This window comes from Sphingobium chlorophenolicum, assembly GCF_000722875.1.
In the GTDB taxonomy this organism is placed as follows: Bacteria; Pseudomonadota; Alphaproteobacteria; order Sphingomonadales; family Sphingomonadaceae; genus Sphingobium; species Sphingobium chlorophenolicum.
In genome coordinates this window covers 57,672-106,042 of sequence record NZ_JFHR01000015.1, presented here as the reverse complement: position 1 = coordinate 106,042, position 48,371 = coordinate 57,672, and the positions used below count along the sequence as shown (strand labels likewise).

General features: G+C 64.1%; 45 protein-coding genes and 4 tRNA genes (1 of these 49 only partly in view). 16 read left to right on the top strand and 33 right to left on the bottom strand.

Annotation, left to right across the window (positions count from 1 at the left end; all coding sequences use genetic code 11):
• Positions 1–33: 33 nt before the first annotated feature.
• From efp to thiE, 4 genes are all read right to left on the bottom strand, one after another.
• Entirely contained in the window at positions 34–597 is a 564-nt protein-coding gene (gene efp, locus BV95_RS08655) for an elongation factor P (protein ID WP_037450119.1), read from the bottom strand.
• Positions 598–697: 100 nt separating this feature from the next.
• Positions 698–1,267: a M23 family metallopeptidase gene (locus BV95_RS08650; RefSeq protein ID WP_037450117.1), complete on the bottom strand. Its 570-nt coding sequence runs from the start codon at positions 1,265–1,267 to the stop codon at positions 698–700.
• Positions 1,264–2,352 (bottom strand): L,D-transpeptidase family protein, encoded by a 1,089-nt coding sequence (locus BV95_RS08645; protein WP_037450114.1) that lies wholly within the window; start codon positions 2,350–2,352, stop codon positions 1,264–1,266. Before BV95_RS08645 ends, BV95_RS08650 begins: the two co-directional genes overlap by 4 nt.
• 62 nt (positions 2,353–2,414) lie before the next feature.
• Entirely contained in the window at positions 2,415–3,107 is a 693-nt protein-coding gene (gene thiE, locus BV95_RS08640) for a thiamine phosphate synthase (protein ID WP_037450112.1), read from the bottom strand.
• A 142-nt stretch (positions 3,108–3,249) separates the two neighbouring features.
• On the opposite strand from thiE, the gene BV95_RS08635 reads away from it, so the two are divergent.
• Entirely contained in the window at positions 3,250–3,909 is a 660-nt protein-coding gene (locus BV95_RS08635) for a DUF72 domain-containing protein (RefSeq protein WP_234703125.1), read from the top strand.
• A 281-nt stretch (positions 3,910–4,190) separates the two neighbouring features.
• On the opposite strand, the gene BV95_RS08630 is transcribed toward BV95_RS08635, so the two are convergent.
• From BV95_RS08630 to tkt, 4 genes are all read right to left on the bottom strand, one after another.
• Positions 4,191–5,087, bottom strand: coding sequence for a fructose bisphosphate aldolase (locus BV95_RS08630; RefSeq protein ID WP_037450108.1), 897 nt, complete (start codon positions 5,085–5,087; stop codon positions 4,191–4,193).
• Between the two features lie 89 nt (positions 5,088–5,176).
• On the bottom strand, positions 5,177–6,379 hold the full coding sequence (locus tag BV95_RS08625; protein ID WP_037450105.1) for a phosphoglycerate kinase: 1,203 nt from the start codon (positions 6,377–6,379) through the stop codon (positions 5,177–5,179).
• Between the two features lie 70 nt (positions 6,380–6,449).
• Positions 6,450–7,460, bottom strand: a complete 1,011-nt coding sequence (gap, locus tag BV95_RS08620) for a type I glyceraldehyde-3-phosphate dehydrogenase (RefSeq protein WP_037450102.1) — start codon at positions 7,458–7,460, stop codon at positions 6,450–6,452.
• A gap of 29 nt (positions 7,461–7,489) precedes the next feature.
• On the bottom strand, positions 7,490–9,454 hold the full coding sequence (gene tkt, locus BV95_RS08615) for a transketolase (protein ID WP_037450099.1): 1,965 nt from the start codon (positions 9,452–9,454) through the stop codon (positions 7,490–7,492).
• 190 nt (positions 9,455–9,644) lie between these two features.
• On the opposite strand from tkt, the gene BV95_RS08610 reads away from it, so the two are divergent.
• The 4 genes from BV95_RS08610 to BV95_RS08595 all read left to right on the top strand — a co-directional run bounded on the left by BV95_RS08610 (position 9,645) and on the right by BV95_RS08595 (position 11,186).
• Positions 9,645–9,839 carry a hypothetical protein gene (locus BV95_RS08610; RefSeq protein ID WP_037450149.1) on the top strand — a complete coding sequence of 65 codons (195 nt, stop codon included), beginning with the start codon at positions 9,645–9,647 and terminating at the stop codon, positions 9,837–9,839.
• Positions 9,832–10,167: a cell division protein ZapA gene (locus BV95_RS08605; protein WP_037450096.1), complete on the top strand. Its 336-nt coding sequence runs from the start codon at positions 9,832–9,834 to the stop codon at positions 10,165–10,167. Before BV95_RS08610 ends, BV95_RS08605 begins: the two co-directional genes overlap by 8 nt.
• 201 nt (positions 10,168–10,368) lie before the next feature.
• Positions 10,369–10,947, top strand: a complete 579-nt coding sequence (locus BV95_RS08600) for a 5-formyltetrahydrofolate cyclo-ligase (RefSeq protein WP_037450093.1) — start codon at positions 10,369–10,371, stop codon at positions 10,945–10,947.
• Positions 10,944–11,186 carry a DUF2842 domain-containing protein gene (locus tag BV95_RS08595; RefSeq protein WP_037450090.1) on the top strand — a complete coding sequence of 81 codons (243 nt, stop codon included), beginning with the start codon at positions 10,944–10,946 and terminating at the stop codon, positions 11,184–11,186. Before BV95_RS08600 ends, BV95_RS08595 begins: the two co-directional genes overlap by 4 nt.
• A gap of 468 nt (positions 11,187–11,654) precedes the next feature.
• On the opposite strand, the gene BV95_RS08590 is transcribed toward BV95_RS08595, so the two are convergent.
• The 4 genes from BV95_RS08590 to BV95_RS08575 form a co-directional block, all read right to left on the bottom strand.
• Positions 11,655–11,731: transfer RNA gene (locus BV95_RS08590), tRNA-Asp, on the bottom strand.
• A gap of 83 nt (positions 11,732–11,814) precedes the next feature.
• Positions 11,815–11,891: transfer RNA gene (locus tag BV95_RS08585), tRNA-Asp, on the bottom strand.
• 83 nt (positions 11,892–11,974) lie between these two features.
• A tRNA-Asp gene (locus BV95_RS08580) sits at positions 11,975–12,051 on the bottom strand.
• Positions 12,052–12,092: 41 nt separating this feature from the next.
• Entirely contained in the window at positions 12,093–13,247 is a 1,155-nt protein-coding gene (locus BV95_RS08575; protein ID WP_037450088.1) for an AI-2E family transporter, read from the bottom strand.
• Positions 13,248–13,405: 158 nt separating this feature from the next.
• Between BV95_RS08575 and BV95_RS08570 the strand changes: the two genes are divergently transcribed.
• Positions 13,406–13,873 (top strand): hypothetical protein, encoded by a 468-nt coding sequence (locus BV95_RS08570; protein ID WP_037450086.1) that lies wholly within the window; start codon positions 13,406–13,408, stop codon positions 13,871–13,873.
• 183 nt (positions 13,874–14,056) lie between these two features.
• Here BV95_RS08570 and BV95_RS08565 read toward each other — a convergent pair whose 3' ends face one another.
• The 4 genes from BV95_RS08565 to thyA all read right to left on the bottom strand — a co-directional run bounded on the left by BV95_RS08565 (position 14,057) and on the right by thyA (position 18,757).
• Positions 14,057–15,310 carry a dihydrolipoamide acetyltransferase family protein gene (locus BV95_RS08565; RefSeq protein ID WP_037450083.1) on the bottom strand — a complete coding sequence of 418 codons (1,254 nt, stop codon included), beginning with the start codon at positions 15,308–15,310 and terminating at the stop codon, positions 14,057–14,059.
• A 4-nt stretch (positions 15,311–15,314) separates the two neighbouring features.
• Positions 15,315–16,319: an alpha-ketoacid dehydrogenase subunit beta gene (locus BV95_RS08560; RefSeq protein ID WP_037450146.1), complete on the bottom strand. Its 1,005-nt coding sequence runs from the start codon at positions 16,317–16,319 to the stop codon at positions 15,315–15,317.
• A gap of 74 nt (positions 16,320–16,393) precedes the next feature.
• A complete protein-coding gene (locus BV95_RS08555; RefSeq protein WP_037450080.1) occupies positions 16,394–17,701 on the bottom strand; it encodes a 3-methyl-2-oxobutanoate dehydrogenase (2-methylpropanoyl-transferring) subunit alpha in 1,308 nt (435 codons plus the stop codon).
• 108 nt (positions 17,702–17,809) lie between these two features.
• The gene (gene thyA, locus BV95_RS08550; protein WP_037450077.1) at positions 17,810–18,757 is read right to left on the bottom strand and encodes a thymidylate synthase; all 948 of its coding nucleotides are present in this window, start codon (positions 18,755–18,757) and stop codon (positions 17,810–17,812) included.
• 154 nt (positions 18,758–18,911) lie between these two features.
• On the opposite strand from thyA, the gene BV95_RS08545 reads away from it, so the two are divergent.
• Complete coding sequence (locus BV95_RS08545; protein ID WP_037450143.1) at positions 18,912–19,205, top strand: JAB domain-containing protein; 294 nt, start codon at positions 18,912–18,914, stop codon at positions 19,203–19,205.
• A gap of 105 nt (positions 19,206–19,310) precedes the next feature.
• Positions 19,311–19,387: transfer RNA gene (locus tag BV95_RS08540), tRNA-Pro, on the top strand.
• A 146-nt stretch (positions 19,388–19,533) separates the two neighbouring features.
• Here BV95_RS08540 and purB read toward each other — a convergent pair.
• Complete coding sequence (purB, locus tag BV95_RS08535) at positions 19,534–20,847, bottom strand: adenylosuccinate lyase (RefSeq protein ID WP_037450074.1); 1,314 nt, start codon at positions 20,845–20,847, stop codon at positions 19,534–19,536.
• 251 nt (positions 20,848–21,098) lie between these two features.
• On the opposite strand from purB, the gene BV95_RS08530 reads away from it, so the two are divergent.
• Positions 21,099–21,461: an EF-hand domain-containing protein gene (locus BV95_RS08530; protein WP_037450071.1), complete on the top strand. Its 363-nt coding sequence runs from the start codon at positions 21,099–21,101 to the stop codon at positions 21,459–21,461.
• Positions 21,462–21,568: 107 nt separating this feature from the next.
• Here the strand turns inward: BV95_RS08530 and BV95_RS08525 are convergent, their stop codons facing one another.
• Entirely contained in the window at positions 21,569–21,754 is a 186-nt protein-coding gene (locus BV95_RS08525; protein WP_037450068.1) for a hypothetical protein, read from the bottom strand.
• 221 nt (positions 21,755–21,975) lie between these two features.
• On the opposite strand from BV95_RS08525, the gene BV95_RS08520 reads away from it, so the two are divergent.
• Positions 21,976–23,388: a sugar porter family MFS transporter gene (locus tag BV95_RS08520; RefSeq protein WP_037450065.1), complete on the top strand. Its 1,413-nt coding sequence runs from the start codon at positions 21,976–21,978 to the stop codon at positions 23,386–23,388.
• Here BV95_RS08520 and BV95_RS08515 read toward each other — a convergent pair.
• Entirely contained in the window at positions 23,385–24,347 is a 963-nt protein-coding gene (locus tag BV95_RS08515) for an acyltransferase family protein (RefSeq protein ID WP_037450062.1), read from the bottom strand. The genes BV95_RS08520 and BV95_RS08515 overlap by 4 nt on opposite strands.
• Before the next feature lie 67 nt (positions 24,348–24,414).
• On the opposite strand from BV95_RS08515, the gene BV95_RS08510 reads away from it, so the two are divergent.
• The 4 genes from BV95_RS08510 to BV95_RS08495 all read left to right on the top strand — a co-directional run bounded on the left by BV95_RS08510 (position 24,415) and on the right by BV95_RS08495 (position 26,957).
• Positions 24,415–25,092, top strand: coding sequence for an RluA family pseudouridine synthase (locus tag BV95_RS08510; RefSeq protein WP_037450060.1), 678 nt, complete (start codon positions 24,415–24,417; stop codon positions 25,090–25,092).
• A 3-nt stretch (positions 25,093–25,095) separates the two neighbouring features.
• Entirely contained in the window at positions 25,096–25,521 is a 426-nt protein-coding gene (arfB, locus tag BV95_RS08505; RefSeq protein ID WP_013847165.1) for an alternative ribosome rescue aminoacyl-tRNA hydrolase ArfB, read from the top strand.
• A 44-nt stretch (positions 25,522–25,565) separates the two neighbouring features.
• On the top strand, positions 25,566–26,051 hold the full coding sequence (locus BV95_RS08500; RefSeq protein WP_037450140.1) for a GAF domain-containing protein: 486 nt from the start codon (positions 25,566–25,568) through the stop codon (positions 26,049–26,051).
• 111 nt (positions 26,052–26,162) lie between these two features.
• Positions 26,163–26,957, top strand: a complete 795-nt coding sequence (locus BV95_RS08495) for an RcnB family protein (protein ID WP_037450057.1) — start codon at positions 26,163–26,165, stop codon at positions 26,955–26,957.
• Here BV95_RS08495 and BV95_RS08490 read toward each other — a convergent pair.
• From BV95_RS08490 to BV95_RS08480, 3 genes are all read right to left on the bottom strand, one after another.
• Positions 26,954–29,476: a sensor domain-containing protein gene (locus BV95_RS08490; RefSeq protein WP_037450054.1), complete on the bottom strand. Its 2,523-nt coding sequence runs from the start codon at positions 29,474–29,476 to the stop codon at positions 26,954–26,956. The genes BV95_RS08495 and BV95_RS08490 overlap by 4 nt on opposite strands.
• Positions 29,477–29,631: 155 nt before the next feature.
• Complete coding sequence (locus tag BV95_RS08485) at positions 29,632–30,450, bottom strand: arginyltransferase (RefSeq protein ID WP_037450051.1); 819 nt, start codon at positions 30,448–30,450, stop codon at positions 29,632–29,634.
• A gap of 329 nt (positions 30,451–30,779) precedes the next feature.
• Positions 30,780–32,027 carry a threonine ammonia-lyase gene (locus BV95_RS08480; RefSeq protein ID WP_037450049.1) on the bottom strand — a complete coding sequence of 416 codons (1,248 nt, stop codon included), beginning with the start codon at positions 32,025–32,027 and terminating at the stop codon, positions 30,780–30,782.
• A 97-nt stretch (positions 32,028–32,124) separates the two neighbouring features.
• Between BV95_RS08480 and BV95_RS08475 the strand changes: the two genes are divergently transcribed.
• Both BV95_RS08475 and BV95_RS08470 read left to right on the top strand, forming a co-directional pair.
• Positions 32,125–32,994 (top strand): NAD(P)-dependent oxidoreductase, encoded by an 870-nt coding sequence (locus BV95_RS08475; RefSeq protein ID WP_013847171.1) that lies wholly within the window; start codon positions 32,125–32,127, stop codon positions 32,992–32,994.
• Positions 32,991–34,694, top strand: a complete 1,704-nt coding sequence (locus tag BV95_RS08470) for an amidohydrolase (protein ID WP_174544480.1) — start codon at positions 32,991–32,993, stop codon at positions 34,692–34,694. Before BV95_RS08475 ends, BV95_RS08470 begins: the two co-directional genes overlap by 4 nt.
• A 100-nt stretch (positions 34,695–34,794) precedes the next feature.
• Here BV95_RS08470 and BV95_RS08465 read toward each other — a convergent pair whose 3' ends face one another.
• The 11 genes from BV95_RS08465 to BV95_RS08415 all read right to left on the bottom strand — a co-directional run.
• A complete protein-coding gene (locus BV95_RS08465) occupies positions 34,795–36,534 on the bottom strand; it encodes a hypothetical protein (RefSeq protein WP_037450045.1) in 1,740 nt (579 codons plus the stop codon).
• Positions 36,534–37,286 carry an FkbM family methyltransferase gene (locus tag BV95_RS08460; RefSeq protein ID WP_037450043.1) on the bottom strand — a complete coding sequence of 251 codons (753 nt, stop codon included), beginning with the start codon at positions 37,284–37,286 and terminating at the stop codon, positions 36,534–36,536. Before BV95_RS08460 ends, BV95_RS08465 begins: the two co-directional genes overlap by 1 nt.
• Positions 37,283–38,422: a glycosyltransferase family 4 protein gene (locus tag BV95_RS08455; RefSeq protein WP_037450040.1), complete on the bottom strand. Its 1,140-nt coding sequence runs from the start codon at positions 38,420–38,422 to the stop codon at positions 37,283–37,285. The genes BV95_RS08460 and BV95_RS08455 overlap by 4 nt, the downstream gene beginning before the upstream one ends.
• Positions 38,419–39,720: an MATE family efflux transporter gene (locus BV95_RS08450; RefSeq protein WP_037450134.1), complete on the bottom strand. Its 1,302-nt coding sequence runs from the start codon at positions 39,718–39,720 to the stop codon at positions 38,419–38,421. Before BV95_RS08450 ends, BV95_RS08455 begins: the two co-directional genes overlap by 4 nt.
• 29 nt (positions 39,721–39,749) lie before the next feature.
• Positions 39,750–40,502, bottom strand: coding sequence for a class I SAM-dependent methyltransferase (locus BV95_RS08445; protein ID WP_037450131.1), 753 nt, complete (start codon positions 40,500–40,502; stop codon positions 39,750–39,752).
• Between the two features lie 61 nt (positions 40,503–40,563).
• Positions 40,564–41,697, bottom strand: a complete 1,134-nt coding sequence (locus tag BV95_RS08440) for a glycosyltransferase (protein ID WP_037450037.1) — start codon at positions 41,695–41,697, stop codon at positions 40,564–40,566.
• The gene (locus tag BV95_RS08435) at positions 41,697–42,986 is read right to left on the bottom strand and encodes an exopolysaccharide biosynthesis polyprenyl glycosylphosphotransferase (protein WP_234703126.1); all 1,290 of its coding nucleotides are present in this window, start codon (positions 42,984–42,986) and stop codon (positions 41,697–41,699) included. Before BV95_RS08435 ends, BV95_RS08440 begins: the two co-directional genes overlap by 1 nt.
• A gap of 188 nt (positions 42,987–43,174) precedes the next feature.
• The gene (locus BV95_RS08430) at positions 43,175–45,070 is read right to left on the bottom strand and encodes an XrtA/PEP-CTERM system amidotransferase (protein ID WP_037450032.1); all 1,896 of its coding nucleotides are present in this window, start codon (positions 45,068–45,070) and stop codon (positions 43,175–43,177) included.
• Between the two features lie 10 nt (positions 45,071–45,080).
• Positions 45,081–46,604: an exosortase A gene (gene xrtA / locus BV95_RS08425; protein WP_037450030.1), complete on the bottom strand. Its 1,524-nt coding sequence runs from the start codon at positions 46,602–46,604 to the stop codon at positions 45,081–45,083.
• Complete coding sequence (locus tag BV95_RS08420; RefSeq protein ID WP_037450028.1) at positions 46,601–47,830, bottom strand: TIGR03087 family PEP-CTERM/XrtA system glycosyltransferase; 1,230 nt, start codon at positions 47,828–47,830, stop codon at positions 46,601–46,603. The genes xrtA and BV95_RS08420 overlap by 4 nt, the downstream gene beginning before the upstream one ends.
• On the bottom strand, positions 47,827–48,371 hold the 3' portion of the coding sequence (locus BV95_RS08415) for a FemAB family XrtA/PEP-CTERM system-associated protein (RefSeq protein WP_037450026.1). 517 nt of this gene lie beyond the right edge of the window; 545 of the gene's 1,062 nt are visible here — the last part of the coding sequence; its start codon lies off the right edge, out of view; the stop codon is at positions 47,827–47,829. The genes BV95_RS08420 and BV95_RS08415 overlap by 4 nt, the downstream gene beginning before the upstream one ends.

Sequence of the window (48,371 nt, the reverse complement as noted above, 5' to 3'; positions counted from 1 at the left end):
CCCCCTCCCGCCTGCGGGAGGGGGGATCAAATATCAGTCGGCGCGCTTCACATATTCGCGCTCATACACGTCGACGACGATGCGCGTGCCGGTGACGATATGCGGCGGCACCATGACGCGCACGCCATTGTCGAGGATCGCGGGCTTATAGCTCGCCGAGGCGGTCTGGCCCTTCACCACGGCGTCGGCCTCCACGACCGTCGCTTCGATGGTTTCGGGGAGCTGCACGCTGATCGGGCGCTCTTCATACATTTCCAGGATGACCATCATGCCGTCCTGGAGGAAGGCGGCGGCATCGCCGATCAGATCCTGCGGCAGGTTGATCTGCTCATAGGTCTCCGTGTCCATGAAGACGAGCATGTCGCCCTCCGCATAGAGATACTGGAAATCCTTGGTGTCCAGACGGATGCGCTCGACCGTCTCGGCGGAGCGGAAACGGACGTTGTTCTTGCGCCCGTCGATCAGATTCTTGAGTTCCACCTGCATATAGGCGCCGCCCTTGCCGGGCTGCGTGTGCTGGATCTTCACGGCGCGCCACAGGCCGCCGTCATATTCGATGTTGTTGCCGGGACGAATCTCGACGCCGCTGATCTTCATGGGAAGAGCCTGCCTATATGTCTGAAGGTGAAAAGAGCCGGCCTCTGGAGGCTGGCCGCGCCATTACATGGCTGAAGCCGAAAGGGCAAGGGGGAGCCGCCTATAGCGGTCTCGCCAGCAACGGATAGGGATTGACCGGCCGTCCCCCATACCACGCTTCGCCCGGCGCCATCTCATGCACCGCAAAGTGCAGATGCGGCGCGCCCGGATCGGCATTGCCAGTGCTGCCGACGCTGGCGATCCGCTGCCCGCGCCGCACCGCCTGCCCCTCGGCCAGGCCGGGCGCATAGCCGTCCAGATGCGCATAATAATAGATTAGGCGCCCGTCGGAGGAGCGCTGATAGATAGTCCGCCCTCCCTCCCCGCTCCAGAACAGCTTTTCGATCCGCCCGTCCGCAGCCGCCAGCACCGCCCTGCCCCGCGCCGCCATGATGTCGATCGCATCATGCGGCCTCGCCCCGCTCGCCCGCGCCCGGGTGAAGGTGTCGCTGAGCGCGGTCGGCGGCACACCCTCCACCGGAATCAGCAGGGCACCGACATCCGCAGCGGCGGGCCGAGGGGAGGCCATCGGCGCCGGCGCGTCGGCCGGGACGATCCGCACGCAGAACTTCAGAAAAGCGGCGCAGAGCAGGACGGCCAGACCGATTCCGGCCCAACCGCGCGCGCTCATGGCTGGAACACCGCCTTCACGCCGGACTGCACCATCTGCGCCAGCCGCGCCGCGTCCCAATTGGTCAGGCGAATGCAGCCATGGCTTTCCGTCCGGCCGATGGTCTGCGGCTCCGGAGTGCCGTGAATGCCGTAATGCGGCTTGGAAAGGTCGATCCACACCACGCCGACCGGGCCGTTAGGCCCCGGCTTCAACACCGCTTTTTGATCGGTGGAGGACGCATCCCAGAACAGATCAGGATTATAATGAAAGTCAGGATTGCGGCTCAACCCCTTGATTTCCCATGTTCCGATCGGCAGCGGATCATGTTGCGACCCCATGGTGGCGGGAAATTGCGCGATCAGCCGATTCTGCGCATCATAGGCCCTCAGCACGCCGTCCGATTTGTCGACGACGATATGGTCGGCCTGCGGCTGGTCCCTGGCGACTCCCAGCGACGCCAGGGTTTCGCCCCAGCCCCGCTCGTCCCCCTCGATCCGTGCCACCGGCTGGTTCGCGATGGCGGGCACGCGGATAGTGGCGCCCGCGCCGACCTTCGTGTTCGGCGGATTAAGGGCGAGCAACACCTCCGGCCGGGTGTGGAACCGCTCGGCCAGCTTCTCCAGCGGATTGCGATAGCCCAGCGCGGGCAGCTTCGCCTGGTCGTTCAAATCCTTGGGGACCGCGAAGAACGGCCCCTTGGCGAACCCCGCCGGAATCTTTACCAGCCAGGTCGCGGGTTGCGGCCGGTCGCCCAGCAGCGCCCTGGCCGTCGCCTCGTCATATTCTCCTGTCGGCGGCAAACCCCTTGCCTGCTGAAAGCCCTTGAGCGCGGTCGCGAAGGACATGCCTTCCTTTCCGTCCAGCACGCCGGGCGAAAAGCCCGCCCGATCCAGCGCCACCTGCGCCTGAAGCACCGCTTCCACCCGCGCGGGCGATCCCGCCGGTTCCGGCAAGATAACGAAGCCATAGGGATCGGCGGGCACAGGCGCGGTATCCTTCGCCTGAGGGGAAGCGGCGTTGGACTGGGCGCTTTCGTCCGCTTCCGTCACGGTCATATTGCAGGCCGCGCACAGCAGAGCCAGGATCAGGGCATGGTTTTTCAAGGCGATACTCTCCCGATTGTGGGAGAGAAAACGCGCCAGATGCGGGAAAGCTGCCTGCTGCCTTACTGGCCCTTCAACACCGCCTCGAAAGCCGCCACGCCAGCACGCGGCCCTTCCGGATGGTTCCACACGGCGCTGCTGACAGCCAGAAAATCCGCCCCAGCCTTCACCAGCGGCGCGGCATTGTCCGCAGTGATCCCGCCAATGGCGACGCAGGGCAGTTCGAACAGCGCCGTCCACCAGCCAAGGATCGACGGATCGGGCCGATAGTGGGTTTCCTTGGTCGTCGTCGGATAAAAGGCCCCGAAGGCGACATAATCCGCCCCCGCCTCTCCCGCTTCCATCGCCAGATGGCGGCTGTCATGGCAGGTGACGCCGATCTGCACCGACGGCCCCAGCAATCTGCGCGCTTCCTTCGGGTCGCCATCCCCCTGCCCCAGATGCACCCCGTCCGCGCCCAATCGCTTGGCCAGCGCCATGCTGTCATTGACGATGAAGGCGATATTCCGCTCGCCGCAGAGCTTCTGGAGCGGTTCGGCGGCGCGGGCGACGGCGTCTTCGTCCAGCCCCTTCAACCGCAACTGGAACGCCGCGACGCCCCCCCCGTCGAAGGCGGCGGCCAGACTATCGACGAAGTCCGCGCCAATCTCCGGCGGAGAGATCAGATAAAGCTGGCAGGCCGGACGAAAGCCCTGCTCGAAACGGTCGGCGAAATTGGGGTCGAGGGCGAGTTCTTCGTCGGTGAAATCGGTCATGCCCCTCGCCTTAGCCGCTTTTGGTCGGATTGGAAAAGAGGGGGAGCCTATTCCACCCCTGCGACGTTCCTTTCCCATGATCAGGATCGGCTGCTCAGGATGGAATTATCGGGATTGGCGCGGGCGCTTCTACCCGGAAAAGATGGCGACGAAAAACTGGTTCGCCTTTTATGCCGAACAGTTCGACACGGTGGAGATCAACAACAGCTTCTACCGCCTGCCCAATCCGGAAACCGTCGACAAATGGCGCGAACAGGCGCCCAAGGGCTTCTGCTATGCGGCCAAGGCGAACCGCTATCTGACGCAGATGAAAAAGCTGAAAGACTGCGAGGAGCCGCTGGAAAGGATGATGGCGTCATTCGAGCATTTCGGCGCCAGCCTTGGCCCTATCCTCTATCAATTGCCGCCGCATTTCACGCTGGACCTGCCCAGGCTGGAGGATTTCCTGCGCATCGCGCCGCGCCATCCGGTACCGGTCTTCGAGTTCCGCCATCCAAGCTGGTATGTGGATGAGGTCTATACGCTGCTGGAACGCCATGGGGCCGCCTTCTGCGTCCACGACATGCCCGGCTCGGTCAGCCCTCGGCTGGCTGTCGGTACAACCGCCTATGTCCGCTTCCACGGCACGAAGGGCAAATATCGCGGCGGCTATTCCCGCGAAAGACTGGAGGACTGGGCCGAATGGATGAAAGCGCGGAGTCGGGAGGGCCGGACCGTCTGGGCCTATTTCAACAATGATTATGACGCGCAGGCGATCACCGATGCGCGCATCCTGAGGGAAGCCATCGAAAGCCGGAACTGACCATCCCTCATTGGTCAATAGCCGCCACTAAAATCCTCCCTACGCGCAGCGTGGGGAGGGTCGAAGAGAGTCACGTGCCTCTCTTCGACGCTCGCCAAGCGAGTGGTGGAGGGGAAATGCGGAGGTCGTGCCCCATTTCCCTCCACCATGCTTCGCATGGTCCCCCTCCCCATCTCTCGATGGGGAGGAATAGGATAGGTTCACGTCCTACCCAAATTTGCCCAAAACCCCGCCACCAGCCGGTCTCCATCCAGGCCGGCAGGCGCTTGAGCATATCCCGATCAGGCCGCCTTCTTGGTCGAAGCGCCGTGGATTTCGTCGATCGCTTCGCCCAGCGAGGCGTTGAACTCATCGTCATTCATCTGATGACGCAGATCGTTCAGCAAAGCGCGGCTGAAGCTGGCGATGATGCCGCGATTCTTGGCCAGCTCGACACAGGCTTCCGAGCGTGAGAAGCCGCCCGACAGCGCCACCACGCGCAGCAAGCGGGGATGGTCGACCAGCGGATCGAACAGGCCCGCCTTGACCGGCAGCGACAGCTTCAACATCACCTTGTCGTCGCCCGTCATCGCGTCCAGATTTTTGAGGATTTCTTCCAGCAGAATCTGGTCGGCCTCGGCGCGTTCGGGGCTCTTGATGTTCACTTCCGGCTCGATGATCGGGACCAGACCTGCGGCCAGAACCTGCTGGCCGACTTCGAACTGCTGCTTGACGACGGCGGCGATGCCCTCGCGATTGGCGAGGTTGATGACCGAACGCTCCTTCGTGCCGAACACGCCCAGCGCCTTGGCGCGGTGCAGCAGCGTGTCGAGACCCGGATTGGGCTTCATCAACTGCACGCCGTTCGCTTCATCCTCCAGGCCCTTGTCGATCTTGATAAAGGGCACCACGCCGCGCTCGATCAACGCCTGCGGAACGGACTTGCCGCCCGCTTCGCCGTCCATGGTGCGCTCGAACAGGATCGCGCCCAACACCTTCTCGCCCGAAAAGACCGGCGAGGTGATGATGCGGCTGCGCATCGCGTGGATCAGGCCGAACATTTCCTCTTCATTGGTCCAGGCGTCTTCCTCGATGCCGTAGCCCTTCAGCGCCTTGGGCGTCGAACCGCCGCTCTGGTCGAGCGCCGCGATGAAGCCGTTGCCGCCCTCGATCTTCGCCTTCATGTCCTCGAACTGCATCTGCACATACCTCTTGGTTGGATGCGCCGCCCACCCGGCAGCGCGTCTATGGGAGGGACGCCCTTAGCCCGGCGTCCCGCAAATCGGATTCAGGCCATCAGCGCTTTCACGCCCGGCAATTCCTTGCCTTCCATCCACTCCAGGAAAGCGCCGCCAGCCGTGGAAACGAAGCTGAAATCGCCCGCCACGCCCGCATGGTTGAGCGCCGCGACGGTATCGCCGCCGCCCGCGACGGAGGTCAGCCCGCCTTCCTTGGTAAGCGCCGCCGCCGTCTTCGCCAGCGCCACGGTCGCCTTGTCGAAGGGCGCCATCTCGAACGCGCCGAGCGGGCCGTTCCACACCAGCGTCCGGCAGTTCTTGAGCGCGTCGCCAAGCGCCTCGACGGCGGCCGGGCCGACGTCCAGGATCATCTCATCCTCAGCCACCTCATGCACGTTGCAGGTGCGCAGGCTGGGCGGATTAGCGGCGAATTCCTTCGACACCACCACGTCATAGGGCAGATGGATGGTGCAACCCGCCGCTTCCGCCTTGTCGAAGATCGCCTCAGCCGTCGCGGCCAGATCCTTTTCGCAGAGCGACTTGCCGATATCGACGCCGCGCGCGAACAGGAAGGTATTGGCCATGCCGCCGCCGATGATCAGGTGATCGACCTTCGCGACCAGATTGTTCAGCACGTCGAGCTTGGTCGAAACCTTAGCGCCGCCGACGACCGCCGCGACCGGCTTCACCGGCTCGCCCAGAGCAGCCTGGAGCGCGTCCAGTTCCTTCTCCATCGACCGTCCGGCAAAGGCGGGCAGCTTGTGCGCCAGACCCTCGGTCGAAACATGGGCGCGGTGCGCGGCGGGGAAAGCATCGTTCACATAGAGATCGCCGATCGCCGCCATCGCTTCCGCCAGCGCGGGATCGTTCTTTTCCTCGCCCGCATGGAAGCGGGTATTCTCAAGGATCGCGATGTCGCCGTTGCGCATCACCTTGATGCCGTCAGTCGCCGCTTCGCCCTGGCAATCGGGGATGAACTGCACATCGCGGCCCAGCACCGCCGTCAGCGGGCGGGTGATCTTCGACAGCGAAAATTCGGGGTTCTTCTGACCCTTGGGACGACCGAAATGGGCCAGGATCAGCACCTTCGCGCCCCGGTCGGCCAGTTCCAGCACGGTCGGCATGGCGGCGCGCAGGCGGGTGTCGTCCGATACGGAGCCATCCTGCATCGGCACGTTCAGATCCTCGCGCACCAGCACCACCTTGCCCGTGATGTCCCCCATGTCGTCGAGTGTCTTGAACGGCTTTGCCATGATCGCTCCCTGTAGCGCGTGAAATTGGATGAAAAACCCCGCCGGATCGGTCCGGCGGGGTTCATGTCGTTTAGAGGAACTTCGCCACGACACCCGCGGTGTCGATCATGCGGTTCGAAAAGCCCCATTCATTGTCGTACCAGCTCAGCACGCGAACCAGCGTGCCGTCGATCACAGCCGTTTCCAGGCTGTCGACGGTCGAGCTGCGCGCATCGCCATTATAGTCGATCGACACCAGCGGCTCGTCCGAATAGCCGAGCACGCCCTTGAGCGGACCGGCTTCCGAAGCGGCCTTCAGCAGTTCGTTGACTTCCTGAACGGTGGTGGCGCGCTTGGCGTCGAACTTCAGGTCGACGACCGAGACGTTCGGAGTCGGCACGCGGACAGACGATCCGTCCAGCTTGCCCTTCAGTTCGGGCATCACCTCTCCGACGGCGCGGGCGGCGCCGGTGGTGGTCGGGATCATCGACACGGCGGCGGCGCGGGCGCGACGCATGTCCTTGTGCAACTGGTCCAGCGTGTTCTGGTCGTTGGTGTAGCTGTGGATCGTGGTCATGAAGCCGCGCTCGATGCCGATGGCATCGTGCAGGACCTTCGCCAGCGGCGCGAGGCAATTGGTGGTGCAGCTCGCGTTCGAGATCACGATGTCGTCGCCGGTCAGCGTCTCATGATTGACGCCGAACACCACGGTCTTGTCGACGCCGGTCGCGGGAGCGGAGATGATGACGCGCTTGGCGCCAGCGGTCAGGTGCGCGCTCGCCTTTGCCTTGTCGGCGAAGATGCCGGTGCATTCCAGCGCGATGTCGACGCCCTGCGCCGCATGGGGCAGGTTGGCCGGATCGCGCTCGGCGGTAACAGCGATGCGCTTGCCGTTGATGATCAGCGCGTCGCCGTCGACGCTGACTTCCCCGGCCCAGTTGCCGTGGACGCTGTCACGCTTGAACAGCAGGGCATTGGACTGGGCGTCGCCCAGGTCGTTGATGCTCACCAGTTCCAGATCATGGTCGGTGCGCGAAAGAATGGCGCGCGCCACCAGACGGCCGATACGGCCGAAACCGTTGATTGCTACCTTCGTTGCCACTGCACTTGTCTCCCGGTTTGGATTGAATTTCAGTCGAGCGCGGCCGCGATCTGCGGCGCGATCTTGGCGGCGGTCAGGCCGAAATGATCGTAAAGAACTTCCGCCGGAGCCGAAGCGCCGAACGTGTCGATGCCGAAGCGCAGCCCGGCGATGCCGGTATAACGCTCCCAACCGAAAGTCGTGCCCGCTTCGATCGAGCAGCGCAGCACATGATGCGGCAGCAGATCGTCCTTATAGGACTGCGGCTGCGCGTCGAAATGCGCCCAGCTCGGCATGGAGACGACGTCCGCGCCGATGCCCTGCTCTTCCAGCAGCGCGGCGGTGGCGACGGCGATCTCGACTTCCGAACCGGTGGCGACCAGCACGACCTTCCGCTCTGCGGTCGCGACCTTCAGGCGATAGGCGCCCTTGGCCGACAGATTCTCGCTCTTCTCGGTGCGCAACTGCGGCAGGTTCTGACGGGTCAGCGCCAGCACCGACGGGCCGGTCGCATCCTTCAGCGCCAGTTCCCAGCATTCCGCCGTCTCGACGATATCCGCCGGGCGGTAGACGTCCAGATTTGGGATCATGCGCAGCGACATGACATGCTCAACCGGCTGGTGGGTCGGGCCGTCTTCACCCAGACCGATGGAGTCATGGGTCAACACATGGATGGCCCGCGTCTGCTGGAGCGCGGCGAGACGGATTCCCCCACGCATATAGTCCGAAAACACCAGGAAAGTGCCGCCATAAGGAATGACGCCGCCATGCAGCGCCATGCCGTTCATCGCGCAGGCCATGCCGAATTCGCGAATGCCGTAATAGACATAACGGCCCGAATAATCGTCCCTGGTCAGCGGCCCGGTCGACTTGGTCTTGGTGTTGTTGGAACCGGTCAGGTCCGCCGAACCGCCCAGCGTCTCAGGCAGCAGGTCGTTGATCGCGCCCAGCGCCAGTTCGCTCGCCCTGCGGGTCGCGACCTTCTGCGGATTGGCGATCAGCGTGTCGATATAGGCGTCGAGCGAGAAACCGGCGGGCAGTTCGCCAGCCATGCGACGCTCGAATTCCGCCTTCTGCGCATTGGCGTCGAGACGATCCGCCCAGGCCGCATGCGCATCGCCGCCCTTGGCGCCGATGGCCTTCCAGGCGGCAGCGATATCTTCGGGAATGACGAAAGGCTCTGCCGACCAGCCAAGGAACTCGCGAGCCGCGGCAACTTCCGCCTCGCCCAACGCGGACCCATGAACGCCCGAAGTGCCCGCCTTGTTCGGCGCGCCATAGCCGATCTTGGTGGCGCAGGCGACCAGCGACGGCCGCGGATCGGCCAGCGCCTCGTCGATGGCGCGGCGCACGTCGGCCACGTCATGCCCGTCGCACGACACCACATGCCAGCCGGTCGCGGCATAGCGGGCCCGCACATCCTCGCTGCTCGACAGGTCGACCGCGCCGTCGATGGTGATCTTGTTGTCGTCCCACAGCACGATCAGGCGGCCAAGGTTCAGATGCCCCGCCAGACCGATGGCTTCATGGTTGACGCCCTCCATCAGGCATCCGTCGCCCGCCAGCACCCAGGTCCGGTGATCGACCAGATCGTCGCCGAACTGCGCATTCAGATGCCGCTCGGCAATCGCCATGCCCACGGCGGTCGCCAGACCCGAACCCAGCGGCCCGGTGGTCGCTTCCACGCCCGCCAGCTCGAAATTCTCCGGATGCCCGGCGCAGGGGCTGCCCAACTGACGGAAGTTCGCAATGTCCTGGATGGTCGGCTTGGCGTAACCGGTCAGGTGCAGCAGCGAATAGATCAGCATCGACCCATGGCCCGCCGACAGCACGAACCGGTCGCGGTCGGCCCATTTCGGCGCCTTGGGGTCGAACTTCAGATAGTCCTTGAACAGCACGGTGGCGACATCGGCCATGCCCATCGGCATGCCCGGATGGCCGCTGTTGGCGGCCTGCACCGCGTCCATGGAAAGCGCCCGGATGGCGTTGGCGAGGGACTTTTCGGAAACGGTCATCGAGGCGGCGTCTTTCCTGGCTTTTCAACCGGCCCCCTGTTCAGGCCGTCGAGTCGAGTTTGCGCCCCCTTTGTCGACTCAGGGACAAGGCGTCAACCACAGGCGGCCCCGGTGGCGCGCCAAGCCGCCCAATGACGGCTTTTGCGCGGTGAAAACTTTGTCTATGGCAGCATATATGGCAAGCGAGCGCATGATGAGGGCTATCGCCACGCTGGAGCGTGCGATCGGCCGGTTAGAACAGGATGTGGACGGGCTTTCGACAGGCCCCTCCTCCGCCCCCTCCGCTGACATGGACAGGGCGGCCGCCCGCGCGGCGCTGCGGTCGCTGGACAATCTCATCACCGAATTGAAGGGGCAGGATCAAAAGGGGCGGGTCGATGGCTGAAACCACATTGCACATCGCCGGGCGCGCCTATGACCTGCGCTGCCGCGACGGGGAGGAGGCGCATCTGGCGCATCTGGCCAACCTGATCGAACGCAAGGCGCGGCTGGCGCAGCAGAATACGCCGGGCCTCACCGAAGTGCGCACGCTGCTGTTCGCCGCGCTCTTCCTGGCCGACGAACTCAACGACCTGAAGCGCGAGGCGATTGGCCGCCAGCAGAGCCTGGCGCTGGAGCCGGAGGACGAACCGGCCGTCCATGCACTGGAATCCCTGACCGCCCGCATAGAAAAGCTGCGCGAAAGGCTTGTCGCCGCCGCGCCCGAAGCCTAGATAGAAAGGCGACGGGCACTGCGCGGTACGAGCTTTAGCGAACATCCCTGAGGCGATAATCACATCCACGGGGGCTGTCCCTGGGCGGGCTCCGGCCCGATCTACATGGTTCCCACCTGACGTTGAGGCGTCAGAGGATATTCCAGCACACGGCCGAGGCGGTCCCGTCACCCCCCTCTCCCCGCAAAACCGGATCACAGGATGAGCGAAGACACCGAAAAGGCGGCCCTGCGCGCCATCGCCCGGCAGAAGCGGCGCGCCTTCGTGGCATCGCTGGACCCGCTGGCGCACCGGCTGGCGTTCAAGGTGGTGCCATCCCCGCTCGCCCGGCGGCTGAACGATGCGCAGGTAGTGGCGCTTTACATGGGCCTGGATGACGAAGCCCCGGCGCAGCGGCTGGCCGCCCCCTTACAGGCGATGGGCAAGACGCTGGCCCTGCCCCGCGTGATCGATCGCCTCGGCAGCATGGATTTCCTGAGCTGGCGGCCGGAGGACCAGCTTTTCCCCGGCCTGTTCGGCACCAGCCACCCTGAACCGGCGGGGAATCCCGTGACGCCCGACGTCATCATCGCCCCGCTGATCGGCTTCGACCGGTCGATGAACCGGCTGGGCCAGGGCGGCGGCTATTATGACCGGGTGTTCGCCCGCTATCCCGATGCGCTTCGCGTGGGGCTGGCCTGGTCGGTGCAGGAGCATGACGACCTGCCCGCCGATCCATGGGACTTGCCGCTCAACCTGATCCTGACCGAAGTCGAACTGATCGAAGGCGAAGAAGCATGAGCATCGACCCCCGCCACACCTACAAGCCAAGCTGGCGCAAGCCGGTGGGCATGTTCGCCATATTGGGGCTGATCGCGCTCTGGGCGGTGCTGGTCGGCAGCCTGTCGGGCTTGATCGGCGGCCTGCCGATGGTTGTGCAGGTGGTGATTTATGTGTTTCTTGGCTTGGTCTGGATATGGGTCTTGCCGTTGAAGCGCCTCCTCGCCTGGATGGAAACCGGACGCTGGCGCAGTTTTTAGGCCAATTTGGATAGCAACCCGACCTATCCATTCCTCCCCATCGGGAGATGGGGAGGTGGCAGCGCGAAGCGCTGACGGAGGGGAAGATGCGCAGGTCGCGCCATTTCCCCTCCACCAGCCTTCGGCCGGTCCCCCTCCCCATCTCCCGATGGGGAGGAATAGGATAGGTCCACTCTCCACCCAAAGCCTCAACCAACCCACCAAGGACAATAGGTGGCCCACCGGCCACAACATCCTCAAAAAACTTCCTATTTCTCCAACACCCCAAATTCACCCTGTCCTATTCCCCGCCAACCCGCCTATCCTTCCCGCCTCTTTGAAACGTCCGCTACGCAACGCATACGCGCGCCCAGGCACGCGCGCGCATACACTGTGAACTTCGGCAAAAAATGACGGAAATCAGCCATTGCTGATGGACGCAAGGCCAGCACCCCATCCAACAACATCAACAGGCGATCATGAAGAGAATGGCGCGAGTGACGGGGCTCGAACCCGCGACCTCCGGCGTGACAGGCCGGCGCTCTAACCAACTGAGCTACACCCGCGCAGGGCGGCATCTTGGCGTGACCCATGCGGGCCACCAGACGATGCTGATCTGGAAAACCATCCACTTGCCCTTCAAGGAAAGTGGCGCGAGTGACGGGGCTCGAACCCGCGACCTCCGGCGTGACAGGCCGGCGCTCTAACCAACTGAGCTACACCCGCGCAGGGCGGCATCTTGGCGTGACCCATGCGGGCCACCAGACGATGCTGATCTGGAAAACCATCCACTTGCCCTTCAAGGAAAGTGGCGCGAGTGACGGGGCTCGAACCCGCGACCTCCGGCGTGACAGGCCGGCGCTCTAACCAACTGAGCTACACCCGCGTTCGGTGTGGGCGGGCATCTATGCGGCCCCGTTCCCCCTGTCAACTGCCTGCAACATCTGTTTCGCGGCTTTCGTCATTTTCTTTGCGCGGGGCCACCGTCAGCGTCCCCCGCTCGAACAGGAAACCGGCGATGTCGGGGGTTCCGGCCGCCGACACGACGGTCTGGATGATGATCAGCAACGGCACGCCCAGCAAGGCCCCCGGCGTCCCCCACACCCATCCCCAGAAGGTCAGCGACACCAGGATCAGCAGCGGATTCATGGTCAGCCGCCGTCCCAATATCGTCGGCGTCACGAAATTCGCCTCGACCAGATGGAAACCGATCTGGAGCGCGGCGGGCAGCAGCGCCTTCCACACATCGTCGAACACCATCAGCCCGCCCAGCCCCAGCAGCGCCGCCGCCAGCATCGGTCCGAAATAGGGCACGAAGTTCAGCAAGGCGACGATCCCGCCCCACATCAGCGGCGAAGGCATGCCGATCAGCCACAGGGCGAAGGCGACCGCCAGCCCCAGGCACAGGTTGATCGTCGCGATGGTCAGCACATAGGCGGAGGTCGCGTCGACGACATTCTGGATGACCCGCGCCACCGCCATCGCGCCGTCGAAACTTTCCCGGCTGTTGATCGTCCGCCGCCGCAGCTTCGTCCAACCGGCCAGGAAGAAATAGATGATGAGCAGCGCGAACACCATCTGGATGATGGCCGATGGCGCCGAAGTGGCGGCGAATTGCAGCAGGGATCGCGGCGCATCCACCGCCGCCGTCTGCGCCGCCGCGACCGGCCCGGTCGCTAGCATCTGCACCGTTTCGTCCACGAAACGCTGAAGCTGCGAATAGAAATCGATCAGCGGCGCCAGGTTGTTCTGGATCTTGGGCAGCCGTTCGGGGAGCAGGCGAAACCAGTCCGCCGCCGGAACCACGATCAACACCAATGCCGTATTCGCCACCAGCAGGAAGGCGATCACCGCCGTCAGCGCGGCCAGCGGCGAAGGCACGCTCCGCCTTTCCATCCACTCCAGGAACGGCACCAGCGCAATCGCGACCACCAGGGCGGCAGTCAGCGGCAGGAAGAATTCCGCCCCCTCCCGCAAGGCGAAGGGCATGGCCAGGACCAGCCCGATTCCCGCCGTCAGCGCGATCGAGGCCAACAACCGGTCCCGCCGCCTGTTGATTTCCTGCTGTTCCTGAGGTGTCACGCCTGAAATATCCCTGCCCCGCCGCGCTTTTTGTGCACCGACCGCCGCGCTCCGTCAATTTGCATCAGCGAAACAATGGATAGGAAAGAAAACAGGGCATTAACCAAATCTTCGGCACCCGATGCCACCTTCAGGGCATGACAAGTTGGGGGATTGGCATGAAATCGGTGGGATGGCTCATCGCTCTGGGCTCTATTGGCGCGCCGCAAATGGCTTTGGCGCGGCAACCGATCAAGCTCGACACGCAGATGTTCGTGGAGCGGACGAGCACCGACATCAACGGCCGCGCGCGCCGCATCCTGCAAAGCGCCGACCGCGCCGGATCGGGCGACCAGCTCATTCTCGTGGTCAACTGGCGCAATGAGGGCAGCCGCCCGGTCCGCAACCTGGCCGTCACCAACGCCGTTCCGCGCGGCGCTCAGCCAGATCTCACCGATCCTGCGATGCAGGTGTCTGTCGATGGCGGCGCTCATTGGGGCCGTCTCGCCGACCTATGGCTGCCGACAGCGCTGGGCGGCACCCGCCGCGCAGTCCCCGCCGACGTCACCCATGTCCGCTGGACCGTGCCCGACGAAATATCTCCCGGCGAAAACGGCCGCCTCACCTATCGCGCCACGGTGCGCTAAGAGCGCAAGTTAAATCCTCCCTACGCGCAGCGTGGGGAGGGGGACCGTTCGCGAAGCGATGGTGGAGGGGAAATACGCAGGTAGTGCCCCATTCCCCTCCACCACGCTTCGCGCGGTCCCCCTCCCCATCTCCCGATGGGGAGGATTTGGATAGGTCCTCTCCCAGCGCCAAAACTCGACAAGCTAATCCGCAAACAACAAAACCGGCGTCTCCAGCAGCTTCCGCACCGCCTGAACGAAACTAGCCGCATTCCATCCATCCACCACCCGATGGTCGCAACTGATGGACAGGTTCATGAGCTTGGCGGGCACCACTTCCTTCCCTCGGAACACCGGCCGTTCGATGATGCGATTCGGCCCGATGATCGCGACTTCCGGCCGGTTGATCACCGGCGTCGTCGCCACCCCGCCCAACGGCCCCAGCGATGTCAGCGTCAGCGTCGACCCGGACAGTTCCTCCGACTTGGCCTTGCCCGTCCGCGCCGCGTCGGCCAGACGCCTGATCTCCGCCGCCAGTTGCCAGACATTGCGGTCCTGCGCGTCCCGGATCACCGGCACCATCAGCCCCGCGTCCGTCTGGGTCGCGATGCCCATATGCACCGCGCCATAGCGCGTCACCACGCCCGCCTCATCGTCGTAGCGGGCGTTCAGCATCGGAAAGTCCGGCAAGGCGCGGCAGATCGCCACGACCAGCAACGGCAACATGGTAAGCTTGGGCCGCTCGCCGCGATTGGCGTTCAACTGCTCCCGCATTTCCTCCAGCGCGGTGACGTCGATCTCCTCGACATAGGAGAAATGCGGAATGGCGCGCTTGGAGGCGGCCATATTCTCGGCGATGCGGCGGCGCAGGCCGATGACCTTGACCGCCTCATCCGCCCGTCTGGCTGGTCGGCCTGCGGGCCGATAGCCCTGCCCCGTCCCATAGAGCAGGAAGGCATCGAGATCGGAGTGCCGGATATGATCGCCGCTGGGCTTCACCTGAGCGAGATCGATCCCCAGTTCCTTCGCCCGCGCCCGGACGGCGGGGGAAGCCAGCACTTCTCCCCTCCCTTCCAGGGAGGGAGCGGGCGTGGGTGTTGACGCAATCGGCTGTTCTTCTTCGACGACCGGTTGAGGCTCGCTCCGCTCGCGGTCCTCCCCCGCCCCCTCCCGTTCCGGGAGGGGAGCTATTGGGGTGAGCGCCGGAGCCGCGTCCCCCTCCATCTCGATTTCGACCAGCATCGATCCGATGGCGATCTGCTGGCCCGGTTCCCCCGCCAGCCGCACCACGACGCCCGAAACCGGCGATTCCATCTCCACCGTCGCCTTGTCGGTCATCATGTCGGCAATCGGCTGGTCCTCCTCGACCCGATCGCCGACCTTCACGTGCCAGCCTACAATCTCTGCTTCCGCAATGCCTTCGCCGATGTCCGGCAGCCTGAAACTGAAAAGCGCCATGACCTTAGTCCTTCAAAATCTTGTTGATGGCTTCGCGGATGCGCACCGGGCCAGGGAAATAGGCCCATTCCAGGCTATGCGGATAAGGCGTGTCGAAGCCTGTCACCCGCTCGATGGGCGCTTCCAGATGATAGAAGCAGCGTTCCTGCACCTGCGCCACCAATTCCGCGCCAAAGCCGCTGGTCCGCGTCGCCTCATGCACGATCAGGCAGCGCCCGGTCTTGCGCACGGAGCGTTCGATGGCTTCGATGTCCAGCGGCACCAGGGTCCGCAGGTCCAGTATCTCCGCATCCACACCCATTTCGGCCACGGTATTTTCGACCACATGGACCATCGTGCCGTAGCAAAGCACCGTCAGCGCCTGGCCCGCCCGCGCCACGCGCGCCTCGCCCAACGGCACGCGGTAATAGCCCGTCGGCACCTGCGCCTGATCATGCCCGGCCCAGCTTTTGGCGGGCGTGTCGTAATGGCCGTCGAACGGGCCGTTATAGATGCGCTTGGGTTCGAAGAAGATGGTCGGGTCATTATCTTCGATGGCCGCGATTAGCAGCCCCTTGGCGTCATAGGGGGTCGCGGGAATCACTGTCTTCACGCCCGACACATGGGTGAAGATGCCCTCCGGCGACTGGCTGTGCGTCTGCCCGCCGAAAATCCCGCCGCCAAAGGGCGACCGCACCGTCATGGGTGAGATGAACTCTCCCGCCGACCGGTAACGCAAGCGCGCCGCTTCGGAAACGAGCTGGTCCAGCGCCGGATAGATATAGTCGGCAAACTGAATCTCCGGCACGGGCCGCAGGCCATAAGCGCCCATGCCCACCGCCACGCCGATGATGCCGCATTCGGTGATCGGCGTATCGAACACACGGTTCTTGCCATATTTCTGCTGCAACCCCGCCGTAGCGCGGAAGACGCCGCCGAAATAGCCGACATCCTCACCCATCACGACAACATCCGGGTCGCGGCCCATCATCACGTCCAGCGCGCTGTTGATCGCCTGGATCATGTTCATCTGCTGAATGTCGGTCACGACTTCCGGTTCGGTTGCTTTGCTCGCGACTTTCGCTTTTGGTTCGTTCGCTTCGCTCACAGGCCCGCCGCCTTCCATTCGTCCAACATAGCCTGCTGCTGTTCCCGCAGATGCCAGGGCATCTCCTCGAACACATCCTCGAACATCGATTCCATCGGATGATGCAGGCCATGGCCCAATATGCCGTTCTTCTCGGCTTCCCGCGCAGCGTCGCGGACCATCTCCGCCAGTTCCCTGTCCATCGCCGCGTGGCGTTCCTCGTCCCAGATGCCCAGGCCAATGCAATGTTTTTTCAACCGGGCGATGGGATCGCCCAGCGGCCAGTGGCTGGCCTCATCCGCCGAGCGATAGGCACTGGGATCGTCCGATGTGCTGTGCCCCTCTACCCGATAGGTGAAATGCTCGATCAGCGTCGGCCCGGCATTGGCCCGCGCCCGGTCCGCAGCCCAGCGCGTCGCCGCATAGACCGCCAGCGCGTCATTGCCGTCGACCCGCAGCCCGGCAATGCCATAGCCGATGGCTCGCGCCGCGAAGGTCGTCGCCTCCGCTCCCGCAAAACCTGAAAAGCTGCTGATAGCCCACTGATTATTCACGACATTCATGATAACGGGCGCGCGATAGACGCTCGCGAAGGTGCAGGCGGAATGGAAGTCCCCCTCCGCCGTCGATCCTTCGCCGCACCAGGTCGCGGCGATCCGCGTATCGCCCCGTGCCGCGCTGGCCATCGCCCAACCCACGGCCTGCGGATATTGCGTCGTGAGATTGCCGGAAATGGAGAAAAATCCAGCCTCCCGCGCCGAATACATGATGGGAAGCTGCCGCCCCTTCAGCCGGTCGCCCTTGTTGGAGTAAATCTGGTTCATCATGTCGATGATCGGCCAGCCGCGCGCGATCAAAATCCCCTGCTGGCGATAGCTGGGAAAGCACATGTCGTCGCTCGCCAAGGCCAGCGCCGCGCCAATCGACACAGCCTCCTCACCGGTCGATTTCATGTAGAAGCTGGTCTTGCCCTGCCGCTGCGCACGGAACATGCGCGCATCGAAAGCCCGCGTCAGCGCCATGGCGCGCAGCATTTTCAGCAGCGTTTCTGCGGGCAGGTTGGGATTCCATGGTCCGACCGCGATGCCATCCTGGTCCAGCACCCGCACCAGGCCATAGGCCAGATCGCGCATCTCGCCCGGCTGCGCGGCTTCGTCCGGCCTTGCCTGCGCGCCTGCGGGCGGAATGTCGAAATCGCTGAAGTCGGCGGTGTCGCCCGGCCGGAATTTCGGTTCCGGCACATGCAACCGGAGCGGGGGCAGATTGCGCCCAGATCCAGGCGTTGCTCCATCGCTTCCAGCGTCCGAATCGATCCGGTCGCTCATCCTGCCTCCTCTTGTGCGTTGCAATAATATTGCTGAGTGCAATTATTATATTACAACACCCACAAAGGCAAGCCTTACTGACCCAATTCGCCGCATCTGGTTCCGCCGCTAGACGGCGACCGGCGCGGCGATATGCCTTTGCGGCGCGTAATCGACCACTTCGAAATCTTCGATCCGATAATCGAAAATGGATGAAGGCCGCCGATTGATCCGCAATTTCGGCGCGCCAGACGGATTTCGGCCGATCTGTTCCTCCACCAGTTCCGCGTGGTTGAGGTAGAGATGGACGTCCCCGCCCTGCCAGACGACCTCGCCCGGCTTCAGATCGCATTGCTGCGCCAGCATCCGCGTGATCATCGACAGTCCGAAGATATTGAAAGCGAAACCCAACCCCAGGTCGCAACTGCGCTGGAACAGCAGCCCGTTCAGCCGCCCGTCCGCCACCTGGAACTGATAGGTCATATGGCAGGGTGGCAGCGCCATGCGCGATACTTCCGCCACGTTCCAGCCGGTGAACAGCAAGCGCCGTGAACCCGGATTGTTCTGAATCCCTTCGACCAGATCAGCGATCTGGTTATGCCCCTGCGCCGCCTTCCGATAGAGTCCGTCCTCCACCGCCTCATAGCGCGGCCAGTTCACCCATTGTGCGCCATAGACCGGCCCAAGGTCGCCCCAGCGCGTCGCGAAGGCTTCATCCTCAATGATCCGCGCTTCGAAGGCATCCCGGTCGATATCCTCACCCGTGGCGCGCCGGTAAGCATCCAACGGCCAGTCGGTCCAGATATGCACCCCCTGTCGCACCAGTTCGCGGATATTGGTGCCGCCGGTCAGGAACCACAGCATTTCCCGCGCCGCGACCTTCCAATAGACGCGCTTGGTGGTCAGCAGCGGCACGGCATCGTCGGCCAGGGAAAAGCGCATCGTCGCGCCCAATATGGATCGCGTGCCCACGCCGGTCCGGTCGATCCGTTCATCGCCATGCCGCCATATATGCCGCATAAGGTCCAAATATTGCTGTTCATAATGTGGCTGGGACGAGGAAGTCGGGCTGGTCAAGGCGGAGGGCTTTCTGATTCTGGAACAGCATCCATGTAGCCCAGCCGCCCGCCCGCGCCAAATGCTGCAAAACGGATCAGATTGCGCCCGATCCGCTCGAAAAGGGATCATCCTTCCTCTATCGTAAACGCATCGCAAGAGCATGGTCGGCGGCATGCGCGACCCCGCCACCCTGCAACTGCTCGTCCTAGATGATGAATGGCGCCCGCTCCATCGACTGCATGCCGATCATGACTGGCGCCTCACCATGGATGCGCTGCTTCAATGGGACAGCCATTGGCTGGCCATCGAACAACGGCGAACCGGCGGTTCCCTCCCCTATTGGACGGATATCCGCCTGACCCGCGCCCTTTCGAAACGATTGAGGCCGATGGAAATCAGCCTGGCGGACCATGTGATCCACAGCGGCCAGGGCCGTTTCAGCTTCCGGGAGGCGGGGCTTTTATGAGCCGCCCAAAAAAATCCTCCCATCCCGCTTGCCAGCCGGAAAAGCCGCCTCTATAGGCTGCGGCCTGCCCAGCGGGACCGCCTTGAAAACGGACCCGCTATCGGTCGGGGAGTAGCTCAGCCTGGTAGAGCACTGTCTTCGGGAGGCAGGGGCCGGAGGTTCGAATCCTCTCTCCCCGACCAACATATTTTTCTGAAATCATCTGGCTTTTTAATGTGATCGCCTTCGGCTTTCGCATGACAACGCCGCAATTCGGTCAGTACAAATGATCGCCCGCAAAAAAAGGGCGCGTTGCCGCGCCCTTTCATGCCGTCCTATCGCCCGGATATTATTCCCCGAACACCCGGCGGAAAATGGTGTCGACCTGACGGAAATGATAGTCGAGATCGAACTTCTCCTCGATCTGCTCTGCGGTCAGCGCCGCCGCGACTTCCGGGTCGGCCTTCAACAATTCCATCAGTGAAAGCTGGCCGTCCGATTCCCAGACCTTCATCGCGTTGCGCTGGACATAGCGGTAGCTGTCCTCTCGCGACGCGCCCGCCTGGGTCAGCGCCAGCAGCACACGCTGCGAGTGGACAAGGCCGCCCATCTTGTCGAGATTCTTCATCATCCGCTCAGGATAGACGAGCAGCTTATCGATCACGCCGGTAAGGCGGCCCAGCGCGAAGTCGAGCGTGATGGTCGCATCCGGCCCAATATAGCGCTCCACCGAAGAGTGGCTGATGTCGCGCTCATGCCACAGCGCGACATTCTCCATCGCCGGCAGGGCGTAGCTGCGCACCATACGGGCAAGGCCGGTGAGATTTTCGGTCAGCACCGGATTGCGCTTGTGCGGCATCGCGGAGCTGCCCTTCTGGCCGGGCGAGAAATATTCCTCCGCCTCCAATACTTCGGTGCGCTGAAGGTGGCGGACCTCGACGGCCAACCGTTCGATGGACGAGGCGATCACGCCCAGCGTGGCGAAGAACATCGCGTGCCGGTCACGCGGAATGACCTGCGTCGACACAGGCTCGACGGCCAGGCCCAGCTTTTCCGCGACATGTTCTTCAACGCGCGGATCGATATTGGCGAAGGTGCCGACCGCACCGGAAATGGCGCAGGTGGCGATTTCCTTGCGGGCCGCCACCAGACGGGTGCGGCAGCGGCTGAATTCGGCATAGGCCTCCGCCATCTTGAGGCCGAAGGTCACCGGTTCGGCATGGATGCCGTGGCTGCGGCCGATGGTCGGGGTCAGCTTATGCTCATAGGCGCGGCGCTTGATGACCTCCAGCAGCTTGTCGAGGTCTTCGATGAGCAAGTCGGCGGCACGGCTGAGTTGCACGGCGAGGCAGGTGTCCAGCACGTCGCTGGACGTCATGCCCTGGTGCATGAAGCGGGCTTCGTCGCCCACCTGTTCGGCCACCCAGGTCAGGAAAGCGATGACGTCATGCTTGGTGACAGCTTCGATCGCATCGATTGCGGGCACGTCGATGGCGGGGTTGGTCGCCCACCAGTCCCACAGCGCCTTGGCGGCGGATTGCGGCACCACGCCTAGCTCGCCCAGCTTTTCGGTCGCATGGGCTTCTATCTCGAACCAGATTTTGAAGCGGGCCTCCGGTTCCCAGAGGGCGGTCATTTGCGGGCGGGCGTAGCGGGGGACCATCGGGCGAATCCTGCGTGCATGAGTTGAAAGTCGCTGCGCCGCCTAGCAGCACCGCCTTTCCGGGGCAAATCGAGGGTCATAATGGCCCCGGCAGGGTCGCTTTTTCGTGCTTCGTCCCATTAATCGCAGCATCAGAAGGCGAATCGAGCCAAATCCAAAGGCGAATCGAGCCGGGTGAACAAAAATTCAGGAACTCCCCATTTCATTTAGCTATTATCGCAGGAAATCGGACTGTTGTTCTGGAGAATATCATGATCCGCGCCTGTCTCTTGACGACGGCTCTTCTGTTCGCGGCCCCCGCTCTGGCGCAGGGTGGCGCGGCGCCTCAGGGCAACGCAGTGCAGCCCGCCGCGCCCGGCGACGCGGTGGCCTCCATCGTGGACACTGAATTTCCCGCCTATGACCAGAATCATGACGGTCAACTCGACAAGGCCGAATTTTCGCGCTGGATGGTGGCGCTGAAGGATCAGGAAATGAAGGCGACGGGGAGCAGTCTGGCGCCAGCAGAGGTTACCGCCTGGGCCGATGGCGCATTCGTCACGGCTGATACGGACAAGAACGCGACAGTCAGCAAGCCGGAACTGATCGCCTATTTAAGCGGCGGCGCAGGATAAAAAGCCATTCCCCGTCCCAAGGCGGGGATAGAACCCTAAAACGGGTCGCATCATGAGGCGGTATGGAGCGAAGGCCATGCCGCCTCTTTTTTGCGCAGCGCGGAAGGTCAGCCCCGCTTCTTGTTCGTATAGAGCAGTGCCGCGACGATCGCGGCGGAGCCGATGCCGACGGCGGTCCCCATCCATACGGCCTTGCTCGCCGACTTGCGCGCAGCGGTGGCCATGTCGGGCTTATCGGCGGTGAGGGCTGGGGCGGCGGCGCTTTCAAGCGCGTCTTCGGTCGGCTTCGTCATGGTGATTCCCGATATGCAGCAAAGCATCGGCGCAGAAAAGGCGGATGCGGCGAAAATATTGGACCGGCATCATCCAACATCGTTGCGCGACCGCACGTAAGGGCTTGACCGACAAGCAAGTTGCGTAGCAGCCATGCGCAGGCGATTTTTCGCCTTCGACCCCGGCATGCGCGGACAGGCCGGTCATATCGCGACTATACAGGATGCAGAGAGGATCAATCATGTCCGAAGGAAGCGCCGAGCGGGTCAACATGGCCTTCATCGCTGCGATTGTCGCGGTGGCGACCATAGGCGGTTTTATGTTCGGTTATGACAGCGGTGTCATCAACGGCACGCAAAAGGGGTTGGAGGCTGCCTTCGACCTCGGCAAGCTGGGCATCGGCGTCAATGTCGGCGCGATCCTGGTGGGATCGTCCATCGGCGCTTTCATCGCGGGACGCATGGCTGACCTGATCGGACGGCGCGGCGTGATGATGCTGGCGGCGGTGCTGTTTCTGGGCAGCGCGTTGATGGCGGGCGCTGCGGATTCCTCCGCCATATTCATCATCGCCCGCATCATAGGCGGGCTCGGCGTTGGCGCGGCGAGCGTCATTTCACCCGTCTATATCTCCGAAGTGACGCCTGCGGCGGTGCGCGGGCGGCTGTCGAGCGTGCAGCAGGTGATGATCATCTCCGGCCTGACCGGGGCGTTCGTCGCCAATTTCGTGCTGGCGCGTTATGCGGGCGGGTCGACGGCGGAATTGTGGCTGGGCTTCCCGGCCTGGCGCTGGATGTTCTGGCTTCAGGCGATTCCGGCGGCGATCTATTTTCTGGCGTTGCTGGCGATCCCGGAAAGCCCCCGCTATCTGGTGGCGCGGGGGCAGGACGAACGCGCCCATGCCGTTCTCACCCGGCTGTTCGGGGCGGAAGCGGCGACCCGCAAGGTGGCGGAGATTCGCGCCAGCCTGGCCGCCGACCATCACCAGCCGAAGCTGAGCGACCTGATCGACCCGGCGAGCGGCAGGATTCGTCCCATCGTCTGGACCGGCATCGGCCTCGCCGTGTTCCAGCAACTCGTCGGCATCAACGTTGTCTTCTATTATGGCGCGACATTGTGGGAAGCGGTCGGCTTTTCCGAAGATTATGCGTTGCAGACCAACATCCTGTCGGGGGTGCTGTCCATCGGCGCCTGCCTGACCACCATTGCGCTGGTCGACCGGATCGGGCGGAAGCCGCTGCTGTTGATCGGATCGGCGGGCATGGCGGTGACTCTGGCGACCGTCGCCTACGCCTTTTCCACCGCGATCACCGGGCCCGACGGCGCGGTGACGCTGCCCAGCCATAATGGCGTGATCGCGCTGGTCGCGGCCAATCTCTACGTGATCTTCTTCAACATGAGCTGGGGACCGATCATGTGGGTGATGCTGGGCGAAATGTTCCCGAACCAGATACGCGGATCGGGCCTTGCCGTGTCGGGCTTTGCGCAGTGGATCGCCAATGCGGCGATCTCCGTCAGCTTCCCGGCGCTGGCGGTGTCGCCGGGGCTGGCGATCACTTATACCGGCTATGCGATTTTCGCCGCCATTTCCTTCTTCTTCGTGCGCGCGCTGGTGCATGAGACGAAGGGGCGCGAACTGGAGGATATGGTCGGCTAAAGGAAAATCCGCCGCGCTGCCGGCATGGATCGGATCAGATAATAGGCCACGAGCGGAATCAGCAGCGCCTGCACCAGCAGCCAGGGCTTGCTGAAATAGGGCGAGAGATAGTGGATCACCGCGACATGCAGATACATGATGACGAGTGAAGCGCGCCCGACCGCCGCCGCCCAGCCCGCAAGGCGCGCGATCCTTGCCGAAAGGCGGAACAGCAGGAGGCTGGTCGCGACCGCCGATCCCATGGAGAGCAATGGCCAGCCATAATCCGCCGCCTTCATATTGAGCGTCGGCATCAAGCCCATCAACCCCGCCAGCGACAGCAGGACAAGCGGCGCGACCGTCCAGCTTCGCCAGGCGACACGCTGCCAGGCCGCGCCGGTCCAGAGCAGGACCAGCGCCATCGGCGCGGTCAACGCGCCCAAGGGCGACAGGCTGGTGTACATGCCCACCGCATAGGCTGCCGCAAGGCACGGCAAGATCGCCCATGCCCAGCGCCGGTCGAGGGGATCGGGCCAGCGCGCCAGCCCGATATTGAAGAATATCCGCGCCATCATCAGACAGGGCACGAACCAGAAGATGGTGAACGGCCCCCGCAGCCAGGAACCGCCCAGCAGGACAGGCAGCAGATCATGCGGCCAGTCATGGAAGATCGGTCGTCCGCCCTTCATCGTTTCGATGATCTGGTCCGCCACCACCAGCAGGATCAGGAAGGCCGCATAGGGCCGCATCTGCGACGCCAGTTGCCGCAGAGCAAAGCGCGCCACCGGCTGCGGCCAGGACAAGATGCCCGACAGCAGGAAGAAAAGCGGCATATGGAAGCTGTACATCGCATCGCGCAGCCCTCCCCGCGTCCACACATGGCCCACGACCACCGCGACGATGCCGATGCCGCGCGCGACATCGATCCATTCCAGCCTGCCGCCGCCCGGCGGGTGCGCCTCATGCCCCCTATTCTCCATGACTTCCACGCCCTATAGGAAGCCGCAGGCGCGTCAATCGCTCCTCCCTTCATTTACGGAAACGCCTTTGTCCCTGCTTCACGATCGGGTCCTGTTCATCGATGGCGAGGCCATCATCCTCGACAAGCCCGCCGGCTTGCCGGTCGACGCGCCGCGTGACGGGTCACTGGCCCTCGAGAACCATCTTTCCTCGCTGACCTTCGGCTTCCAGCGCTGGCCGCTGCCGGTGCACAGGCTGGACCGGGACACCAGCGGCTGCCTGCTTCTGGCCCGCAATCCCAAGGCGCATAAGCGCTTCTCCGCCGCCTTCGAAGCGGGGACCGTCGCCAAACGCTATGTCGCGGTCGTGGACGGCGTTCCGGCGGAGGAGAGCGGCGTCATCGAACTTGCTCTCAAGAAGATCAGCACGCAGGCGCAGGGCTGGCGCATGATCCCGGCCAAGGCGGGCAAGGCGGCGATCACCGAATGGCGCAAGATCGCGGAAAAGGATGGCCGCGCGCTGATCGTCTTCACTCCGCGCACCGGGCGGACCCACCAGATTCGCACCCATGCGCTGCACGGACTGGGCTTCGGCATCGTCGGCGATCCCGTCTATGGCTCCGGCGCCGGGCCGATGCTGCTGCACAGCCGGTTCCTCAGCATCCCGCGTGGCGAGAAGGCGCCTGCGGAAGCGACGGCTCCGCTGCCGGAAACCTTCGCGGCGGCGGGTTTTGGGCAGGAATTGCTGGAACGGGCGGGGCTGTAGGGCTTGGCGCTGATCCCCGTCACCCGGTCGATCGCCATCGACACTGACGAGCTTTCGGAAACTTTCGTCCGCTCGACCGGCGCGGGGGGCCAGCATGTCAACACCACCGACAGCGCCGTGCAATTGCGCTTCGACGTCGCGAACAGCCCTTCGCTGCCGGAAGCGGTGAAGCATCGGCTGGCGATGATCGCCGGGCGGCGGATGACGGCGGAAGGCGTGCTGATCCTGCGGTCCGAAGGCTCCCGGTCTCAGCTATTGAACCGGCAGGAAGTGTTGGCGCGGCTCGTCGAATTGATCCGGGAGGCGACCGTCGTGCCCAAGGCGCGCAAGGCGACCAAGCCTGGCAAGGCCGCCAAGGCCCGGCGCGTCGACGCCAAGAAGGCGCGCAGTTCGGTCAAGGCCGGGCGGGGGAAGGTTCGGCTGGATTAGCCGAAGCTCTGGTCGATGGAGCGGGCATTTCCTATATGCCGGGCATGTTCGATTTCGCTCCCCCGGCCGACGCAGACAAAGCCGCGCTCTATGACGACCTGCTCTCCGCCGCCGACGCGCTGACGGCGGGGGAGTCCGATGCCATCGCCAATATGGCCAATGTCTCGGCGCTGATCTGGCAATTTTTGCCGGACCTCAATTGGGCAGGCTTTTACCGGATGGTGGGGGACGAACTGGTCCTTGGTCCCTTTCAGGGCAAGACGGCCTGCATCCGCATTCCACTGGGCAAGGGCGTCTGCGGCGCGGCGGCGGCCAGCGGCGAGACGCAATTGGTCGAGGATGTGCATGCCTTTCCCGGCCATATCGCCTGCGACGCGGCGAGCGCTTCGGAGATCGTCGTGCCGGTGGTCGCAGGCGGCCGGATCGTGGCGGTGCTGGATCTCGACAGCCCGGTCCGCGCCCGTTTCGACAACGCGGACAAGGTGGGGCTGGAGGCCCTGATCGGCCGGATCGCATCGCGGCTGGGCTGAGCCATGCCCTGCTCCGTTTCGGGACAGGGCGGGAAACGCGAACGCGTGGATCGCCGCAGCCCATCATGCTAAACAACTCGTTAACAAATGAGCCGAAACAGGGGTTCGAGCATGCATATCCGGAGCGTCATCCTGGCGGGTATCAGCCTGACGGTGGGGTTGGCCACGCCCGCTCTCGCACATGGCCCCGCCAAGGGCGGTGCCGCCCGGCCGGTCCAGAATCCGGGGACGACCGCCCATCGCTGGGGTCCGCGGTATAATGGTCGCTGGTATGCCGGCTGGTCCGCCCCAGGCGGTTGGGCCGCTTATCGACGGCCGGTCGTAGGTTATGTGCTGCCCCGCTACTGGATCAGCCCCACTTACCATATCCGCAATTACGGCGCCTACGGCCTGCCTGCTCCGGCCGGCGGCTATGGCTGGTCGCGCTATTATGACGATGCGGTGATGACCGACCGTGACGGCCGCGTGCGCGATTATCGCGGCGGCGTCGACTGGGACGACCGGGACCGCGATGCCCAGCCCGGCCTTCGCTATGATGACGAAGTCACCACGCCGGACGGCCCGCCCTCGCCGCCGCTGGGATATGAAGGCCGCTGGAGCGGCACATGGCGCGACAAGGACGGCAAGACCTATAGCGGCGATTATGAGGGCCGCTTCGAGGGTCGGGTCGGCGGCAGTCCGGGCGTCGATTTCGACGCCCCGCCCTATGCCGCCGAGCCGCACCCCATAGTCCGCACCACCGGTCCGGGGGAACCCGTGGTCACGACGACGCAAACCCCAGGCGTTATATCCGGCGGCTATTATTATCCCGGCACGACCACCACGACCGTCGTGATCCAACCCACCGTCACGACCACCCGAACCTATGTAGCGGAGGCGCCCGCGCGAAGGCGCAAAGCGCGTTAGGCGGCCTGCGACCGCACTGCCGCCCAGGGGCGGGGCCGCCCCATCAGATAGCCCTGGCCGATGATGCAGCCGCGCGCGATCAGAAGATCGGCCTGCCCCGCCGTTTCCACGCCTTCGGCCACGACCTCCATGCCCAGGCTGTTGCCCAGGTTGACGATGGCGTCGACAATCACAGCGTCCCCGGCATCCCGTTCGATATTGCTGATGAAACTGCGGTCGATCTTCAGCACGTCGACCGGATATTGCTTCAAATGGCTGAGCGAAGCGTAGCCGGTGCCGAAATCGTCCAGCGCGATCCGCACTCCCGCCGCCGAAAGGCGATGCAGCGCCCGCTCCACCTGTTCGGCGCCGCGGCCCAGGAACACCGTCTCCGTCACCTCGATTTCGAACCGCTGCGGCGGGACGGCGTAGCGCGCCAGATGGGCGAGGACATGGTCGGCAAAGTCATGCTGCATGAAGTCGGCAGCCGAAGCGTTGATGGCGACGCGGCCTGGATCGTAACCGGACCGCAGCCACCGGTCGACGTCGCGAACGACCTTCGCCAGCATGATTTCCGTCAGTTCGACCGCGATTTCCGCATTGTCGAACGCAGCGGCGATGGTGTCGGGCGCATGCACGCCGGTGCGAGGATGTTCCCAGCGGAGCAAAGCCTCATAGCCCAATATGCGGCCCGTCTTCATATCGGCCTTGGGCTGATAATGGGGCACCACCAGATCGTCGGCGATCGCCTGACGCGCCATATGGATCATCGAACTGCGCTGCTGCGCCTCGGCCCGCAATTGCGACTGGAACAGCGTCAGCCGCCCTCGTCCCGATGATTTGGAGGCATAAAGGGCCAGGTCCGCCGCCTTCAGCAATTCGGCCGCATTGTCCCCATGTTCGCCGAAGACGGCCCCGCCGATGCTGATGCCGCAATCGAGCGAGCGGCCATTATGAACATAGGGCGTGCGAACGCCGCCCAGCAATTCGGCGCTCCATGCCGTCAGCGCCGCGCCGCTGGTCAGGGAGGGCGCGATCATGCCGAATTCGTCGCCGCCCAGCCGCCCAACCATGGCATCGGCGGGCGCGCAGGCGGCAAACCGCTGGGCAAATCCGCAAAGCAACGCATCGCCCGCATCATGGCCCAACATATCGTTGGTCCGCTTCAGATCGTCGATGTCGACCAGGATCAGGCCGAAACTGTCGCCGCGACGGCGCGCCTGCTCGGTCATTTCCTCCAACGTCGCCTGCCACAGCGCCCGGTTGGGCATGCGCGTCATCGGATCGTGCGTCGCGGCCCAGCGGATGCGATCCTCGCTATCCCTTTCCTCGGTCACGTCCTGGAAGGTGACGATGACGCGCAGCGGCCGACCCGAATCCGAAAAACTTCTCCAGCCGACGCTCTTGATCCAGCGCAGCGCGCCGGTATCGGCCCTATATATTCTGAGGGTCGCTTCGAAATGCGGCGGCATCCGCTCGCTCGCCACCGCGTCGAGCATGACGGCCAGGCGGGGTCGATCCTCCGGATGCACCAGCTTCAGCGCCAGTTCGCTGGTCGCCGGTTCGGTATCCGACAGGCCCAGCATCGACCGGAATTCCTGCGACCATGTCCGCGTGCCCGCGACGGCGTCGAAATCCCAGATGCCCAGGCGGGCCGACTGCACCGCGAGGCGGAAGCGTTCCTCGCTGTCCGCCAGCTCGCGCTGCGCCAGCTTCTGCGCGTGAATATCCTCCAGCGTGCCGTACCAGCGAACGATGCGTCCCTTCGCATCCCGCCGCGCCGATGCCCGCGACCGCATCCAGCGATAGCTACCGTCGACCAGCCGCAACCGGTAGTCCACATCCACCGGATCGCCCGAACGGACCTTTTCCATCCAGATCGACGTCGTACGTTCGACATCGTCGGGATGCAGCGAATCGATCCACCCGCTGCCCTTCGCCTCTTCCGGGTCGATGCCGGTCAGATCCCGCCAGCGCGGACCGATTTCCTCAACCTCGCCATCGGGAGCCGCGGTCCAGGGCACCTGGGGACTGAGTTCCACCGACCAGCGATAATGTTGCCTGCTTTCCGCCAGCGCGTCGGCCAATGCCCGGCGGTCCCGGTCATAACGCTCGTCCACATCCTCGACCGTTCCGTACCATAGCGGCTGCTCGTCCGGTTCCTGGACCCGCGTCATGCGCACGATCCCCGACCTCGTCTCCCCCAACAGGGTGCGCATCCGGACGGGAACAGGGGTCGACCCGGACGATTGCCGCGCCGCTTCGGCCAACGCCTTTCGGTCGCGACGGTCCAGCATGGCGCGCCAGCCATTTCCCGTCATGTCCGAGGAAAAATAACGCGCGAACAAATCCGAAGCGATCTCTCGCGACAGGATGCGGCCGCGCGAATCCGCAATCCAGCGAATCAGCGGCGGCGAGACGCGCTGGAATACCGGCGAAAAGAGCAATTCATTGCGATAGTGAAAACTGTCCCAATCCAGCCCGTCCCGAGCCAGTTCGGTACCCAGTTCCTGAAATCTGCGATCAGCAAAACGGTCCATGCGTCAGCCTTGGTTCACCGCCAATTCTGCAATTCATCAGGATGTGGTAATGGAAAAAGTTAAATAAGCTTTCCAACTCCCTAGCGGTAAAAAGTCCGTAACGGTGGAAAGGATTCCCGGCGGTCGGGCTGCGCACCCCGGCCGCCCAGGCCGCTTTATTTGCGGAAGATCGCGGCCAATTCCCGCGGCAACGCAGGCTCGTCGCGGCTTTCCACTTCCCGAACGGCATGCGCCTGCTCATCCGGATCGAAACGGGTCCAGCCATTGCGGCTCAGCCGCTCCAGCGGGCGGTAGCGGATCTTGTACTGCATGCGCTGCGAACCCTCGACCCAATAGCCGAGATAGACATAGGGCAGCCCGGCCTTCGCGGCGCGCAGGATATGGTCCATGATGATGAAATTGCCCAGGCCCTTGCGATGCTCCAGCTCCGTATCGAAGAAGCTGTAGATCATCGACAGGCCGTCGCCCTGCCGGTCGGTCAGGCAGGCGCCGATCAGCTTGCCGGGGCGGCCATCCTCGCCCGGTTCGCGATATTCGACGACATGGCTTTCCACCGGGGTCTGTTCGACCATGTCGGCAAAGTCCATCTCGTCCATTTCGGTCATTCCGCCGCCGGGATGCCGGGCGCGCAGATAGCGCTGGAGCAGCGCGAACTGCTCCTCCGTCGACCAAGGCTTGCAGGCGGTGATGACCAGATCTTCATTCTTGCGCAGCAATTTGCGCTGGGTCGCATTGGGTTCGAACTCGCCCGCGACGACGCGAACCGAAACGCACGCCGAACAGTCCGCGCAGCTTGGACGATAGGCGACATTCTGACTGCGGCGGAAACCGATGCGGCCAAGGGCGTCGTTCAGTTCCGAAGCATTGTCGCCGCTGAGTTCGGTGAACACCTTCCGCTCGCTCCTGCCCGGCAGATAGGGACAGGGGCTGGGGTTGGTGACGAAGAAACGCGGAAAGCGGAAAGGCGCACTCACGACCGCATCTCCCCCACAGCGCTGCCCGACCCCTGATTCATGAATCGACTATGCCGTCCATGGGCCGCTGTGAAAAGATTATTTACCACGAAAAGTGGTTAAGCGGCAGAGAAGAGGTCGGGGCTTATGGGATGGATGGGATATGGCCAGGAACGGCCCTATCCAAATCCTCCCTACGCGCAGCGTGGGGAGGGGGACCGCCGCTGAAAGCGGTGGTGGAGGGGAAAAGCGCAGGTCGTGCCATTTCCCCTCCACCAACCTGGTCCCCCTCCCCATCTTCCGATGGGGAGGATTTGGCAATGTCCGTCTTCGACCCAGCCTGGCTCGACCTAAGCGACTTCGATCGGCGCGACCTCATATCCTACTGCGCGCAGGGCGGCGATCAGGCGCTCCAGATGAGCGCCGTCGCGCGTCTCGCACTCGACGTCGAGGCTGAGGCCCTTGGCCGGCAAATTGGTAAAGATACGCTGGTGCGATAGCTCCAGGATATTAACCGCTTCCTGGTCGAAGATGCGCGCCACATGGAAGAGAGCGCCGGGCCGATCCTGAAGGATGATGCGCAACCGCGCCAACCGGCCCGAACGCGCCAGATCGCGCAGCAGCACATTGGCCAGCAGCCGCGTGTCGATATTGCCGCCGGTCAGGATCAGGCCGACACTGCGCCCGGCAAATTCTTCCCTGTGGGTCAGCAACGCGGCAAGGCCGGCTGCCCCCGCCCCTTCCACCACCGTCTTTTCGATCTGGAGCAGCAGGCTGACCGCTTCCTCCAGGTGACGCTCGCTGACCAGCAGCACATCGTCCGCCAGCCGCTCGACGAAGCGGCGGGTGAGTTCGCCCGGTTGCTTTACGGCGATGCCCTCCGCCAGCGTATCGCCGTCGCAGGGCAGGTCCGCGCCCTTGATATAGTCGTACATCGACGGATAAAGCTCCGCCTGTACGCCATAGATCTTGATGTCCGGCTTCATCGCCTTGGCCGCCGTCGCCATGCCCGAAAACAGACCGCCGCCGCCGATCGGGATGATCAGCGTGTCGATCTCCGGCGCGTCCTCCAGCATCTCCAGCGCTACCGTGCCCTGCCCGGCCATGATGTCCGGCTCATCGAAGGGATGGACGAAGGTAAGGCCCTGTTGGACCTCCAGTTCGCGGGCATGGGCATAGGCATCGTCGAACTTCTCGCCAAATTGGACGACCGTGGCGCCATGTCCCTGCGTCTGCGTCACCTTCACGGTCGGGGTGGTGGTCGGCATGACGATGGTCACGGGCACGCCCAGACGCTTGCCATGATAGGCGAGGCCCTGCGCATGGTTGCCCGCCGAAGCGGCGATCACGCCCTTCTTCTTCGCTTCCTCGTCCAGTTGCAGCAGGCGGTTGAGCGCGCCCCGCTCCTTATAGGCGGCCGTGAACTGAAGATTTTCGAACTTCAGATAGACTTTGCAGCCGAACATGGTCGACAGCGTCTGACTGACCAGCGTCGGCGTATGCACGACGGACCCCGAAATTCGCACCCGCGCCGCGAGGATATCGTCGACGGAAATGGGCAGCGGCGTGGCGCTCTCGATCTTGGTCAGGGTATTCATGGCGCGCCACCTACCTTAAAATTGCGGCGGAAGGAACTGGCACTCGCGGAAAACTCTGCCTATGGCTGGCGGGCGCGCATCTAACTGATCGAGGCATATGGCTAAAATCGCTTTTATCGGCCTGGGCGTCATGGGCGGCCCGATTGCGGGGCATCTGGCGAAGGCGGGACATGACCTTACCGTCTACAACCGCTCCATCGGCAAGGCGAAGCGCTGGGCGGAGGCCTATGGCGGCGCGGTCGCGATCAATCCGGCCAAGGCGGCCGAGGATGCAGAGATCGTCATCAGTTGCGTCGGCACCGACGACGATCTGAGCCAGATCACGCTCGGCCGGGACGGCGCATTCCGCTCCATGAAGCCGGGCGGGCTGTTCATCGATCACACCACAGTGTCGGCGCGGATTGCGCGGCAATTATTCGTGGAAGGCGAAAGCCGCGGACTGCACTGCGTCGACGCACCGGTGACGGGCGGTCAGGCAGGCGCGGAAAAGGGCAGCCTGGCCGTCATGTGCGGAGGCAGCGAACCGGCTGTCGCGGCGGCCAGGATCGTGATGCAGGCCTATGCGCCGCGCATCGTTCATGTCGGGAAGGCGGGTGCGGGCCAGACCGCCAAAATGGTAAACCAGATTTGTATTGGGGGGATCGTTCAGGGACTTGCCGAAGCGTTGCGGTTCGCGCAGGCGGCGGAACTGGACCTGGACAAGACCTTTGACGCGATCTCCGGCGGCGCGGCGCAAAGCTGGCAAATGGATAATTATTGGAAAACGATGGCCGCGGACAGTTTCGATTTCGGTTTCGCCGTGGATTGGATGCGAAAGGATTTGGGGCTGGCGCTGGAGGAGGCGCGGGCCAATGGCGCGACCCTGCCTGTGACGGCGCTGATCGATCAATTCTATGCCGACGTGCAAGCGATGGGCGGCCATCGGCAAGACACCAGCGCCATCGTGCGGCGGATTACGCGGGCATGAGGGCTGCTCTGCTGGCGGCGGTTGCCGCGCTCGCCATGCCTGGCGCGGCGCTGGCTTCAGGCGTGATCGACAATGTGAACGGCATCGCGCTGGACGCGGCCGGGCGGATTGTGCGGTTCAGGGCGCTGGCTATCGATGACGAGGGCAAGGTCGAAAAGCTGCTGCCCGACCGTTATCAGGAACCGGAATATGTGCGCCCCAAGAAGCGCAAGAAGAATGAACCGGAGCCGGCTCAAGCGAAAAGGCTGGACTTCAAGCTGGATGCGGGCGGCAAGACACTGATCCCCGGCCTGATCGACGCCCATGGCCATGTGATGGGATATGGGCTGTCGCTGATCACGCTGGACCTGTCGGGCACGAAGTCGTTGGCTGAGGCGCAGGCAAAGATCAGGGCCTACGCCGCCGCCAATCCGGGACGCAAGTGGATTATCGGAACAGGGTGGAACCAGGAGCTATGGGGGCTTGGGCGCTTTCCGACCGCCGCCGAACTGGACGCGGCGGTCAGCGACGTGCCGGTCTGGCTGGAACGGGTCGACGGCCATGCGGGCTGGGCCAATTCGCTGGCCATCAAGGCTGCCAACATTACCGCCGCGACCAAAGCCCCCGTCGGCGGGCGCATCGAAATGGCGGCGGGCAACGCTGCGGGCGTGTTCGTCGACAAGGCGATGGAATTGGTGACGCGGGTCGTCCCGCCGCCCGCCCCCAAGGATCGCGACATCGCGCTGGAAAAGGCGCAGCAGGCGCTGCTCAGGCAGGGCATCACCGGCATTGCGGACATGGGCACCGCCATGGAGGATTGGCAGGCGTTCCGGCGGTCGGCGGATCGGGGGGCGCTGCGTATCCGCATCATCTCCTATGCGCTCGGCCTCGACAATATGGTGCTGATCGCGGGGCCGGAGCCGACGCCCTGGCTATATGACGATCATCTGCGCATGGGCGGGATCAAGCTGATCCTCGACGGCGCGCTGGGATCGCGCGGGGCTTGGCTGAAGGCTGACTATGCCGACGCGCCGGGACAGCGCGGACTGCCGATGATCCCGTCGACCCAGCTTCGCAACATCATGAGCCGGGCGGCGATGGACAATTTCCAGGTGGCGGTCCACGCCATAGGGGACGCAGCCAATAGCGAGATATTGGACGCCGTTCAGGAATTGAGCGAAACCTACAAGGGCGACCGGCGCTGGCGCATCGAGCATGCACAGATCGTCGACCCCGCCGAACTGCCGCGCTTCGGGCAATTTGGCATCGTCGCATCGATGCAGCCGGTTCATGAAACCTCCGACTGGCGCATGGCGACGGCGCGGCTGGGCGAGGCTCGTCTGAAGGGCGCCTATGCGTGGAAGGCGATGCTGGACAATAGCGTGCCCCTGGCCTTCGGGTCGGACGTGCCGGTGGAAAGCCCCAATCCCTTCGCCGGAATCGCCGCCTCCATGAGCCGCGAGGATGCCTCTGGCCAACCGGCAGGCGGATGGATGCCGGAACAGCGGGTCAGCTTTGCGGCGGCGCTGGACGGATTCACGCGACAGGCGGCCTATGCAGGCTTTGCGGAAAAGCGCTTCGGCAGTCTGGTGCCGGGACAGCGGGCGGATTTCCTGCTGATCGACAGGGATATTTCATCCGCAAGCCCGACCGATATCCGTGCCACCCAGGTGCTGGAAACGTGGATCGGCGGCAAGCGGGTTTATGTGAAAGGGCAGTAGAAGCTACGTGTTCCTGCGCAGGCAGGAACCCCCACTCCAAACGCTGGATCATGTCACCAACGGCGGAACTGGGCTCATGCCTGCGCAGGAGCACGGTACGCTAAAGCACATCCCCCGCCGCGTTGAACGCCTCTTCCTCGGTCTCTGGCAACGGCGGCTGGACCGGCTTGTCGCAGCCTTCTTCCTTCATATGCGCGCGCAGGGCATCCATGCGCCCCAGATTCCAGCGCGCCAAGGGCACGCCCAAAGGCCGGAACTCGGCGCGGTCGAATAGTTCCACCACATAATTTTTGCAGAGATTGTCCACCTGATCGAGCGTCAGCATGCCCAGGTTCATCACCATCGGCTTTCCCGGCACGCCATTGCGTCCCCGCACCAGATCGGTCACGTACAGCCCGCCACGCGGGTCCACCAGCACGACATCGGCCTGCGACGCGTCGATCATCCGGTGGCTCGCCGCATAGGGCGCGACGAAACCATGCGTACGCCAGACAAGATAGGCGCTGCTGAGCAGGGTGATCCCCACCCCCAGAAACACCGGCCGCATCGCCCCCTTGCGGAAGCGCGCCCAACCCAGCCCCGCCAGCAGGCAGAACGGTCCGATAAAGCCATGGGCATAGCGATAGCCCCAGCCATAGCCCTGCGCCAAAGCCAGGCCGCATCCCGCGAAACACCCAAGGGCGAGCGGCAGCGCGATTTCCTGCCCCCGGATCGCCTTGCGCCATTGCATCGCGAACACACCCAACGTCGCCAGCGGCACCATCAATATATTGTTCCAGGCGGCAAAGCGGCTGAGATTCACCAGAGGCTGCCACCGGTCGCCCAGCCGTTCGAACAGGCTGCCCACCTTATCCGCCACGCCTGCCGAGGGTCGAATGTCGGTCGGCTGGCCCAGCACGTGAGTCAGGAAGGCGGGCCATAGCTTGGCCCAGACGATGACGATGGCCGCCAGCACCAATATGTGGAAGATCGCGACCTTCCACCGCCGCCCAAGCACCATCCAGAGGATGAAGGGCACGATGAAGATCGGCGGGAAGTGCCACTGATGCAGCCCCGCCGCCGCCAGCGCAACGACGCCCGCGCTCAGATGCCCGACAAGCCCCCCGCGCAGCACCAGCGCCAGCCACACCATGTTGAGCGCGAAATGCCCGGTCATGGCATAGGGCGTCATCGCCGTGACCCAAAGCTGCGCCGAGGACAACGCCAGCAGCATCGTCACCCACACCGCATCGGGCCGGTCCGGGAACAGATGCAGCGCCACCCGCCACAGCGCGAACAGCCCGGCCATCAACAGTACCGGCCCTGCCAGATTGGGATCGCCCAATCGCCAGAACAGGGCCTGGATCGCGCTATTCACCGGCAGATAGGCGGCCGTCCAATAATCCGCCGCGCCGAATGGGGAGAAGAATTCCGGCATGATCGCCCGGCGATAGGCTTCCCATTCCATCGGGATGGGCCGCGCCAGAAACCCTTCCCGCATATAGGCGGCGGCGAAGCGCGCCACCTCCTCGTCGCGGGAAATGGAATAATCCTGGAACAGCCAATAATGACCCGCCCAGGCGACAAGGCCGAACAGGACGATCAGCGGCACCGTCACCCGCGCCCTCGGCAGCGGCAGACGCCATCCCAGCCCTTCGGCAAAGGGCGCGACCAACGCCAGCAACAGCAACGCACCGAGCAGCGCCGGAAAATCCTGATCCAGGAACAGGATGACTGCCAGGCTGATGCCCTGTCGATAGGTCACATGCCAAAGAAAAGTCGCGCCCAGCCAGAGCGTCAGCCCGATCGCACCCGCAAGGAACAGGCGAGTGGCGCTGACGGATGACCGGCTGCCCTGCATCAACGGTCCTGCGGCAAATATGCCTGATTGACGAAGATGCCGTCCATTTCGACCAGCAGCGGGAAATGCCCCTTGTTGTTGGCGAAGAAGGCAGAGGGAACAAAGGCGTGATCGGCCAGCCAGTCGATCATCACGCGATAGCCGGTGCCGCCTTCATAGATTGGCCGGACGCCGAGTTCGGTCTGGACCCCGGCCATTTCGCTCAACACCGCGCCCGCGCCTTCGCAGACGGAGAGATCATGTCCCTGCGTGTCCATCTTCAGAAACGGGCGGGCGAAGTCATGCGCCGCCTTCAGTTCGGGCAGCAGATTTTCAAGGCGGCGGCACTGCATATCGACAGTGCGCGTCACCTTGTTGCGGTCGGCGAAGATCGCGTCCTGTTCTCCGGACGGCTTCTTCAAGGAACTGAACTGGTCGGCGGCCATGATGTTGAAGCTGGCCGTACCGTCGAATTCGGACAGCGCCATGTTGAACGCATGCCATTTGCCGTCGGACGCCGCATGGCGTTCCAGTTCCGCGAAAACCTGCGGATTGGGTTCGAAGGACAGGATCGTGCCCCGGAACCCCGCATCCTTGCGCAGCATCGTTGCATATTGGCCGCGATTGGCGCCGACATCGAAGACGCAATCGACGGCGAAGGCGCTCAGGAACCGGCGCAGCGCCTGGATTTCGGGATATTGATGGACGCGGCCCGCCAGTGCCAGCCGCACCGCCAGCGCCCGGTCGCGCAGTTCGCGAACATAACGGCTCATGCTCCCGTCACGCTCCGATAGATCGCGATGGTGGCCCTAGCCATGTCCTGCCAATTACCCATTGAATCTCCATAGGTGCGCGCGCGCGCTCCCAAAGCCTGCCTGATGGCGGCGCTTTCTACGAGGGGCAAGAGGGCTTGCGCAAGCGCCGGCGCATTTCCCGCAGGCGTCTTGACGGCAACCTCTGGCGGCAGGGTCGCGAACATGCCCGCGTCGGACGTGACCATCGCCTTGCCATGGTGCAGTGCCGACAGGAAGGCACCGCTGCTGTCGATATGGCGATAGGGGAAGAGCAATATGTCCGCCTTCGCCATATGCGCGTCGAGCCGCTGTTCGGTGAGGAAGCCCAAATCGGCGATCAGCCGCTCGCCGAAACCCGCGCTGCGCACTCTGTCGAGCAGCGGCGCGATGTCCATGAATGGCTTGCCCGCGAGCGCCAGTTCGAAGCGATGTCCCGCCCGCCAGAGCGACAGGCAGGCCTCCACCAGCAGATCGACGCCCTTATAGGGCCGGATCGTGCCGAAAAAGAGGAGGCGCGGCAGGGCGGCGTCCGGCACCAGCGCCAGATCGTCCGGTCCGGCGGACGCGAGGCGCATCGGCGGATGCGGCGTCACATGGATGCACGCCGGGTCGACACCCTGTCGCTCCAGCGCCGCCTGCGTCGTTTCGCCATGGACGATCAGCGCGTCGAACAGATCGAGCAGGTCGCGATAGCCCCTGCCCTGCATCCTTGCATCGGAATGATAGGCATCGGCATTATGGACCGTGTGGACCAACGCGGTCCTGCCCTTCAGCCGCCGCAGCATGATGCGGTCGGCGGGCGCGAGCGGGAGCCACTGCATATGCGCCACATCCGCGCCGGAAAGCGCGCTGAGGTCGCCCAGGCCGCAGCTTAGCCCATATTCCGCCGCCTTGAGCAGACGGGAGGCCCGTCCCTCCCCGATCCGCGGCCGCAGCGCTTCGCTCCCGCGAAAAAAGCATGCATCATAATGATAGCCCTGCGGCACGATGGCGTCGGTCACCCTCATGGGCCGCGCAAGCAAAGTAACGTCCACCCCCTCGGCCGCCATCGCAGCGCAGAGGCTGTCGTCGTAGCGCCCGGTGAACAGGGAGGGGTCGCACATGGTCGCTTTCATATGCAGCTTCCCATCAACCGGCGCAGCGAAAGGCCATGAAGGACGGCGGCAGCGAACAAGGTCAGCGTGTAGAGGACCAGGAACAGTTGATCGAACCGCTCCGGCGCGAACATCCGCGCCAACGGCACGCTCAGCAGCGAACCGGCGAGGAAAGGCAGCGACCTTTTCAGCAACAGGCTGAATCGCCCCAGCGCGCCCTGCACATAGACCGATACGCAAATCACGGCGAGCGCCAGCAACGCGCCGTCGATCAGCAGCAGGTCGATGCGGTCAATTGCGGCGCGGCCGTCGAACAGCTTGGCGAACAGCCATTCACCCAGCAAGAGCAGGGCCGCCGAAGCGCCCACTGCGAAGAACAGCGCGACCCCAAGCGCCCGCCCCATCAACTGCCGCAAACGCGCCCTGTCACCCGCGTGAAAGGCCCTCGTGATCCGGGGCAAGGCCGCCTCCACCATCGCCCGCACCAGCATCGAAAGCGACCGCGACATCTTGAAGAAAAAGTCGAAGACCAGCATCGGCCGCGCATCATGGGTAACCGCCACGATGGTAAAATAAGGGGCGTTATAGGCCAGTATCTCCGAAATGGTGAATGCCGCTGAAGCCCCGATATCGCGCAGATAATGAGCCCGGACATGCCCTCCGCCGACCCGGAAGGACAGCCAGTGCCGCGCCTTCATGCCCAGGCGGCCATGCACCAACGCTATGGCATAGCCGATCACGACGACACTGACGCAAAGCTGCAAGGCAACCGACAGGCGCGGGTCGAGACCCTGCAGGATGAACAGCAGCAATGCGATCGTCATCACCCGGCGCAGGCAGTCGAGCGCTTCCCAAAGGAAATTCCCATCCACCGCCGCCAGCGCCCTCTTGGCAAGCAATGCGGGCAGGTTGATGCAGGCGGAGAGGAAGAACAGCAGGAACAGCAACGGCATGCCGGTATGCAGGCCGCCCAGGGCGAGCGCCGCAAGCAGGATGGCGAAACCGCCAGCGATCAGCAGGCCAAGGAACAGGAACAATATTCCCATCTCTTCCAGCCGAAAACCGCCTTCATCGTCCTGCCCCATGGCCAGCCCCAAATGCCCCAACCAATGCCGCCGCAGCCGCGCATAGATGATGCTGGTGAGGCCGAATTCGGCGGAAATGGTGAAATTGCCGAACGCCACGAGTAGGAGGAAGGACTGAAATTCCCTGATCGGCAGGACGCGCACGAACACATAGGTGACGGCAAAGCCCCAGATCAGCGTCAGCCCGACATTAGCGAGCTTGATCAGGGCAAGGATGCGGGCCGAAGCCTCCATCCGGGCGAGCGCCCTGCCGAGCGGTTCGCTCACCGGGCTGCGCTTCCCTGCGGCTTGCGGGCGCGGAACAGCCGGTCGTCCAGCGCATAATAATGCCGCGTGTCGGCATCGATGCCGCTGGCGTCGATCTCCTCCAGTTCAAAGCCAGCGGCGCGGATGCGGTCGGCGAAATCCGGGCCATATTGACGCACATGATCCCATTGGCCGAAACGCCGTTCGCGCTCGCGGGGAGGGATGTCGAAACTGCCGTCCTCGGTCGGCTTCTCCCAAAGCGGCACGATCAGCCAGGCCTCGCCGCCTGGCTTCAATGCGCGGTGGATGTTGCGCAGCACGGCATGATCGTCGGGCACATGTTCCATCACATGGCTGGCGTAGAAGAGGTCGTAACGCTCGCTGGCGTCCAGCGCCATCAGGTCGACGCGCCGCATGTTCGGCACAGGGTAACGGCCAGGATCGAGGTCGGCGGGCGTATAATCTGCGGCGGCGGAAAAGCGCTTCACCAGACTGGATTCATTGGGCGCCATGTGCAGCACGGCCCCCCCGGCTGGCACGGTCAACACTTCCCCTGCGATCAGATGGTTCATCAATCGCTCACGGGGGGAAGCGCCGCAGTTCGGGCAACCCCATTCGCCATTGTCGCCATAGCGGAAGAAGCCGACCACCGCCTGCCCGCAGGCCGGACACCCCCGGCTGGCCCGCGCGCCCAACGCCTTGCGCACGGCCAGCATGGTCCGGGTCAGATGCTTGCCGGCGGCTTTCGCCACCCGCTGGAAAGTAATCACGCCTTGGCTCCGCAAAAGGATCGCTCGCCTATACAATATGCCACCGCTTTGGCGAGAGGGATCAGCGCGACTTGGCGGGATTCCAGATGGTGACGGTGCGCCCGGTCATCGCCTTCAACACCCCCTGGAGCGTGGCGAAATAGGCGATCACGATATCCACCAACGCCGCAAACGGTCCACCCCTGGAACGCAAGCCCCGCCAGAGGACGAAAACGCCGGTCAGCCCGCCAACCATATAGAGCGTCGGCGAAATCCGCATCGCCAGCGTCCCGGCCGCAACGATTCCGGTCAGGATGAAAATGCCGCCGAACCACCGGACGATCTTGCGAGAGGCATATTTGAAGCGGTCCAGGATCCCCATGCGCCGCAACTGCGGCCGCAAATGGCCATGCGTATGCCAGGCGCGGGCAGCGATGCGGACCTTGCGCCGATATTCGTCGCGCCGCGCCGCCACCAGCCGCTCGCGGGCGATCACATCCTTTGCCTTCACCAACCGCCTGCCTGCAAAGACCACCGCCATGGAAACGGTCAGGTCGTCGAGCACGCTGTCGGGAAATTCCGGATAAAGCGCCCGCCGGATCGAGAAGATCGATCCATCCGCCCCCAGCACGTTGCCGGTGCGCGATTCTTCGTCCTTAAGCCTTTCCTCGATCCGCCAGTAAAGCGAACCGACCGAGGCGGTCGCGCTTTCCCCGTCGCCCATATAATGAAGCGAACCCAATACTCCGCCAATCTCCGGATCGGCATAGCGCGCCAACAGATTGTCGATGGCGTCGGCGTCCAGCATCACATTGGCGTCGGTGAAGATCAGCACGTCGCCCCGCGCCTTGGCCGCGAGCAGCTTCATGCCATGCGCCTTGCCGCTTCGCCCCGGTCCGCGCAGCAGCGTCACCAGATCGCCCTGCCCGGCGATAAGCGCCGCCGTCTCGTCGGAAGAGCCATCGTCGAAGGCGAGGATTTCCAGCCCTGGATAACGGGTCTTCAACATCGCCAGATTGGCCAGCTTTTCCGGCATCGCCGCCTCTTCATTATAGGCGCAGAACAGCAGCGACGCAGTCGGCGGCGGTCCGGGGATGGGATGTTCCGGACGGATGGGCAGCATCCGCAGGATCAACGGATAGAAAAGGAACGGCCAGCCCACCGCCGCCAGCGACAGCAGCAGCACGGCCGCCGCGACAAGATCGATCGCATCCATCAATAAGCCTTGTGGTGCACCAGCACGCCGATGGTCGCCACGATGATGCGCAGGTCGCGCCAGATCGACCATTTGGTCACATATTCCAGGTCCGACTGGAGCCGGTCGATCAGATCTTGATGATGATCGGTCGACCCCCGATGGCCACGCACCTGCGCCAGCCCGGTCATGCCCGGCTTGATGCAGTGCCGTTCCCAATAGCGGTCGTCCACCTCCCAATAGAGGCTGTCCCCGGCCTTGGCGGCGGCGGCATGGGGGCGCGGGCCGACGATGCTCATGTCGCCGCGCAGGACATTGAAGAGCTGCGGCAGTTCATCGATGCTGGTCTTGCGCAGGAAGCGGCCCACCGCCGTCACCCGATCATCGTCGCGTCCAGTCAGCTTGTCGGCCTTGTGATCGCTGGCTTCGGCGCGCATGGACCGGAACTTGTAGATGCTGAACGGCCGGGCGTCGCGGCCGATACGCGGCTGGCGGAAGATAACCGGGCCGGGGCTGGTGAGCTTCACCGCCAGGGCCGCCGCAATCAAAACCGGCGACAAGGCGATGGTCGCCGCCGTCGCCACGATAATGTCGAAGAAGCGCTTGATCAGCCGGTCGCGAAACTGGAAGGGTCCGCCCGCCACGATGATCGTGGGCTGGCCGTCAAACTCGTCCACCCGCGCCGGGGCGAAGCGCAGCAGTTCCGGCACCACTATCTCGCCGCGAGCTGAAAGCGACTTCAGCGCTACCGACCAGTCATCCATCCGCTCCATCGGACAGGCGACGATCACCCGCTCCGCCATGCCGACGGCGGCGGCCAGGCGGGCGGCCATGTCGGCATCATGCCCCTTGGGATGCAGGCCGGCGGCGGCGGCCTCTATCACATGCATATGCGGACCGGCGTCGATCGGCACGCCGTCCATGATGACGACGGTCAGGTGCGGCACCTCGCCCAGCAGCCGCGCGCCCAGGCGGCCGATAGCCAGCCGCACCATCGCCACCCCGACCGCCGAAAGGGCCAGCCCGACGATGAAGGTCAGACGCGAAAGCTGCTCCGCGATCTTGCCCAGATAGACGATCAGCAGCATCAGCATCGCCGCCTGCGCGAGGGCAAGCAGCCCCCGGAAGATGCCGCGCCGCAAATCCTCCAGCATATGGATGCCGTAGGCGCCGCCCTGCACCCCCAGCAGCACGTAGAGGGGCGCGATCATCGCGAACATGACCAGGCCGTGCGGCTTGCCCGGCTCGCCCGAAAAGGCCCCCAGCACCAGCCAGTTGGCGAACAGGAAGGACAGGAAAAGCCCCGCCATGTCCCCCAGCAGACACAGCAGGTACAGGCGCACCCGCACGATTTCCTTGGAGACTGTCACCTATGGACCTTAATTGCTTTGCTCGAAAATCCCGTTGGCATTGCTCGCCACTGCTTTCAAGGGTTTGAATGCCACGGGACATCAGAACATCGCGTTCCTGCGGAGGCAGGAGCACGATGGTGCCAGAATCAAAGGCTGAACAACCTTCCCAAAGCCTTATCCAGCATCAGCAACTGCCACAACAGCCGTCCATGATCGGCCAGCCCGGCCTTATGATCCGCCGCAACCTTGCCCAGCATCTTCGCGTCGAACCAGCCGGTCTTCGCCAAAGCCGATCCCCCGGCGATCGCCGTCGCCTCCCCGGCGAGCGGTCCCCGGAACCAGGCGCTGATCGGCGTCACGAAACCCATTTTCGGCCGGTAGAGGATGTCCTGCGGCAGATAAGGCTCCATCGCCTTCTTCATCAGATATTTGCCGCTATTGCCCCTTATTCGCTGAGCGACCGGCAGACGGGCGGCGAATTCCACCAGCCGGTGATCGAGCAGCGGTTCCCGCGCCTCCAGGCTGACGGCCATGCTCATCCGGTCGGTTTTGGTCAGGATATCGCCGGGTAGCCAGATGCGAAGATCGGCATATTGCGCCCGGTCCAGCGGGTCGCGGGCAGGCGCCTCGGCCATCGCCTTGATATATCGATCCTCTGCCCTATAGGCGCCCAGCCGCGTCTTCATATCCTGGCTGAACAATCTTTGCCGCAGCGCGTGAGGCGTTGCCCCGACCGAAGCGGCATAGGCTTCCCCGCCTTCCCCCGCCAGTTCGAGGAAGGTCGATTTGGCCCGCAAGGCCCGCGGCGCCCAGTCCGCCTTGGGATAATAGCGGCCCAAAGTGCCGAACAGAGGCTGGCGCACCGATGCCGGTATCAGTCCGCGCAAACGCTCGCCCTGCATCTGGAACCGGTGCCGTCTATAGCCCGCGAAAGCCTCATCCGCGCCATCGCCGGACAGCGCCACCGTCACCTGCTCCCGCGCCAGTTCGCATACCCGATAGGTCGGCAGCGCGGACGCGTCGGCGAAAGGTTCGTCGAAATGCAGGGCGAGCGTATCGATCAGCCCATAATCGTCGGGCGACACGATCCGCATCCGGTGATCCGTAGCGAAACGCCGCGCAATCCGGTCGGCATAGGCGGTTTCGTCCAGCGACTTGACGTCGAAGCCGATGGTGCAGGTCTTGACCGCCTGTTTCGACGCCTCCGCCATCAGCGCGACCACGCTGCTGCTGTCCACGCCGCCGGAAAGGAAGGCCCCCAGCGGCACGTCAGCCACCATACGCGACCGCACCGCCTGCCGCATCAGCGCGACCAGTTCCTCCTCCAGCGCCTCCGGCTTCGCCCTGCTGCGGTCGGCAAAGCTGACGTCCCAATAGCGCTGCGACTGGGGCATCGGGCGTCCGCGCACGATGCGCAAGGTCTCGCCCGCGCCCAGCTTGCGCACGCCCGCCACCATGCAAGCATCGTCGGGCACATAGCCGTAAGCGAGATAATCCTCGACCGCCGACAGATCCGGCGCCCGGCGCAGCAAGGGATGGGCGAGCAGGCTCTTCAGTTCCGATCCAAAGATCAGGCTGCCGTCGGACAGCAGCGCATAATGGAGTGGCTTCACCCCCAGGCGATCGCGCACCAGCCAAAGCGCCTGCGCCCGCGCATCGAACAGGGCGAAGGCGAACATGCCGTTGAATTTCTCGACGCAGGCCTCGCCCCATTGGCGGTAGCCGTGCAGGATGACTTCGGTGTCGCTTTCCGTGCGGAAGACATGGCCCTTCGCCTCCAGTTCGGCACGGACCTCCCTGAAATTGTAGATCTCGCCGTTGAAGACGACGGCAAGGCTGTCATCCTCGGTCAGCATCGGCTGCGATCCGCTGCCGAGGTCGATGATCGACAGGCGCAGATGGCCCAATCCCACGCCCGGCGCGGTCCAGATGCCGCTGTCGTCAGGCCCGCGCCACGGCATGGCGTCCAGCATCAGCCCGACCCGCGCCGGATCGACGGGCTTGGCCGTTTCAAGGTGGAAGATGCCCGCAATTCCGCACATGCGAAGGCTCTTAGCGGGTTCGGAGGCTGCGGTCAGCCAAATCCTTCACATCGCCCAGATCATGGAGAAAGGCAGCAATCGCGGCATCAGAAGAACGCCCTTCCCCTTCCTCTGCCGAGACCAGGATAGCGGCGGCGCGCTGATCGCCGCGCAGCAACCTTGCCTTCATCGTCTCCAGCTTTACCAGATGGCCGCTGCCGGTCGGACGCCCCGTTCCAACGATATAGAAGCTCACCACATGGCGGACCACGCGGCCCGGACCGGTGATCTGTTCGCCCCGACCGTCGGATGGCGCTGGAGCCGGCTGCGCCCATGTCCAGTCGCCGTCGGGGTCGGCCGCCCCCTGCGCGAAGCCGACCAGTTCGCGCCCCTCATCCTGCCGGTCGAAGGTGGCGACGGCAAGGTCGACGACCTGCCCCGCCGCATTGCGATAGCGCGCCATGCTCAGATAGTCGGCGCCGTCGAAGCGCGGCCGCCATGGATGGAGCGGATTTTCGTCGCTGCGCACCCACCCCTTCACGTCGGGCATCGCGGGGGCAGCGGGCAAAGCCGGGCCTGCCGCCGCGCTCGCCGCCAGCCAGAGCGGCGGCGCCACGATGATCGCCAAGGCGCCGCCCGCCACCGCCCCCGTTGCCGATCCCCCTCTTTGCCGCAGACGATCCGGATCGAACCAGGGATCGCCCGGCTTGCGGTCGAAAAAGGGCCAGGCGGTGGCCATCACCACAATCATGATAACGGCGAAGAACAGCCAGCCATAGACGACATGGTCGAACCCCGCCGCCGCATCGATGGTCGTCATTTCCGCGACGAAGATGGTGGCGAACGCCCGCACCCCATTGGCCAGGATCGAGAGGGAAAGCGCCCCGGTCATGAAGGCGATCCGCCGTTTCCAACGAGTGAAGCAGACATTGCAGACCAACAGGCCATAGGCGGTCATGGCGATCACGAACTTCGCGCCGGAACAAGCCTCCGCCACCTCGAAATAGCCATTGGGCGTGGTGATGAAGATACCCTGCATCTGCGCGGGAATGCCCGTCAGATCGAGCAAAATCATGCTGATATGCGCCGTCACCAGTTGCAGGGGCGCGACGATCTCCTCCCCGAACGGCACCATGAAGAGGGCGTAGAAAAGCGGAAAAAGCAGCGCCCGTGCCACCGCCGGGCCGAGCAATGCGATCACCGACCCCTGCAACATCAGGATCAACGCGCCATGGCGGACCACCGCCACGCCCGCCGCCGCGCCCAGCATCCAGGCGAAGGCGCCCAGCCCCAGCCAGAGCAGCCCCGGCATCCAGGCGGTCGGTTCCAGCTTGCGCAGGCCCGGCAAACGCTGCTGCACCAGCCATGCGATGATGATTGGAATGAACAGGCAGTGGCCATAGGTGGAGGCATTCCACCAGATCGCCATCATGCCCAGCACATCGCGATGAAACAGCGCCAATATGGTGAAGGCGATAATGCCAAGCGCCGTCAGATGACCGCGCCAGCCCACCAGTTCGCCCTCCGGCTTCATCGACAGGATGCGCTCGATCATACGGCCTCTCTATCGGCGGGGAGCGGCGATCCAAGCAGCATCTCCGGCAAACCGGCCAACGTCGCGGACCAGCGATAGCGTTCCTCCATCCGCGCGCGCGCCGCCCGGCCGAGACGTCCGGCGCGATCCTTGTCCGACAGCAAGGCGATGATCTTCTCCGCCTCCTGCGCGGGGTCGGCGGCGATCTGCAGATGCTCTTCATCCTGCGCGTCGATCCCTTCGGCGGCTTGCGGAGAGGCGACCACGGGCCGCGCCATGGCCATGGCCTCCAGCACCTTGTTCTGGATACCCCGCGCAATCCGCAGCGGCGCCACGACCACATCCGCCGCCGCCAGCCAACCGCGCACGTCGGGCACGGCGCCGGTCACGATCACGCCGGGAAGCCCGGCCAGCGCCTGGACCGATTTCGTCGGATTGCGGCCGACAATGGCGAAAAGCGCCTCCGGACAACGGGCGCGGATCGCAGGCAGGGTTTCGCGGGCGAAGCTCTCCACCGCCTCGACATTGGGGCGGTAATCCATCTGTCCGGTGAAGACGAGCAGAGGACCGTCCGGACGCTCCACCATCGGGAAATCAGAAGCGGGATCGAAATAATCCAGCGCCACGCCATTATCGATACCGACGATGCGATCCGGTCCCAATCCGCTCGCCTGCCGGAACAAGGCCGCCTCCGCCTCGCTCACGAAGGCGCAAAGGTCGGCGCGCTCCGCCACCTTCCGTTCGAAGTCGAGCAGAACCCGTCCCTCGCGCCGATTGATCCACGCCATTGGCCCGGCACCCTGCGCGCCATAGGCCGCATATTTGGCCGAATCGAAATCCACGAAATCCATGACGAAGCGCACCCCATCGGGCAGCGGCGGAACGAAATGCGCCATCTGCGCGGAATAGGCGGCAACCGCCCTTATGGGCCGTTCCTCCAGCAGCTTCGCGACCCAGCGATGCAGGTCCGGATGATCGAACAGCGACACCAGCAGCGGCTGCCCCGTTGCCAGACCTTTCAAGCCCGCCACCACCCGCGAACGGTCCCGCATCAGCAGGCACTGGCTGGCAGTCAGCTTCGCCATGTCCGGCGCGAATTCCATGTCCCGCGCATCGTCGGCGAAACAGCCCACATGCACCGGCGCGACCTGCGCCATCCGCTCCAGCAGATGATAGGATCGAATCTTGTCCCCCCGGTCCGGCGGAAAGGGGATGCGGTGGCAGAGAAAGAGTATCTCTCCCGTCACCCCAGCCCCCGCGCTATGAAAGGTCCGATCAGGTTCGCAACCGGCAGGGGCAGCTTTTTCCAGAGGTCGATCCGCCGCTGATATTGCGGGCTGTTGGGATTGATGTCGCGCCGTTCGCCGGTCGCTGACCAGCTATGATAGGAAAGCGGCATCGGATCGAAGCCGAAACTCTTCTTCCACGCGGCCTGCCCACTGCCCGCCTTGGACCGCCCGAAGTCGAAGATGCGCATGCCCCGCGCCCGCCCATGGCCCATCAACCGGTAATACATGAGTTCGTTGGACCGAAGCCGCCGCGCATCCGCGATGCCGCCGCCCCAGAAGGGCATCACGCGACCCTGATGATAGAGGGTCAACACCGCCGAAACCGGCCGATCGCCTTCCAGCACGACCAATATGTCGGCATCCTCGCCAAAGGCCGCCAGCACTTCGCGGAACAGCCGCGCCGGAAAGACCGGCGTGCCGAGATTGCGGACGCTTTCCGAATAGACGCGATAATGCGCCTTCAGATGTCGCACCTTCCGCCCGACTTCGATCCGCAGCG

Bases quoted from the DNA above. Each gene is read 5' to 3' on its own strand.
- BV95_RS08430 (WP_037450032.1), bottom strand. From the start codon at position 45,070: ATGTGCGGAATTGCGGGCATCTTCCACCTTGAAACGGCCAAGCCCGTC.
- efp (WP_037450119.1), bottom strand. From the start codon at position 597: ATGAAGATCAGCGGCGTCGAGATTCGTCCCGGCAACAACATCGAATAT.
- BV95_RS08495 (WP_037450057.1), top strand. From the start codon at position 26,163: ATGCATATCCGGAGCGTCATCCTGGCGGGTATCAGCCTGACGGTGGGG.
- BV95_RS08650 (WP_037450117.1), bottom strand. From the start codon at position 1,267: ATGAGCGCGCGCGGTTGGGCCGGAATCGGTCTGGCCGTCCTGCTCTGC.
- thiE (WP_037450112.1), bottom strand. From the start codon at position 3,107: ATGACCGATTTCACCGACGAAGAACTCGCCCTCGACCCCAATTTCGCC.
- BV95_RS08555 (WP_037450080.1), bottom strand. From the start codon at position 17,701: ATGAGCGACCGGATCGATTCGGACGCTGGAAGCGATGGAGCAACGCCT.
- xrtA (WP_037450030.1), bottom strand. From the start codon at position 46,604: ATGATCGAGCGCATCCTGTCGATGAAGCCGGAGGGCGAACTGGTGGGC.
- BV95_RS08625 (WP_037450105.1), bottom strand. From the start codon at position 6,379: ATGGCAAAGCCGTTCAAGACACTCGACGACATGGGGGACATCACGGGC.
- BV95_RS08500 (WP_037450140.1), top strand. From the start codon at position 25,566: ATGTTCGATTTCGCTCCCCCGGCCGACGCAGACAAAGCCGCGCTCTAT.
- BV95_RS08435 (WP_234703126.1), bottom strand. From the start codon at position 42,986: ATGGCGGGGCTTTTCCTGTCCTTCCTGTTCGCCAACTGGCTGGTGCTG.
- purB (WP_037450074.1), bottom strand. From the start codon at position 20,847: ATGGTCCCCCGCTACGCCCGCCCGCAAATGACCGCCCTCTGGGAACCG.
- BV95_RS08560 (WP_037450146.1), bottom strand. From the start codon at position 16,319: ATGAACATGATCCAGGCGATCAACAGCGCGCTGGACGTGATGATGGGC.
- BV95_RS08635 (WP_234703125.1), top strand. From the start codon at position 3,250: ATGGCGACGAAAAACTGGTTCGCCTTTTATGCCGAACAGTTCGACACG.
- BV95_RS08465 (WP_037450045.1), bottom strand. From the start codon at position 36,534: ATGCAGGGCAGCCGGTCATCCGTCAGCGCCACTCGCCTGTTCCTTGCG.
- BV95_RS08475 (WP_013847171.1), top strand. From the start codon at position 32,125: ATGGCTAAAATCGCTTTTATCGGCCTGGGCGTCATGGGCGGCCCGATT.
- BV95_RS08470 (WP_174544480.1), top strand. From the start codon at position 32,991: ATGAGGGCTGCTCTGCTGGCGGCGGTTGCCGCGCTCGCCATGCCTGGC.
- tkt (WP_037450099.1), bottom strand. From the start codon at position 9,454: ATGACCGTTTCCGAAAAGTCCCTCGCCAACGCCATCCGGGCGCTTTCC.
- BV95_RS08490 (WP_037450054.1), bottom strand. From the start codon at position 29,476: ATGGACCGTTTTGCTGATCGCAGATTTCAGGAACTGGGTACCGAACTG.
- BV95_RS08480 (WP_037450049.1), bottom strand. From the start codon at position 32,027: ATGAATACCCTGACCAAGATCGAGAGCGCCACGCCGCTGCCCATTTCC.
- BV95_RS08515 (WP_037450062.1), bottom strand. From the start codon at position 24,347: ATGGAGAATAGGGGGCATGAGGCGCACCCGCCGGGCGGCGGCAGGCTG.
- BV95_RS08525 (WP_037450068.1), bottom strand. From the start codon at position 21,754: ATGACGAAGCCGACCGAAGACGCGCTTGAAAGCGCCGCCGCCCCAGCC.
- BV95_RS08630 (WP_037450108.1), bottom strand. From the start codon at position 5,087: ATGCAGTTCGAGGACATGAAGGCGAAGATCGAGGGCGGCAACGGCTTC.
- BV95_RS08530 (WP_037450071.1), top strand. From the start codon at position 21,099: ATGATCCGCGCCTGTCTCTTGACGACGGCTCTTCTGTTCGCGGCCCCC.
- BV95_RS08520 (WP_037450065.1), top strand. From the start codon at position 21,976: ATGTCCGAAGGAAGCGCCGAGCGGGTCAACATGGCCTTCATCGCTGCG.
- BV95_RS08565 (WP_037450083.1), bottom strand. From the start codon at position 15,310: ATGGCGCTTTTCAGTTTCAGGCTGCCGGACATCGGCGAAGGCATTGCG.
- BV95_RS08610 (WP_037450149.1), top strand. From the start codon at position 9,645: ATGATGAGGGCTATCGCCACGCTGGAGCGTGCGATCGGCCGGTTAGAA.
- BV95_RS08545 (WP_037450143.1), top strand. From the start codon at position 18,912: ATGCGCGACCCCGCCACCCTGCAACTGCTCGTCCTAGATGATGAATGG.
- BV95_RS08455 (WP_037450040.1), bottom strand. From the start codon at position 38,422: ATGAAAGCGACCATGTGCGACCCCTCCCTGTTCACCGGGCGCTACGAC.
- BV95_RS08440 (WP_037450037.1), bottom strand. From the start codon at position 41,697: ATGGATGCGATCGATCTTGTCGCGGCGGCCGTGCTGCTGCTGTCGCTG.
- BV95_RS08595 (WP_037450090.1), top strand. From the start codon at position 10,944: ATGAGCATCGACCCCCGCCACACCTACAAGCCAAGCTGGCGCAAGCCG.
- BV95_RS08605 (WP_037450096.1), top strand. From the start codon at position 9,832: ATGGCTGAAACCACATTGCACATCGCCGGGCGCGCCTATGACCTGCGC.
- BV95_RS08600 (WP_037450093.1), top strand. From the start codon at position 10,369: ATGAGCGAAGACACCGAAAAGGCGGCCCTGCGCGCCATCGCCCGGCAG.
- BV95_RS08460 (WP_037450043.1), bottom strand. From the start codon at position 37,286: ATGAGCCGTTATGTTCGCGAACTGCGCGACCGGGCGCTGGCGGTGCGG.
- BV95_RS08570 (WP_037450086.1), top strand. From the start codon at position 13,406: ATGAAATCGGTGGGATGGCTCATCGCTCTGGGCTCTATTGGCGCGCCG.
- BV95_RS08450 (WP_037450134.1), bottom strand. From the start codon at position 39,720: ATGGAGGCTTCGGCCCGCATCCTTGCCCTGATCAAGCTCGCTAATGTC.